This is a genomic window from Catenuloplanes japonicus, assembly GCF_000717135.1.
Taxonomy (GTDB): Bacteria; Actinomycetota; Actinomycetes; order Mycobacteriales; family Micromonosporaceae; genus Catenuloplanes; species Catenuloplanes japonicus.
Genome location: NZ_JNXY01000016.1, coordinates 1 through 57,671, shown reverse-complemented (window position 1 = coordinate 57,671; position 57,671 = coordinate 1). Strand labels below are relative to the sequence as shown.

The 57,671-nt window shown below is 72.8% G+C and carries 40 protein-coding genes (1 of these 40 running past the window's edge); 25 read left to right on the top strand and 15 right to left on the bottom strand.

Features of this window, described 5'->3' with window-relative positions; translation table 11 throughout:
- On the bottom strand, window positions 1-1,010 hold the 5' portion of the coding sequence (locus tag OP04_RS22200) for a CocE/NonD family hydrolase (protein WP_085066671.1). 730 nt of this gene lie to the left of the window's left edge; the window shows 1,010 of its 1,740 coding nt (coding positions 1-1,010); the start codon lies at window positions 1,008-1,010; the stop codon falls past the left edge of the window.
- Between the two features lie 379 nt (window positions 1,011-1,389).
- Here OP04_RS22200 and OP04_RS22195 point away from each other — a divergent pair, with 379 nt between their 5' ends.
- Window positions 1,390-4,071, top strand: coding sequence for a right-handed parallel beta-helix repeat-containing protein (locus OP04_RS22195; protein WP_033341715.1), 2,682 nt, complete (start codon window positions 1,390-1,392; stop codon window positions 4,069-4,071).
- Between the two features lie 27 nt (window positions 4,072-4,098).
- Here the strand turns inward: OP04_RS22195 and OP04_RS22190 are convergent, their stop codons facing one another.
- A complete protein-coding gene (locus tag OP04_RS22190; RefSeq protein WP_033341714.1) occupies window positions 4,099-4,554 on the bottom strand; it encodes a winged helix-turn-helix transcriptional regulator in 456 nt (151 codons plus the stop codon).
- Between the two features lie 69 nt (window positions 4,555-4,623).
- Here OP04_RS22190 and OP04_RS22185 point away from each other — a divergent pair, with 69 nt between their 5' ends.
- Window positions 4,624-5,571: an NADP-dependent oxidoreductase gene (locus tag OP04_RS22185; RefSeq protein WP_033341713.1), complete on the top strand. Its 948-nt coding sequence runs from the start codon at window positions 4,624-4,626 to the stop codon at window positions 5,569-5,571.
- A 53-nt stretch (window positions 5,572-5,624) separates the two neighbouring features.
- Here the strand turns inward: OP04_RS22185 and OP04_RS22180 are convergent, their stop codons facing one another.
- From OP04_RS22180 to OP04_RS22160, 5 genes are all read right to left on the bottom strand, one after another.
- On the bottom strand, window positions 5,625-6,266 hold the full coding sequence (locus tag OP04_RS22180) for a response regulator (protein WP_033341712.1): 642 nt from the start codon (window positions 6,264-6,266) through the stop codon (window positions 5,625-5,627).
- Window positions 6,263-7,759: a sensor histidine kinase gene (locus tag OP04_RS22175; protein ID WP_051798654.1), complete on the bottom strand. Its 1,497-nt coding sequence runs from the start codon at window positions 7,757-7,759 to the stop codon at window positions 6,263-6,265. The genes OP04_RS22180 and OP04_RS22175 overlap by 4 nt, the downstream gene beginning before the upstream one ends.
- A 2-nt stretch (window positions 7,760-7,761) precedes the next feature.
- On the bottom strand, window positions 7,762-8,133 hold the full coding sequence (locus OP04_RS22170) for a hypothetical protein (protein ID WP_033341711.1): 372 nt from the start codon (window positions 8,131-8,133) through the stop codon (window positions 7,762-7,764).
- 111 nt (window positions 8,134-8,244) lie between these two features.
- Window positions 8,245-8,904, bottom strand: a complete 660-nt coding sequence (locus OP04_RS22165) for a DUF4166 domain-containing protein (protein ID WP_033341710.1) — start codon at window positions 8,902-8,904, stop codon at window positions 8,245-8,247.
- A complete protein-coding gene (locus tag OP04_RS22160; RefSeq protein ID WP_033341709.1) occupies window positions 8,901-9,581 on the bottom strand; it encodes a hypothetical protein in 681 nt (226 codons plus the stop codon). Before OP04_RS22160 ends, OP04_RS22165 begins: the two co-directional genes overlap by 4 nt.
- 318 nt (window positions 9,582-9,899) lie before the next feature.
- On the opposite strand from OP04_RS22160, the gene OP04_RS22155 reads away from it, so the two are divergent.
- Complete coding sequence (locus OP04_RS22155) at window positions 9,900-10,100, top strand: hypothetical protein (RefSeq protein ID WP_033341708.1); 201 nt, start codon at window positions 9,900-9,902, stop codon at window positions 10,098-10,100.
- A 124-nt stretch (window positions 10,101-10,224) separates the two neighbouring features.
- Here the strand turns inward: OP04_RS22155 and OP04_RS22150 are convergent, their stop codons facing one another.
- From OP04_RS22150 to OP04_RS49970, 5 genes are read right to left on the bottom strand one after another with little or no spacing between them, the layout of a single operon-like run.
- The gene (locus tag OP04_RS22150) at window positions 10,225-11,064 is read right to left on the bottom strand and encodes a helix-turn-helix domain-containing protein (RefSeq protein ID WP_085066670.1); all 840 of its coding nucleotides are present in this window, start codon (window positions 11,062-11,064) and stop codon (window positions 10,225-10,227) included.
- Window positions 11,065-11,076: 12 nt separating this feature from the next.
- The gene (locus tag OP04_RS22145; protein ID WP_033341707.1) at window positions 11,077-11,460 is read right to left on the bottom strand and encodes a nuclear transport factor 2 family protein; all 384 of its coding nucleotides are present in this window, start codon (window positions 11,458-11,460) and stop codon (window positions 11,077-11,079) included.
- 53 nt (window positions 11,461-11,513) lie between these two features.
- Window positions 11,514-12,161 carry a carbohydrate-binding protein gene (locus OP04_RS22140; protein WP_157240173.1) on the bottom strand — a complete coding sequence of 216 codons (648 nt, stop codon included), beginning with the start codon at window positions 12,159-12,161 and terminating at the stop codon, window positions 11,514-11,516.
- Window positions 12,158-12,817, bottom strand: coding sequence for a LuxR C-terminal-related transcriptional regulator (locus OP04_RS22135; protein ID WP_051798648.1), 660 nt, complete (start codon window positions 12,815-12,817; stop codon window positions 12,158-12,160). The genes OP04_RS22140 and OP04_RS22135 overlap by 4 nt, the downstream gene beginning before the upstream one ends.
- Window positions 12,814-14,031, bottom strand: coding sequence for a sensor histidine kinase (locus tag OP04_RS49970; RefSeq protein ID WP_051798646.1), 1,218 nt, complete (start codon window positions 14,029-14,031; stop codon window positions 12,814-12,816). Before OP04_RS49970 ends, OP04_RS22135 begins: the two co-directional genes overlap by 4 nt.
- Window positions 14,032-14,229: 198 nt before the next feature.
- Between OP04_RS49970 and OP04_RS22125 the strand changes: the two genes are divergently transcribed.
- The 3 genes from OP04_RS22125 (at window position 14,230) to OP04_RS49965 (ending at window position 21,470) form a co-directional block, all read left to right on the top strand.
- Window positions 14,230-15,789 (top strand): DUF1996 domain-containing protein, encoded by a 1,560-nt coding sequence (locus OP04_RS22125; protein WP_051798644.1) that lies wholly within the window; start codon window positions 14,230-14,232, stop codon window positions 15,787-15,789.
- Window positions 15,790-15,930: 141 nt separating this feature from the next.
- On the top strand, window positions 15,931-18,426 hold the full coding sequence (locus OP04_RS22120; RefSeq protein WP_033341704.1) for a helix-turn-helix transcriptional regulator: 2,496 nt from the start codon (window positions 15,931-15,933) through the stop codon (window positions 18,424-18,426).
- Window positions 18,423-21,470, top strand: a complete 3,048-nt coding sequence (locus OP04_RS49965) for a hypothetical protein (RefSeq protein ID WP_051798642.1) — start codon at window positions 18,423-18,425, stop codon at window positions 21,468-21,470. The genes OP04_RS22120 and OP04_RS49965 overlap by 4 nt, the downstream gene beginning before the upstream one ends.
- A 19-nt stretch (window positions 21,471-21,489) precedes the next feature.
- On the opposite strand, the gene OP04_RS48580 is transcribed toward OP04_RS49965, so the two are convergent.
- Both OP04_RS48580 and OP04_RS49960 read right to left on the bottom strand, forming a co-directional pair.
- Complete coding sequence (locus OP04_RS48580) at window positions 21,490-23,889, bottom strand: hypothetical protein (protein ID WP_035086576.1); 2,400 nt, start codon at window positions 23,887-23,889, stop codon at window positions 21,490-21,492.
- Window positions 23,890-23,907: 18 nt separating this feature from the next.
- The gene (locus OP04_RS49960; RefSeq protein ID WP_157240170.1) at window positions 23,908-25,719 is read right to left on the bottom strand and encodes a hypothetical protein; all 1,812 of its coding nucleotides are present in this window, start codon (window positions 25,717-25,719) and stop codon (window positions 23,908-23,910) included.
- Window positions 25,720-25,938: 219 nt separating this feature from the next.
- Between OP04_RS49960 and OP04_RS22100 the strand changes: the two genes are divergently transcribed.
- From OP04_RS22100 to mycP, 9 genes are all read left to right on the top strand, one after another.
- Window positions 25,939-26,187, top strand: a complete 249-nt coding sequence (locus tag OP04_RS22100) for a hypothetical protein (protein WP_033341703.1) — start codon at window positions 25,939-25,941, stop codon at window positions 26,185-26,187.
- Window positions 26,184-26,465: a hypothetical protein gene (locus OP04_RS22095; protein WP_157240168.1), complete on the top strand. Its 282-nt coding sequence runs from the start codon at window positions 26,184-26,186 to the stop codon at window positions 26,463-26,465. The genes OP04_RS22100 and OP04_RS22095 overlap by 4 nt, the downstream gene beginning before the upstream one ends.
- A gap of 47 nt (window positions 26,466-26,512) precedes the next feature.
- Window positions 26,513-27,439 (top strand): anti-sigma factor, encoded by a 927-nt coding sequence (locus OP04_RS22090; protein WP_033341701.1) that lies wholly within the window; start codon window positions 26,513-26,515, stop codon window positions 27,437-27,439.
- A 152-nt stretch (window positions 27,440-27,591) separates the two neighbouring features.
- Window positions 27,592-28,149 carry a sigma-70 family RNA polymerase sigma factor gene (locus tag OP04_RS22085; protein ID WP_051798638.1) on the top strand — a complete coding sequence of 186 codons (558 nt, stop codon included), beginning with the start codon at window positions 27,592-27,594 and terminating at the stop codon, window positions 28,147-28,149.
- An 89-nt stretch (window positions 28,150-28,238) separates the two neighbouring features.
- On the top strand, window positions 28,239-29,933 hold the full coding sequence (locus OP04_RS49955) for an RICIN domain-containing protein (RefSeq protein ID WP_157240165.1): 1,695 nt from the start codon (window positions 28,239-28,241) through the stop codon (window positions 29,931-29,933).
- On the top strand, window positions 29,930-31,570 hold the full coding sequence (locus tag OP04_RS22075) for a S8 family serine peptidase (protein ID WP_051798634.1): 1,641 nt from the start codon (window positions 29,930-29,932) through the stop codon (window positions 31,568-31,570). The genes OP04_RS49955 and OP04_RS22075 overlap by 4 nt, the downstream gene beginning before the upstream one ends.
- 109 nt (window positions 31,571-31,679) lie before the next feature.
- Window positions 31,680-32,468, top strand: coding sequence for a zf-HC2 domain-containing protein (locus OP04_RS22070; protein WP_033341700.1), 789 nt, complete (start codon window positions 31,680-31,682; stop codon window positions 32,466-32,468).
- A 124-nt stretch (window positions 32,469-32,592) separates the two neighbouring features.
- Window positions 32,593-35,310, top strand: coding sequence for a hypothetical protein (locus OP04_RS22065; RefSeq protein WP_033341699.1), 2,718 nt, complete (start codon window positions 32,593-32,595; stop codon window positions 35,308-35,310).
- Window positions 35,307-36,533: a type VII secretion-associated serine protease mycosin gene (gene mycP, locus OP04_RS22060; RefSeq protein ID WP_085066669.1), complete on the top strand. Its 1,227-nt coding sequence runs from the start codon at window positions 35,307-35,309 to the stop codon at window positions 36,531-36,533. The genes OP04_RS22065 and mycP overlap by 4 nt, the downstream gene beginning before the upstream one ends.
- Before the next feature lie 297 nt (window positions 36,534-36,830).
- On the opposite strand, the gene OP04_RS22055 is transcribed toward mycP, so the two are convergent.
- Entirely contained in the window at window positions 36,831-40,790 is a 3,960-nt protein-coding gene (locus tag OP04_RS22055) for a type VII secretion protein EccC (protein ID WP_033341698.1), read from the bottom strand.
- 146 nt (window positions 40,791-40,936) lie between these two features.
- Between OP04_RS22055 and eccD the strand changes: the two genes are divergently transcribed.
- The 10 genes from eccD to OP04_RS22005 all read left to right on the top strand — a co-directional run.
- Window positions 40,937-42,334, top strand: a complete 1,398-nt coding sequence (eccD, locus tag OP04_RS22050; protein ID WP_033341697.1) for a type VII secretion integral membrane protein EccD — start codon at window positions 40,937-40,939, stop codon at window positions 42,332-42,334.
- A 1-nt stretch (window position 42,335) separates the two neighbouring features.
- Complete coding sequence (gene eccB, locus OP04_RS22045; RefSeq protein ID WP_033341696.1) at window positions 42,336-43,751, top strand: type VII secretion protein EccB; 1,416 nt, start codon at window positions 42,336-42,338, stop codon at window positions 43,749-43,751.
- A gap of 165 nt (window positions 43,752-43,916) precedes the next feature.
- Window positions 43,917-44,207 carry a WXG100 family type VII secretion target gene (locus OP04_RS22040; protein WP_033341695.1) on the top strand — a complete coding sequence of 97 codons (291 nt, stop codon included), beginning with the start codon at window positions 43,917-43,919 and terminating at the stop codon, window positions 44,205-44,207.
- A gap of 48 nt (window positions 44,208-44,255) precedes the next feature.
- On the top strand, window positions 44,256-44,546 hold the full coding sequence (locus OP04_RS22035; RefSeq protein ID WP_157240163.1) for a hypothetical protein: 291 nt from the start codon (window positions 44,256-44,258) through the stop codon (window positions 44,544-44,546).
- A gap of 161 nt (window positions 44,547-44,707) precedes the next feature.
- On the top strand, window positions 44,708-45,400 hold the full coding sequence (locus OP04_RS22030; protein WP_033341693.1) for a hypothetical protein: 693 nt from the start codon (window positions 44,708-44,710) through the stop codon (window positions 45,398-45,400).
- 29 nt (window positions 45,401-45,429) lie between these two features.
- The gene (locus tag OP04_RS53530) at window positions 45,430-48,450 is read left to right on the top strand and encodes a hypothetical protein (protein WP_051798630.1); all 3,021 of its coding nucleotides are present in this window, start codon (window positions 45,430-45,432) and stop codon (window positions 48,448-48,450) included.
- On the top strand, window positions 48,447-49,337 hold the full coding sequence (locus OP04_RS49945; protein WP_051798627.1) for a hypothetical protein: 891 nt from the start codon (window positions 48,447-48,449) through the stop codon (window positions 49,335-49,337). The genes OP04_RS53530 and OP04_RS49945 overlap by 4 nt, the downstream gene beginning before the upstream one ends.
- 45 nt (window positions 49,338-49,382) lie before the next feature.
- Complete coding sequence (locus tag OP04_RS22015) at window positions 49,383-49,835, top strand: YbaB/EbfC family nucleoid-associated protein (protein ID WP_033341692.1); 453 nt, start codon at window positions 49,383-49,385, stop codon at window positions 49,833-49,835.
- Window positions 49,835-50,152, top strand: a complete 318-nt coding sequence (locus OP04_RS22010; RefSeq protein WP_033341691.1) for a WXG100 family type VII secretion target — start codon at window positions 49,835-49,837, stop codon at window positions 50,150-50,152. The genes OP04_RS22015 and OP04_RS22010 overlap by 1 nt, the downstream gene beginning before the upstream one ends.
- A 19-nt stretch (window positions 50,153-50,171) precedes the next feature.
- Window positions 50,172-57,671, top strand: a 7,500-nt coding sequence (locus OP04_RS22005; RefSeq protein ID WP_456297622.1) for a WXG100-like domain-containing protein, incomplete at its 3' end; no start/stop codon positions are given.

The window sequence follows — 57,671 nt, the reverse complement described above, 5'->3', positions numbered from 1 at the left end:
GTGCCCTGCTTGGGCTTGACGTTCCAGTCCGCGAGGCCCTGGATCACGAACACGCTGGCCTTGATCTTGTGTGCCTGCGCGGTGTAGTCGCGCGCGGCCCAGACCGCGGAGTAGTCGCCGGTGTCGCGGCCCTGCGCCTGCTCCAGGTAGGCCATGTTCGGCGCGCAGGCCTCCGGGTTCGCCCGGGACAGCACGTACTTCGCCATGATGTCCAGATCCTCGCCCTGCCAGCCGCCGGGCGCCACGACCAGGCCGTTCGCGCGGTAGTAGTCGTACCAGCTGGTGACCGCGGACATCGGGATGATGGTCCGGAGCGCGGAGCGGCCGGTGATCGCGGCCATGATCGGGAGCGTGCCGTTGTAGGAGACGCCGTACATGCCGACGCTCCGGGCCGACCAGCGCGCGGAGACGACGTTGCCGTCCGCGTCGAACGCCCGGCCCTTACCGTCCAGCCAGTCGACCACGGCGCGGGTGGAGATCTGCTCGTCGCGGCCGCCGGCGTCCGGGCAGCCGGTCGAGGTCGAGGTGCCGAGGCTGTCCATCGCGATCATGGCGTAGCCGCGGGTGGTGTAGTACTCCCAGGTGCTGACCGCGGCCTTCGGCGAGGTGTTGAGGCTGGTCAGCGCGCGGTCGGCGGCGAGGGCCGCCTTCGACGCGCTGTGCACGCCCTCCTGCGGCAGGTGGTCCACGTCGACGCTCGGATAGGGCACGTCCGGTGCTGTGCCGCCGTACGGCGTGGGCATGATCAGCGAGGCCACCTTCAGGCCCGCGGTCTCGGTCTCGCCGGGCCGGGTGATGTTGAGGTGGACCCGGTCCCGGACGCCGTCGTGGTCGGTGTCCAGCGGCGCCTCCACCCAGACGTCCTCGTTGAGCGCGGCGGCGTAGTCGAACACCGGCTGCGTGGCCCCGTCCTTGACGACGATGGTCGTGCGGCCGCCGGCCGCGTGCGCCGGGGTTCCGGCCGCGACCGCTGTCACAACCAGAAGAGCGGCGATGGCGGTACGAAGCATGCGTCCTCCACCCATGAAGGGAGATATCTCGATGGGTGCACGCTAGCGATTTTTCGCGCCGCCGGTGGACCGCCCGGGTGCCGCCGGGGTGAGCCGCGCCACGTTGTGGCCGCGAGATCGCACTCCGTCGTCATGATGGCATCCGCGGTGACGCCCGTTCACGGTGCCGATATGCCCCGTCAAGGGGGCGTTCGCGCGTGATCCGGCCGATGCGGCGAGAGGACGCAGTCGGGCGCGACGGCGACATCCTGGGTACCGTCAACGGCACCACGGGCCGGGCGGGCCCACGAACCGCCCGGGACACCGACGAACGTCGATCACCTGCGGAAACCGGCTGGTGGACGTGAATGTGACAAAGCAGGACGGAGGAGCCGCACGGATGCGCACCGGGATAGCTGATGCCTCGTCATCGGCCCGGATCGAGCGGGTCGGCGCCAAGGGCTGGGGCCGGCACCGGACCATCGGCGAGGCGGTTCGCGCCGCCGCGGACGGTGGGACGGTCTCCGTCGCCGCCGGCCGGTACGGCGAGAGCGTGGTGGTCGACCGTTCCGTCCGGATCGTCGCCGAGTCCGCGGGCGTGGAGATCGCGCCCGCCGAGGGCCCGGCCGTCGAGGTCCGGTCCGGGGCCGCGACACTGCACGGCCTGCACCTGGTCGCGGCGGACCGTGCCGGTGCCGCGCTGACCGTGGCCGGCGGCACGGTCACGCTGGACGGCTGCGAGATCCGGGACGGCCGGGTCGAGGCCGCCGGGCAGGCGTCCGTGACGCTCAACGACTGCACGGTGACCGGTGCGTCCGGCACCGCGCTGGACGTGGCCGACTCCGCGCGCCTGCGCCTGACCGGCGGCGCCGTGCAGCAGGTGGAGGGCGACGGGCTGCTGGCCCGCGGCGGCGCCCGGATCACGCTGTCCGGCACCGCGCTGCGGCACATCGGCGCGGCCGGCCTGCACCTGCGCGACTCGGCCGTGGCGGAGCTGGACCGGGCCGAGCTGTCGCACGTGACCGTGGCCGCGCTGCTGGTCGAGGACGAGGCCGCGCTGACCGTGCGGGACAGCCAGTTCTTCGACAACGACGGCGACGTGCTCCGGGCGACCGGCAGCGCGCCGTTCCACACCGCGTGGTGGCCCGGCACGCTGCCGGCCCGCCCGCAGCTGGACCCGCCACCGCTCGGCGACGGCGACCCCGGCGGCGTCAGGATCGAGCGCTGCACCGCGGACCGCACCGGCGGGACCGCCGTGCACCTGGCCGGCGGTGCGCACGCGAGCCTGGACGACTGCCGGTTCGACACCGTGCACGGCGCGGGCGTGGTGGCGACCGGCGACGCGCGGCTGGTCATGACGGACACGCACATCCTGCGCCCGCGCAGCACCGGCGTGGCGCTGCTCGGCCAGGCCCAGGCCCGGATCGAGAACTGCTCCGTCGCGGACTCCAGCGCGAACGGCCTGTTCCTGGCCGGTGACTCGCGCGTGCTGCTGCGCGGCCTCGCCGTGAAGCAGACCCGGTACACGGCCGTGCACCTGGGCGGCACCGCGATCGCCACGCTGGCCGAGTGCGAGATCACGGACACGCCGGAGTGCGGCATCCGGGTGACCGGCCGCGCCATGGCCCGCATCGACGGCGGCCGGGTGGAACGCGCCCACCAGTCCGGCGTGGCCGTGGAGGAGACCGGCGACGTCCACCTGCGCGGCCTGACGGTCGCGGACGGCGAGGTCGGCATCCGCGTCGACTCGCCGCACCACGCGCTGATCGAGGCGTGCACGATCACCGGAATCGCGCAGACCGGCATCGAGGCCGCCAAGGGCTCCGGCCCGATCCTGCGGGACACCGAGATCAGCGGCTGCGGCGGCGCCGGCCTGTTCGTCGACGCGGGCGCGACCCCGCTCGCCGACGGCCTGCGCATCGACCGGATCGGCGGCACCGGCGTGGTCGTCTGGGGCGGCGCCGACCCGGTCATCCGCGCCACCACCATCAAAAACTGCCAGAAGAACGGCCTCTACCTCGGCGCCGAGGCCCGCGGCACGATCGAGGACCTGGACGTCTCCGCCACCGGCTACGCCGCGCTCTACATCGGCGCCTCCGCGTCCACTCTGCTGCGACGTGTGCACGTGCACGACGTCGAGGAGGACCTGACGCTCATCGACGGTGCGAACCCGGCCTTCGACCACTGCACGGTGTCCGCCGTGACGTCCTCGACGATGCCGGTCGCCGCCGTCGCCACCCCTGCGGCAGCCCCGTCACCGGCGCCCGCCCCCACCGGCGAATCCCTTCCCGAGCTGCTGGAACAGCTGCACCTGCTGGTCGGCCTGGAGAAGGTGAAGCAGGACGTCGGCTCGCTGGTGAAACTGGTCCAGATGGTGCAGAAGCGGCGCGACGCCGGCCTCAGCCCGCCACCGATGTCCCGTCACCTGGTCTTCGCCGGCAACCCTGGCACCGGGAAGACCACGGTCGCCCGGCTGTACGGCCGGATCCTGCGCGCGCTCGGCATGCTCGGCAGCGGCCACCTGGTCGAGGTGGACCGTTCCTCGCTGGTCGGTGAGTACGTCGGCCACACCGCCCCGAAGACGCAGGCCGCGTTCCAGCGCGCGCTCAACGGCGTGCTGTTCATCGACGAGGCCTACGCGCTCACCCCGGACGGCCACGGCGCCGACTTCGGCCAGGAGGCGATCTCCACGCTGGTCAAGCTGATGGAGGATCACCGCGAGGAGGTCGTCGTCATCGTCGCCGGCTACCCGCAGGAGATGGCCCGGTTCGTCAGCACCAACCCCGGCCTGTCCTCCCGGTTCTCGCGCACGCTGACCTTCGACGACTACACCGCCGACGAGCTGGTCAGCATCGTGCAGTCCCAGGCGAAGGAGCACGAGTACCACCTCGGGCCGGACGCGGCGGAGAAGCTGCGCGGCTACTTCGCGTCCGTGGCCCGCGCGGACGGCTTCGGCAACGGCCGCTTCGCCCGCGGCGTGTTCCAGCACATGACCGAGCAGCACGCGGAACGGGTCGCGGAGCTGGACTCACCCACCACCGAGCAGCTGACCGTGCTCGGGCCGGAGGACGTGCCCGCCTGACCCGGTGTCGTGAGCGGCGCCGGCCGCTCACGACCCGGCCGAGGGCACCACGAGCTGTGCGTCGACCGGCGCCACGATGCGGCCGTCGTCCGTGACCAGCGCCGCTCGGACACGCTGCCCGGTGGCCGCCTCCACGAAGTGCGAGGTGCTGCCGCCGTCGACGGGAAGATGTGCCGCCGCCCAGTCGCCGATCGAGGCCAGCGCTGTCGCCAGCTGCCGTCCGGTGGGGGTCAGCGCGTACCGGTACCGCATCCTGGATCCGTCCTCCTGGTACGGGATCCGCTCCATCACGCCGGCCGCCACGAGCGCGTTGAGCCGCTTGGTGAGCACGTCCTGAGCGATGCCGAGCTCGGCGACGAAGTCGGCGAAGCGGTCGATCCCGCGAAGCGCGTCCCGCACGATCATGCCGGTCCAGCGCTCGCCGAGCAGGTCGAGTCCGCGGGCGATCGCGCATCCGCTGGTGGCATGGGAGGTCTTCGGCATGACGGGCATCATATCTGACTTTGTTTTCCAAAGTTAGCTTGCTACGGTCGTGGCGACCAAGGAGGTCCGATGACCGACACCATGCGCGCGGTGCGCATCCACGACTTCGGCGGCACCGAGGTGCTGCGGTACGCCGAAGACGTCCCCGTCCCGTCCCCCGGACCGGACGACGTCCTGGTGCGGGTCCATGCCGCTGCCGTCAACCGGGTCGACCTCGACGTCCGGCAGGGCATGTGGGAGTTCACCCACCACCCCTTCCCGATGACCCTCGGGTGGGACTTCGCCGGGACCGTCGAAAGCGTCGGATCCGCGACGACCGGCCTGCGGGTGGGCGACCGGGTGTTCGGCCGCCCGGCGCTGACCCGCGACGGCACCTACGCCGAACTCCTCGCGGTCGACCCGGCCGAGATCGCCAAGGCCCCGGAATCCCTGCCGCTGGAGGAGGCGGCCGCCCTGCCGCTGTCCGCGTTGACCGCATGGAAGGCGTTGTTCGAGATCGGCGAGCTGACGGCCGGGCAGACCGTCCTGATCCTCGGCGGCGCCGGAGGCGTCGGCACGGTCGCCGTCCAACTGGCCGCGCACGCGGGCGCGACCGTCGCCGCCACGGCGTCGGGCACGGGCATCGCGCTCGCACGATCCCTCGGCGCGGACGAGGTGATCGACTACCGCACCGGCGCTCTCGCGGCCCGTGGCCGGTTCGCCGACGTCGTCCTCGACACGATCGGCGGCGCCACCCTCGAGGCGGCCTACGCCTCCGTCGTCCCCGGGGGCCGCCTGATCACGGTCGCCGGCACCCCGGACGACGCGCGGGCCGCACGGGAGGGCATCCAGGCCGCCGGCTTCATCCTCGAGCCGGACGGGCCACGCCTCGCCGAGATCGCCGCGCTCGTCGACGCCGGGAGCCTGCGCCCCGTCGTCCACCGCACCTTCGACCTCGGCGAAGCGGCGCAGGCGCACGAGTTCATGGCCGCCGGCCACATGCGCGGCAAGCTGGTGCTGCGCGTCAGCCCGAGGTAACCGCCGCCGGGGCGAGGATCGCGAGGGCGTGTGTGGCGCCACACACGCCCTGATCAGCGCAGTAAGCCGGACTGGGTGGCCAGCAGCGCGGCCTGGACCCGGTTCTCGCACTCCAGCTTGAGCAGGATCCGGCTGACGTGCGTCTTCACCGTGCTCTCCGAGATGACCAGCGACTCGCTGATCGCCGTGTTCGACAAACCGCGGGCCAGCAACTTCAGCACCTCGATCTCGCGCTCGCTCAGCTCCGCCAACCGGTCCGCCCCCGGCACCGGCTGCGCGTGGAACCCGCGCAACCGCGTCACCGCATGCCGCGTGACCGGCGGCGACAGGAACATCTCCCCGGCCGCCGCCGCCCGCAGCGCCGGCCCCAGCTCCTCCGCCGCGGAGCTCTTCAGCACGAACCCGGCCGCGCCGTGCGCCAGCGCCTCGTCGATGTACTGCTCCTCGCCGAACGTGGTCAGCATGATCACCCGCGTCGGCCCGGTGAGCGTGCGCAGCGCGGCCAGGCCGTCCACGCCCGGCATCCGGATGTCCATCAGCACCACGTCCGGCTTGAGGCGCTCGACCGCGGCCCGCGCCTCCTTGCCGTCGGCGACCTCGGCCACGACCTCCACGCCCGGGATCGCGGCGAGCACCATGCGGATGCCGCCGCGGGTCAGCGCGTCGTCATCGGCGATCACGACGCGTTGACTCATGAATCCAGCATCTCCTTGGAGAACAGCGCACCGTCCCGGAAACAGAAACGGTACCGGCCCGCCGCCTCGGGCGCTCGGAACGTGAGCCGTGCCGGGTAGACGATGCAGTCCGGACCGCCCGGCGCGTAGGACTCGACCGTGCCGGCCTCGCGCTCGGGCAGCCGCGCGCGGACCTCGGCCTCGGCCGTGCCGACGGCGAGGTCCCGGTAGGTGGCGGGCGCGACCATGTACTGGGTCATCGCGGTCCAGGCGCCGCCGGTGCAGAGCGCCACGACCGCGACCAGGCCGGCCGCGACCACGGCCCAGGCGCGGCGCCGGCTGCGGTCCACCCGTTGCAGCTCCACGCGCACCTCGTCGGCAGCGCTGCCGGGCGTGGGCGCCTGCGGGGTCAGCGGCAGCGTGGCCGCGATCCGGAAGCCGCCGTCCGGCTCCCGGCCGTGGTAGAGCACGCCGCCGGTCAGCCGGACGCGTTCGGCGAGGCCGCGCAGGCCCTGTCCGCTGCTCGGCCCGTCGTGCGGCAGGCCGGGCGTGTTGACGACCTCGGCGACGAGCGCGTCCGGCTCGTAGCGCAGCGCCAGCCGGATCTCGCCGCCGCGCGCGTGCCGGAGCGCGTTCGTCACGCCCTCCTGCAGCGTCCGGTAGGCCGCGTGGTCGATCAGCGGATGCAGCGGTACCGGCTCGCCCTCGCGGGCCAGCGTGATGCGCGCGCCGGCCGATCGCGCGCCCTCGACCAGCGCGTCCGCGTCGTCGAGCCGGGCCGGTGCGGTGTCGTCGCCGGGCTGGCTGTCGCGCAGCACCGCGAGGATCTGGCGCAGCTCGTCCATCGCCTGGGTGGACGTGGTGTGCAGCAGCGGCGCGACCTCGGCGGCCCGGTCCGGCGCGGTCTGCAGCGCGCCGGAGTAGAGCGACAGCAGCGTGAGCCGATGCCCGAGCGAGTCGTGCATCTCCCTGGCCAGGCGGGTCGCCTCGCGTGCGCGTACCCGCTCGGCGGTGGTCCGTTGTTGTTCTTCGAGGTGCACGGTGCGTTCGTGCATGAGCCGGAGCAGTTCCCGCCGCTGCGCGTGCATGCGACCGGCTATCCCGGGGAGCGCGTTGAAGACCACGAACGCGCCGGTGACGAACGCGAACGTGGCCGGCCCGCCGACCTCGTCCGTCCACACGGTCTCGGCCAGTTGCACCGCGAACACGGCGAGGAACGTGCCGGTCAGCCACGCGGTGCTCCGCACCCGGAACCCGGCGGAGACGCTCAGCCCGATGATCAGGAAGAAGCCGTTCTGCCCGGTCAGCGCGGTGAGCACGGCGGCGACGATCAAGACCACCAGGGGGTACGACCGGCGCAGCGCGACCAGGGCCACGTCCGCGCACGCGATCAGCACGATCACGGCCACCGGCCACCGGTCGCCGAAGCTCGGCAGTCCGGTGGCGGTGGCGGTGGCGGCGAGCGTCAACGCGAGGCCGGCCTCGTAGGTGAGGCGCGGCCACCTCGACGTCATTGTCACTCCGGAAGGGTAAGGCGGCTCTTCTCCGCGAGCGCGCCGTCCACGAAGCACAGGCGCCACATCGGCTGCTCACCGCTGTTCTCCAGCGGCTTGACCGTGTAGTAGACGCACGACGCGCCGGCCGGCATGCCCTGCCGGCCCGGGTCGTCGCCGTACAGGTCCTTGTCCGTCACGTTCTTCAGCGGCTCGGGCAGCGCGGCCCGCACGTCCGCCTCCTTCGCGCCCTGCTGCTGCGCGTCGAACTGCTCCTGCGTGATGCCCGCCTCGACGATCTCCTTGCCCAGGTCGTACGCCCGGTAGGCGAAGAACCCGACGCCGCCGCACAGGACGACGAGCACGACCGCGATGACGATTCCGACCTTCCGCATGACATCTCCTCAATGCTCGGTGGGATGTCTCCAGCCTGGCCGGGATCCGGGCCGGAATCGTCGGTGCTTCGTCGGATCTTGACGCTCGCGCGGTAGTACGAAAGTGCCATCTCAGTCGCGCGGGTTCTCCCGCAGCGGCCGGACCGCGGCCGGCACCGGGGCGGCCCGGTCCACGTACTGCGCGGTGAAGCCGCCGGAGTAGCCGAAGATCGGGCCGAAGCGGCGGTTCGTCACGGTGACCTCGATCCGGAACCGGTCGGCCTCGTCGTCGTACCACTCGTGCACGCGGGCCTCTCCACTGAGGATCCGCGGGCAGCGGACGCCGCCGCGGAACCGCTGCTCACCGCTGCGCAGGTGCAGGCCGCCGGTCTCGTCGACGGACAGGTGCAGGTCGACCGCGATGTGCTGGTGCGTGCCGAGATAGTCGACCAGCACCTGCCGCCGCTCGCTCCAGACCATGGTGGCGTCGAAGCGGCGGCGACGCCCCGGCGCGACCTCGAACGTCCGGACGAACGTGAGCGTCGGCCGGCCGTACGAGTCGTCGTAGGTGTAGTTCTCGATGGTGAACGGCACCGCGGCGCCGGTCTCCGGGAACAGCACGTGCCGCAGCGTGCCCAGGTGCAGGAACGGCGTCACGAACGCGGGGCCGCGCCAGATCCGGTCCATCACGCCGTTGCCGACGCAGCCGCGGTGCTCGCCGAACCGCTCCCGCATCCGCGGGTGCAGCCGGGCGAAGTCGTCGCCGAGTGCGCGTTCGAAGATCGAGGTCACAGCGTCTCCAGGAGGGCGGGGGCGGAGGCCGCGAGGCGGTCCGGCGGGCGGCGGAGGCAGCGGCGGGCGGAGGGGGTGTCCCGGCCGGGCGGCAGGACGAGTGCGGCGAGCGCGAGGACGACTCCGAGGGCGAGGGTGACGCCGAGCCCGAGCGCGACGGCGACGGCTACCGCGGCGGTCCGCAGCGCGACGTCGAAGAGGGCGTTGCGCAGGGCGCGCTCCGGCGGGACGCCGTGTTCGAGCCAGATCCGGAGCCGGTCGAACGACCAGGCGGTCGCCCAGCCGAACACCGGGCGGAACACGAGGTCGGCCGGGCCCCAGCGGCTGGTGTACGTGTAGCCGGTCAGGAACCGGACGCCGTCGCGCGTGGGCACGTACCGCCAGTAGCCACGACCGTCCGCGATCGGGGAACGCCGGTCGGCGGAGCCGAAGCGCAGCGCGGAGGTGCGGGTGCCGTCCGACCGGTCGCGCTGCCCGGCGTGGAAGCCGTGGCCGCCGATCTCGACGCCGGGCAGGACCGTGGTGACGTACCGGAACTCGGCGGGCTCGGTGCCGGGGACGGGCTCGATGCGGCCGAAGCGGGCGTCCCAGCGGCAGTGCGCGACCGGATCCTGGCTCGCCTCCCAGACCGTCGCGAGCGGGGCCGCGATCACGGCCTCGACGTAGATGGCGCGCATGCGTACCCCTCCCGGTTCCTGGTTTGAGCAGTTGCTCAATACGGGGCAGCGTACGACGTTTTGAGCAGATGCTCAACCCCGGATCTGTGCAGGCCGGAGGCCCGGTCCGGTGATCGGGACGGCCGGCCGGAATCCGTCTGAATTCGGCTGCAACCGCGGGTCCGGGATGGGCGTGTGAGACACGAACAGCGCGCCGAAGGGCCGCAGCACCGTCACCCCACCACCGTCCGCAGCGCGGGTCGCACATCGGCGACCCGTGCCGAGCCGTGGTGCCCGGCGACGGGGCGAACAGCGATTTCCGAGACACCGGGGGACACCGTGAAGACGCTGACCACAATTCTGATCCGGGCGTGCGGCGGCCTGCTGTGCGCCGCCGGCGGCCTCGCGCTGGTGCTGCTCCTGTTCGGACTGTTGGCGTTCGGCGTGCCGGTCCGGGGCGGGGACCTCGCGGCCACCGGAGGGCTGGCGCTGGCGGGCGGCCTGCTCCTGTGGCTCGGCAGCGTCCTGCTGCGCCGCTGACCCGTCAGCGTCCAGGTGACGTCACGGCGGGGCACTATGTGCCGAAATTTCGGGCGCGGAGCGCCCGGTGCCTTCGTCGGGCCGGACGCCGAGGCCGGAGGCTCGGTGCAAGCGGCGCACGCCGTCAGCGGCGGGTGAGTACGACCACGCGCAGGTCGCCGCCGGGGAGCAGCAGCACGTCCTTGACCAGCTCGACGCCGGTCGCGGGGATGCTGAGGCGGTCGTCGTCGTGGGCGGTGGGCGGCGCGGTGTGCCAGAGGCGGGCGAACTCGGCGGAGTCGCGGCGGATCGCCGCGATCAGCTCCGGCAACTCGGGGTCGGCCGGGTAGCGGATCACCGCGGCGCGCAGGTCGGTGACGAGCGCGGCGCGGAACGCGGCCAGGTGGCCCGGGGTGCGGAAGACGTTGGTGGCGGCCTCGGTGAAGATGCGCCAGGCCATGTTCCGCTCCAGGCCGCGCGCGTTCGCGGGCGGGCACTCGATCGCGTTCCACCGCGCGTTGCCGTCCAGCACGGTCCAGGTCGCGTCGCAGACGCACGCGGCGACCTCGGTCAGCCCGTCCAGCATCCGCCGCGCGGCCGGCGTGATCTCCCGGGAGACGGCGCCGTCGAACGGAGGCACGACGCTGTCTCCGGCCCCCGCTTCTCCGGAGCCTGCCACTACCGGAGAACCGGCAGCCGAGCCGGTCAGGGCCGGCGGCGCGAAGCCGGCCAGGATGCGCAGGCGGGTGTGCTCGGCGGCGTCGAGCCGGAGTGCGCCGGCCAGCGCGTCGACCACGCTGGGTGAGGGTCGCCGGCGTCCCTGCTCCAGCCGCTTCAGGTGCTCCTCCGAGATGCCGGCCCGCGGGGCGAGCTCGTCGCGGCGCAGGCCGGGCACACGTCGTACCCTCGGCAGGGTGGTGGGTATTTGCGCTTTTTGCGGCGTCAGCCGCTCACGGTAGCGGCGCAGTGAGGTTCCGAACTCCACCCGCCCATTGTGTCAGCGCGCGATGCGCGGGCCACCCGGGCCCGGGGCGTCGGCCGCGTCCACGGCCTCCATGTAGAAGCGGGAGTGCCGGATGAAACCGTCACGCACCGTGATGATGATGACGCCGCGCAGGTCCTGACCACCGGCGTTGGTGTAGGCCCACTCGCCCCAGACCTTGTCGTCGGCCTCGACCGCGTTGGTGATCTCGACGATGATGTCCGGCGACTGGGTGAAGATGACCTCCCAGTTGCGGCGCACCCGGTCCCGGCCGGCGAAGTCGCGGGCCGGGTGCGCGGGCCAGTCGGACGTGAAGTCATCGCCGAAACAGGCCGCCACCGCGTCGAGGTCGTGGTCGTTCAACGCGCTGACCAGGCGCTTCACTACGGGGTTGTTCATACCCTCGACGCTAGGCGCGCCGGCGCCCGCCGGGCGGGGCCAGGATGTACCACCTACCGGATGACGATCTGGTCCAGGTCGACGGACGACTCGGTGGCGTGGAAGAAGCGGATCTCGGAGTCGCCGACCGGCAGGTCGATCGGGACGGTGACCGTGGCCGGGTCGATCCAGCTGTCGTTGCCGGCCAGCTCCAGCGAGACCTTGTCGCCGTTGTTGACGATCACGTCCAGTGGCCGCGCCCCGCCGCCGCACGTGTAGTAGATCGTCATCTGCCGCCGCCCGCCGACCAGCACGCCGCGCACGTGCACGGTGAGCGCCTGGCCCACGCCGAGGTACTGGATGCGGCTGCCGGACGCGCAGGTCGGGCAGTCGGTCGCCTCCACCCGGAAGCGCTCGTTCGCCGGGTCCGTGGCGGCGATCCTGATCGTCTGGAAGGCCGGCGCCGGCGGAGGGGCGGAGGACGGCGGCGGCGACGACACGGACGGCGAGGGGGTCACGGACGGTGACGGCGACGGGGAGGGAGAGCGCCCGAGCACCTCGTCGGCGGACGGCGTCACCTCCACGGCCGGGGACGCCGTCGCCTCCGGGGCGGCAAGATCAAGATCAGGAGCCGGGAGCAGCGAGGGTACGGCCAGCGACGTCGCCAGCACGGCCACCGCCAGCGACCCGATCGCCCACCAGCTCCGCCCGTCCATCGTCACCGCCATCCCTGCCAGCGCGCCACAGCCTCGGTCCGGTTCGCCACGCCGAGCTTCGCGAACAGCTTGTTCAGGTGGTTCTTCACGGTCTTCTCGCTGACCGCCATCCGCTGCCCGATCGCGGCGTTCGACAGCCCGCCCGCGAGCAGCGTCATCACCTCCCGCTCCCGCGTGGTGAGCGCGAAGCTGTGCCGCTCCGCGCGCTGCCGTTCCACCCGGGCCGCCGCCTGCTGCTCCCGGGCGAACGCCTCGCGCATCGCGTTGGCGGCCACGTTGGCGGCGGCCGGCGTGAGCCAGCCCTGCCCGGCCGCGACCGCGTGCACGGCGCGCAGCAGGTCCGGCGGGTCGAACTGGCCGTAGACCAGGTAGCCGCGGGCGCCACCGCGCAGCATCGGCGCGATCAGCTCCGGTTCGGCGGAACCGGTGAGGACCAGCACGTTGGAGTGCTGGGAGATGTCCGCGATGACGGAGAGCCCGTCCGCGACCGGCATGCGGTAGTCGAGCAGCGTGACGCGCGGCCGGTGCCGGATCGCGGCCTGCAGCCCGGCCCGCCCGTTCCCGGCCTCGGCGACCACCGCGACCGTGCCGTCCGCCTCCAGCAGCGGGCGCAGCGTGGCGCGGATCGTCGGGTTGTCGTCGACGACGAGCACCGTGATCATGGCGCTGATCCTTGCAGTGGCGCCTGGACGTGCACGCTGGTGCCCCGGCCCGGCCGGGTGACCACCTCGATCGTGCCGTCGATCGTGCGCGCCCGCTCCGCCATGCCGACGATCCCGTGGTGGCCCTCGTCCTGCAGCGTCAGCAGGTCGTCCGGCATGGTGAAGCCGGTGCCGTCGTCCCGGACCGTGAGCGTGACCGCGCGTCCCCGCCGGGTCAGCGCCAGCGTCACGGTCACCCGGGTCGCGTGCGCGTGCCGCTCGATGTTGGTCAGCGCCTCGTGCGCGATCCGGGTCAGCTCGTAGCGCACCGGGACCGGCAGCTCGGCCACGTGCACCTCCGCGTGCGTGTCGATGCCGGTCCGCGCGGAGAAGCGGCCGCAGAGCCGGTCCAGCACGACGTCCAGCGCCTCGTCCGGCGAGTCCAGCCGCAGGCCTTCGAGCAGCTCACGGGCCTGGAGGCTGGCCGCGGCCGCACCCTCGGAGATCGCACCGGCCAGCTGCTCGGCGAGCGCGGGCTGACGGCGTACCGAGCCCGGCAGCGCGACCGCGGCCAGTGACATGCCGCGCAGCGTCTTCGCCACCGAGTCGTGCAGCTCCCGGGCCAGCCGCGCGCGTTCCAGCGCGGCCGCGTCGCGCTGCGCGATCGCCACCCGCTGCACGTTGAGCCGCATCTGCCGGACCAGCGCGCGGGTCGCGAGCGCCGCGACCACGCCGGCCAGCACGCCCGCGACCGGCGCCGCGATCAGGTAGACCGCGACCGCGGCCTCCGGGTCCGTGCGCCGCAGGATCGTCACGCACACCGCGAGCCCCTGCGTGCACTGGGCCAGCCACAGCGGCGTCGCGGCGAACCCGAGCAGCACGCCGGCCAGCGCGGCGGACCCGCCCGCGTGCACGAAGTAGGGCACCCCGCCCCGGCTGAGCGCCAGCACCGCGACCAGCAGCACCGCCTCGGCCGCCAGGATCGCGACCGGATGGCCGACCACGCGCGGCCAGCGGGTCAGCACCGCGATCTGCGCCACGGACGTGACGATCGACAACACGATCAGAATCACCAGGGGGTACGGGTGATCGTCGGCGATCGCGAGGCCGGCCGCCGCGGTGGCGCAGGTGATCAGCGCGCGTCCGAGCAGCACCGCGCGGCCCAGCGCCGCGGCGACGACGGGCTCGACGCGGCCCTCGGCGGTTGCGGTGCGGCCCTCAGCGATCTCGGTCAACGTGCGGCCCTCGCCAGGTACGGAAGATTGGCCCACGTGGGCGGCCCACACACTAACCGAATTCGGGGCGGGGCGGGAAGTTCTCCGCTTCTGGGCCTTTAGGCCTAACTCGGCGAGGCGGGGGAGCGCTTACCGTACCGGCGGCCGTGAGGCTTCTTGTCGGTTTGTCTGGTTGCCGGTATTTCTGGGGAGTGACCCGTGTCGTACACCTTTACGAAGTTCCGTGAGGCGGAGCAGCCGCCGCAGTCGCGGTTCGGCCGCCTGGGCCGGTGGGTCCGTGGCCACCGCACCATGGTCGCCACCGCGGCCGGCGTCTCCGTCGTCGCGCTCGGCGTGGCCGCGGTCGCCGGTGTGCCGCTGGCCGACGCGGCCGAGAGCGACGTCGCGCTGCCCGGCACGGTCCGGGCGTCCGCGTTCGCCGAGCAGTCCGGCGCGCAGACCGAGGGCACCGCGGACGCGGGCGGCGGCAAGAACGTCGGCTGGCTGGCCGGCGGCGACTGGCTGCGCTACAACGGCGTCGACCTGGGCACGGCCGGGCAGGTCACCGCCTCGGTGCGGATCGCGGCCGCCTACGCGGACCGCACCGGCAGCGTGGAGCTCCGCCTCGACTCGATCACCGGCCCGGTCCTCGCGACCGTCCCGGTCACCGCGACCGGCGGCTGGCAGAGCTGGCAGACCAGCACCGCGACCGGCACCTCGCCCGGCGGCCGGCGGGACGTCTACCTGGTGCTCAAGAGCGGCCAGCAGCAGGACTTCGTGAACATCAACTGGTTCGGGATCGCCGGCGCCTCCGGTGCGTCGCCGTCGGTGTCGCCGTCCACGTCGGCGCCGGCCTCGGCACCCGCCTCGGCGCCGGCCTCGCCCGCGCCGTCCACCTCGTCGTCGTCGGCGGCGCCCGCGCCGGCCACCGGCTGGATCCCGGTCGACCAGGCGAAGTGGCAGGCCCAGCTGGACGCGTTCAACGCGACCGTCCCGCAGACGCCGCCAGCCGGTAGAGGCCGCAACCCCGAGTTCAACGCGACCTGCACCTACAGCCACTCCGGGCAGAACGACCCGATCGTCTTCCCCGGCATGCCCGGCGCGTCGCACATGCACTCGTTCTTCGGCAACCGGTCCACGAACGCGAACACCACCACGGACAGCCTCTTCCAGCTGACGGACACGACCTGCAACCCGGTCGAGGACCACTCCGCGTACTGGATGCCGACGCTCACCGTGGACGGCAAGGCCGTCGAGTCGAACATGTTCATCGTCTACTACGGCTCGCTGATGGCGGACACCACCAAGACCGTGCCGATGCCGAACGGCCTGCGCATGCTGCAGGGCGACGCGAAGAAGCAGGTCGCCACGCCGGTCGGCGCCGTCAACCAGTTCTACTGCTCCGGCGGCCCGCTGGACGGCCGGGCCCGCAGCGCGGACGGCAACTTCCCGATCTGCGGCGACGGCGGCACCGTGCACTTCACGATGCGGTTCGCGGACTGCTGGGACGGCAAGAACCTGGACAGCCCGAACCACAAGGACCACGTCACCAACGGCGCGAACAACACCTGCCCGCCGAGCCACCCGGTCCGGATCCCGGCCGTCACGCTGTCGATCTACTTCCCGACCGCGGGCGGCACGGACATGAAGCTCTCGTCCGGCCTGGCCTCGTCCATGCACGCGGACGGGTTCTTCGCCTGGGACGTCGCAGCGATGAACAAGCGTGTCAAGAACTGCGTCGTCCAGGCCGTCGCCTGCCAGAGCAACGGCGACTTCTGACCCTCGCACCGCGGGAAGGCCGGCCCTCGGGCCGGCCTTCTCACGTTTTCCGAACTTTGTGAACGGAACGGACTTCCGCCTCGTTTCCAGAGTCACGCCCCGGGGCGCAGAGGACACGCGAACGCGGTACGGAGGGTGACCATGCAGCGACGGCGGACCGCCGCAGGCCGCGAGCAGCAGCTCGGCCTGCTCGACACCGCACGTCAGGACGCCGCGTCCGGCGGTCGTTTCGCGCTGGTCACCGGCGCGGCCGGCAGCGGTCGCAGCACGCTGCTCGACGCCGCGGCGGACGCCTGGGCCGCCGCCGGTGCCGCCGTCCTGCGGGTCCCGCACCCGGACGGTGTGGACTCCTCCGCCGGCTACGCCGCGCTGCTGGCCGTGGTCCGAGAGCAGTACGAGCGCCTCGCCGACCCGCAACTCGCCGGCCTGCTCAGCACGATCGGCACGCTCAGCGCGCTCGGGCCCGGCCCGCACCTGGCCACGCTCGCCCAGGAGACGTCCGCCGCGTTCGGCCTGATCGGACGTCGGGTCCCGACCGTCATCCTGGCCGACGACGCGGACGATGCGCCCGGCCTCACCGCCGCGCTGGCCGCCGCGGTCCGCGACGGCTGCCTGGTGGTCGCGACCGCCCGCGCCGCCGAGGGCCGGCTCGCCGCGCTCGCCGACCTGGTCGTGCCGCTGCCGCCGATGGGCGTCGACGCGGTCCGCGACATGCTCGGCCAGCGGTACGGCGCGCCGCTCGACGAGAGCGTGATGACCGCGCTGCACATCGCGCTCGGGCCGCTGGCCGGACACCCCGCCACCGTGCTGCTGACCACCGACGAGCTGGCCGGCTCCGGGCGGCTGCACGTCGCCGACGGCCGCCTCTGCCTGAACGACCGGCGCGCGCCGATCCCGCTCCCGGCCGCCCATCCGCTGTCGGTCACGATCCGCGATCGCGGCACCGTGGCGGTCCGGCTCGCCACCATGGCCGCGGTCACCCGCTTCGGCCTCGGCGACGTGGAGCTGTTCGCGGACGCCACGCTCGGCAGCCTGGACGGGCACGGCTGGATGCTCGACTCGCTGGTCGAAGACGGCGTGCTGATCGCCACGCCGCACGGCGGCTTCCGCCCGCGCAGTCCCGGTCTCGTCGCCCGGCTCGGCATCGACGCCGGCCCGGACGCGGTTGCCCGACTGCACCGTGCGTACGCGGCCGCGATGTTCCGCCGGGCCGGCGCGGGCCGGCCGGCGGACCGGGCCACGCTCGCCGACCACGTCACCTCCGCCGGCGTGGCCATGCCGACCAGCCGCGGCACCGGCGTCAGCCTCGCCGTCACCGCCGCCGAGGCCACCGACACCGACCCGGACCGCGCCGCCGACTGGCTGCGCGCCGCGCTCTGGCACACCGGCGGCGGGCGCGCGGCCGACGACATCCTGGCCCGGCTGCTGCGGCTGCTGGTGCGTACCGGCCGGTTCGGGCAGCTGGCCGAGGTCGTGCAGCAGGCGGGCGCGTTCACCCGCCGGGTCGATGACCTCGCCGCCGCGGCCGCGCTAGCCGGGCTGCACACCGGCACCCGGGACGTCTTCCCGCCGGTCTTCCCGGACGTGAGGTCCACGCTGGTCACGGCCGAGGAGTTCGCGGTCGTGGCCGGAGCGGTGGGCGCGGGGGCGGACACCGACCGGCTGCTCACCGCCGGTACCCACGGCGACCTGGTGGAACTCTTCCGGCTGACGCTGGGCGAGCAGCGTTACGGCATCCCGGCGGACGGGCCGCTCGCGGCGTACCACCACCTGCACGCCTGTTACGCGCGCGGCGACCTGCCCGGCGTGCTCTCCGCCGCCCGCGAGACCGACCTGACCGGCACGGCCCCGGCCGTGCGCCGCCTGGCCCGGCTCTGGGGCGCCGAGGCACTCGGTCTGCTGGGCAAGGCGGACGAGGCCGTGTCCTGGATCGACTCCGTGCCGGACGAGGCGCCCTATGCGGCGCTCCGCTGGTGGGCGGCGAACGGCCCGGCCGGCGAGCCGCGCTCCGCCACCGAGGCGGCGGAGCGGCTGGCCGGCGCGCGGGCGGCCCACGCGCGCCAGGTCGCGCACGGCAGCCGGATCGGCGTCGAGCAGCTGCTGGTGCGCGCGGCCGTGCTCGCCTCCCGGTTCGGGCTGGACTTCGCGGCCGACGCTGTCACCAGCACCGAGACGACGCTGCTGACCGGCGCGCTGACCGGCCGGGACGCGGACGCCGCGGATCGTGCCGCCACGCTGCTGCGCGAACGGGGCCACCGTCCCGCGCTCGCCCAGGCCGCGCTCGCGCTCGCCCACGTCGCGGACGAGCCGCGCGGCTGGCTGATCGAGGCGCAGACCGTGGCGGACACGATCGGCTCACCGTGGCTGAGATCCGCGGTCGCGGCCGCGATGCGCGAACACGGCGTGCGCCGCCCCCGCTCCCGGACCCCGCAGGCCGCGTTCAGCGCGGTCGAGATGCAGATCATCGAACTGATCCGGCGCGGCCGCACCAACCGCCAGATCGCCGCACAGGTCCGGATGAGCGAGAAGACCATCGAGAACTACCTGACCCGCCTGTTCGCCCGCACCGGCTGCAAGTCCCGTGTCGAACTGGCCGCGGCCAGCCTCACCACCGACATCCTCGGCGCCACGTCGTGAGCGCGGCGGAGGCCGTCCTCGCCACGCTCACCCAGCCCTCCGGCCCGGTCCTCACGCTGCTTAGCGGCCCGGCCGGGATCGGCCGTACGCACGCGCTCGGGCAGGTCCGGGACGCGCTGACCCTCGCGGACCGGCCGGTGCTCGACCTGCGGCTGGCACCCGAGGACCGCGACGAACCCTGGTACCTGGCCGGGCGCCTGCTCGCCGGCCTGGCCGCGCTCACCCCGGTGGCCGGTGGAGCGGGCCGGCCCCGCGCGGTCGTCGAGCCGCCCGCGGCCGCGCTGGTCCGCGCGCTGCACCGCCGACCCGGCCTGGTCATCCTCGTCGACGACCTGCAATGGGCCGATCCGGAGTCGGCCGGAGCGCTGACCACCGCACTGCACGACGTGGCGCGCGCGCCGGTCCGGTGCGTGGCCACGTTCTACACCGGCGGCAAGCTTCCCGCCGGCCTGCTCGCCGGCTTCGCGGAGCTGCGCGCGGCCGGACTGGCCCACGACGAGAGGCTGCGCCCGCTCAGCCCGGCCGAGGCCGACGCGCTGGTGCACCGGCTGCTGAACGCCACACCGCACCACGCGCTCCGGGCCAGGCTGCGCAGGCTCAGCCGGGGCCGGCCGGGCGCGCTGATCGCGTCCGTGCAGGGCTACCGCGGTTCCCCGATGCTGCGGGTGACCCACCGGCGGGCATACCTGACCGATGCCACGGCCATGCCCGACATCCCGGCCGACCACGACCTGCTCGCACCGGTACGCCGCCTCGGCCCGGCCACCGGCCGGATCGCCCGCGCGCTCGCGGCGCTGGAACCGCTGGGCGACGCCGTGCCCACGCTGATCGCCCGCGCGTGCGGCATCCCGCCGGACGAGGTGGACACGGGCCTGGCCACGCTGCGCGACGAAGGTCTGGCCCACGACCACCGGATCACCGTGCCCGCGACGGCGATAGCGCTGCGCAGTGGACTCGGGCCGTACGAGCGACGCCGCCTCGCCCAGGTCGCCGCCGAGGCGATCTGGTCCGGTGAGGCGAGCTGCACCGACCCCGGCTTCCTCCCCGACCAGCTGGCCGTGGCCGGCACGCTGGTGGACGCCCGGCGCGCACTGACCACCCTGCGCGATCACGCGTCCGCCGCCGCGGTCCGCGCGCCCACGTCCGCCGCCCGCTGGTGGGCCGGCGCGGCCGCACTCAGCAGCGACCCGGTCGACCGCGCCGAGGCGCTGCTGGCGCTCGCGGCCGCGGACATCGGCGCGGGCCGGCACACCAGCGCCCAGATCTCGCTCCAGCACCTGCTCACCGACCCCGCCTCCGCGCTGACCGGCCCGGCCCGCGAGGAGGCGGAGCTGCTGTCGGTCGCCGCCGCCCGCGCTGCCCGCGGCCTCGACGCCGTCCGGCCGATCGCGTCCGGCGAGCCGATGCCGGGCGTTGTTCCCACCCCCGCCGGAGCGCCGGAGCGCCGCGCTGTTCCGGTGGCCCATGGTGATCCCGTACGGACCGACGCCGCAGGCGACGTGGCCGATGGCGCCGGGCGTGCCGAGTCCGTGCGGGCCGATGCCGCGGGCGAGGTGTCCGGGGTCTTCGGGCGTGCTGATGTCCGTGCGGCATCCGTGCGGGCCGAGGCTGCGAGTGAGATGTCCGGGGGTTTCGGGTTGGCCGACATTCGTGCGGCGTCCGCGCGGGCCGAGGCTGCGAGTGAGATGTCCGGGGGTTTCGGGCCGGCCGAAATCCGTGCGGCGTCCGCGCGGCCCGATGCCGCCGAGGGCTCCGGGCGCGCCGGCATCCGTGCGGAATCCGCGCACACCCATGTCCCGGGCAATGCCGCGCGTGCCGCCGCACTGTGCCTGCTCGACCGGTGGCAGGAGGCCGGGCGGGTGCACGCCGCCGCGACCGGCCGGGCCGGCCCGGGTGCGGACCTGATCGGCGCCCAGATCGCCGCCGTCACCGGCCGGCCCGCGAGGTCCATCAGGACCATGGTGGACGATGGCGGTCCCGGCGCGGCCCGCCGGCGCGCGGCCGCCGCCGTGGAGCGGGTCGGCCTCGCGCTGGTGACCGGCGACCTGGCCGCCGCGGACCGCGGGCTGGCCGCGACCGGGCTGACCGCCGCGAGTCTGCCCGCCCCCGAGCGCTGCCTGTTCGACTGGCGTCGCGGTCGCTGGCCGGAATCGCTGGACGCGGCCATGCTCAGCCTCGCCGCGCACCTGGCGGCCACCCGCCACACCGGTCACGCGGCCGTGCACCGCGCCGCCGCCGAGATCCTGCTCGCCACCGGCTGGCCCACCCGCGCCCGCACCGTGCTCGACGGCGCCCGCGCGGACGTGCCGCTGCCCCACCTGCTCGCGCCGATCGAGGCCGAGTTGGAGTGGGCGCTCGGCGACGCCGCCGGCGCGGTCCGGATCACCGGGGACGCGCTGGCCGCCGCCGCCCGCCACGGCCTGATCATCGGCACGGACGAGCTCTGGACCGCCGCGGCCGAGTATGCCGCCGAGCGTGGCGACCAGATCGCCGCCGCCGAGGCTGCCGCGTCCGCGACCGCGGTGGCCGGCGTACTCGGGACCGACGCGGCCGTCCTGCGCGCCGCCGTCGCCCAGCTGATCGCCGCCGGCCCGGCGCCCGCGGATCGCGCGCCCGGTTCCGCGAAGCCCGCCGAGGCCGCGGACGACGTGGTGGCCGCCGCCCGTGCGCTCGGTCAGCCCTACGAGCTGGCCCGCACGCTGGAGCGGGTGGTCCGCTGGACCGGCCACCGTCCCGAGCTGCTGTCCGAGGCCTACGAGATCCTCGGCGACCTCGGCGCGATGCTGCACCGCTCCCGGATCCGCCAGGCCATGCGAGAGCACGGTCTGGCCGTTCCGGGCCGCGCGGAGACGCTCGCCGAGGGCGATCAGCTGCTCGCCGCGCTGGTCGCCGAGGGTCTCTCCAACCGTCAGCTCGCGGCCGCCACGCAGAGCAGCGAGAAGAGCGTCGAGGGCCGCCTGTCCCGCCTCTTCACCCGCACCGGCTACCGCTCCAGAGTGGAGCTGGCGGCCGCGGTGCTGGTCGGCGACTACCGCATCGGCTGACCGCGACCGCCGTGGAGGATCAGGAGCGCTCGGGCGAGATCAGGCTGGAGAGCGGCAGGTCGATGCCCTTGGCGCGGTGCTTCCACCTACCGGCCTCCACCACCAGCACCTGGTCGACCGGCGTGCGGTCGTAGGAGCGGCGGGGGAGCAGGAGCGTGACGCCGTTCGCGACCAGTTCGGGGAGGCGGGAGCGGATGGAGGTGAGTGCGACCAGACCGGCGGCGCTGGCGGTGACGTCGATCGCGCGGCCCTTCGACACCTGCAGGTGCACCAGGCGTTTGCCCTCGGTCACGGCCGGGCGCTTGGTGTGCAGCTGGATGAAGTCGCCGTCGGGCATGGCCGGCGCTTCGGGGATGAGCGCCCACGCGGCGGCGGGCCGGTCGGTACGCGGCCAGGTGATGACCTCGTTCGGCATGCCCTCGGTGCCGTGCCGGGCGCCGGTGCTGCGCAGCACGATCGGGTTCGGCTGCACCTCGACCTCTTCGCCGGGGCGGCCGTCGTCGCCGATGAGGTACGCGGTCTGCAGCGTGGCCTGGTCCAGCCAGCCGGCCGGCAGCAGGTAGGTGCCGCTGGACAGGTGTTTCAGGCCGGCCGGCACGTTCTCGGCGCGGCTGAGGTGGACCGCGCCGCCGGCTCCGACGCGCAGGCAGAGCAGGTGGCGGCCGGGGGCGGCGCCGGAGACGCGTTCACCGTCCAGGTGTGCGACCAGGAACAGGTTCGGCGAGGGTACGCCCTCGACGGCCACCCGCTGCGGCGCCCAGGTGGAGGAGAGCCAGAGGCGTACCGGCTCCGCGTTGACCTCGGGCTGGTCGGACAGCCAGCGGACGCCGTGCGGGCGGGTGCCCCGGCCCGGCAGGGTCAGCGACGGGCGCGGGCTGGGCGGCGGCAGCACCCGGTCCGGCGGCGGTGCGGCGGCTGCGGGCTCGGCGGCCGGGGGCGGCGGCGCGGCCTGGGTGCGGGGGGTGTGGCGGCGGCGGGGGATGAGCCAGCCGTCGTCGTTGCGCCATCGGCCGGTGTCCACGGTCGCCGGGTCGGCGGCGCGCAGCCAGCGGGCCGGGCGGCGCTGCTCGTCGACCGCGCGGGCCAGCCCGTCGGCGACCACGACCTCCGCGCCGGGGGACAGGGTCCAGACCTCGACGCCGAGTTCCGCCTCGAGCACGCTCAGGTGCTCGCGCAGGCCGTCCGTGCGTTCCGGCGTGACGGTGGTGAGCAGTTGCAGGTCCTCGCTCTTCCAGCCGGAGCCCTCCAGCAGCGACCGCAGGCCGGCGGCGCCGACCGCGAGGTTGCTGCCGTCGCCGTAGCGCAGGGCCAGCCGGCCGTCGTCGAGGACGGTGAGGTCGATCAGCATCATGCCGGGTTCGGCGGACAGTTCGTCGTACCGGTCGTCGACGTCGCGGCCCACATTGAGCAGCGACACCCCGCCGATCGCCACCACCTTCGGGCCGCCGTGCGGGGCCAGCCGGCCGTCCGGGTCGGTCTCGAATCGGTCCTGCTCCGGGGCGTGCGGCGGCCGGTACGCGCGCCAGCCGACCACGGTGCCGTCGCGGTCGCGCGCGGCCAGGTCGCGGGAGCCGCGCAGCAGCACGGCCTGGCCGCCCGGCTCGGGCGTCCAGATCACCGCGCCGGTCGCCTCGGCCAGCGCGGTCACCTCCGCCTCCAGGCGGGTGCATTCGCCGGCGTCGTCCGGCCAGCGCAGCCACAGCCGGACGTCGCCGCCGTAGAGGTAGAGCGAGGAGAGCGCCGCGGCCACGTCCCGGCCGGAGACGCGTCCGCGCTGGTCGCCGGTGCGGTCCATCCGGTACGTGGTCAGCCGGAACCCGCCGTTGCGGGTGGCCAGCGCGACCGTGACCAGGTCCGGGTGCCCGAGCCCGAGCCGGGCGGCCGCAGCCCGCCGGACCACGAAGTCGTCCCGGTTCGCGAACTCCAGCCCGCCCGGCAGCGGCAACGAGACCAGCCCGGATCGGTGCAGCACCAGGCCGCCGGCCAGGTCGAACCAGCCGGGCAGCGTGGTGGCCAGCCCGGCCGGCTGGATCAGCACCCAGTCCACGACCTCGCCGCTGGCCCGGTCGACCGGCACCGCCTCGGCGCGCGCGGTGCCCGGCCCGGCCAGTCGCTCCACAGTGGCCCCGGCCGGCGCGACCAGGATGTCGCAGCCGAGCGCGTCCGCGACCCGGCCGAGCAGCGCCGCGTTGCGGGCGCCGTCGTCGACCAGCACGCGCAGGTCACGACCGGAGACGCCGGACGCGTGCGCGTGATCGGCCAGCTCCTCCGCGGTGAGCGCGGCGCCGGCCGCGTCCGGGCGGGCCAATCCGCCGTCTGCGGTGCGGGTCAGCACCAGGTCGCACAGGCCGTCGATGGGCAGCGGCAGGTCCAGCGCGGAGAAGGGGTCCGGTGCGGTCTCCGGCTGCTGCTGACGCATGGGTGGCAACGCTCCTCGCTAGCTCGCGCGTGACTGGACGGTGGTCTGGCCGGCCTCGGACGGTACCGCGTTGCCGAGGCGCACCGACCACCGTGCGGCCGGCCCTTCGCCGATGACCACAGGCACGGTACGGCCCCGGCTGGCCGGGATCGCGCGCAGCCGGGTGTAGAGCGCCGCCGCCTCGGTGGCGTCGCAGATCACCACGCGTGTCCCGGTCGCCGCCCGGTCCGCGTGCAGCTCCGCGATCGAGCCGACTCGGCGGCAGCCGTCCGGGACCGCGTCGCCCAGCACGTCGCCCACGACCGTGACCTCGGCGGCCGTGGCGAGCTGCCCGGCCAGGTCACGGCCTTGCACGCGGCAGGCGTCCGGGTCGCCGCCGAGCACCAGCACGTCCGGCGCGACGGTCAGGTCGACCCAGAGCCGGCGTCCCTGGTGGGTGCCGAGCACGACCGGCGCGCTGGCGGGTGGCGGCTTCTCGCCGTCGGCCAGCCAGCCGTGCGCGGTGCCCCAGCGGGCGGGCCGCGCGCCGATCAGCCGCGCGGTCGACGGAACACCGCCGCAGATCAGGTCCGTGACCACGGCCGTGAGCGGGTTCGACGCGGCCTGCGGCATCAGCTCGGCCAGCGCGCCGCCGGGCCGGGGCAGCGCGAGCGCGGACAGGAACGACTTCTCCGCGGGGCTTTCGAAGGACTCGGTGGCCTGCTCCGGTGCGGGCGTGGTGACCGGCGCCGGCGGCGCCACGGGGGCCGCCGGCACCGGGGGCGCGAACGTGGGCGACTCCGGCACGGGCGTCTGCGGAAAAGCAGGCTCCGGGGGTACGGCCGGGGCCGGCGCCGGCATGGCCGGGACCGGGGCCGGTGGCGGCGGGACCGGGGCCGGCGGCGGCAGGGCTGGGACCTGGGGCGGCAGGGCCGGGACCGGGGGCGGCGGGGGCAGGTTCGGCATCGGCGGTGGCGGCAGCAGGGCCTCGCGCGGCAGCGGGACCGACTGTGGCGCGGCCCAGTGGCCCGGATCCGGTGTGGCCGGTGGCGCGGCCCACTGCCCGGGATGCGGCGCGGCCTGCGGTGCGGGCGGTGGCAGGGGCTGCAGCACCGCGGCCGTCCGGGCCTCGTTGCGCCGGGCCTTGTTCTCGCGCCGTTTCTGCGCGTCCGGCAGCGTCCCGGTCATGATCACCTGGGTTTGGGCGCTGCCGCCGCTGGCCTGCGGCGAGAGCACGACCTGTCCTGCACCGCTCGCGGTCGCGGCCCTGGGCCGGGCCGAACGGCGCCGGGACGACAGGGCCAGCTGCGCCCAGACCAGCAGCAGCACGGCCAGCACGATCAGTGCCACCCGCAGCGCCATCGGGGACTGCAGGAAGTTCAGCGTGTCCGCGTTCTCGTCCGGCGGCCGTCCCGCGTTCGCGTCCTCGGCGGGCGCGCCGGTCTCCTCCGTTCCGGCCGGCGGGGTGGTGGCCGGTGGCGCGCCGCCCGCGGCCGGCGGGGTGCCGGTGCGCACGCCGGTGCCGGACGCGTCCGCGGGCAGCACCAGGATCCAGCCGGGCTTGAGCGTGGTCGGGTCGGTCATGGTCTCGCCGTCGGGCTGCAACCGGCCCTCGTTGAGCTCGAAGATCTCGTCCTGGCGCTTGCCGTCCTTGAGCGTCTTCGCGGCGATGGCGAACAGGTATTCCTGCTGGCCGTTCACCGGCGGGCCGACCACGTAGTACTTGCCGGTGTCCTCCACGGCGCCGGCCCGGATGACGGCCGCGGGCGGTGGGGCGGCGAGCGCGGGGGCGGGGACGACCGGCGCCGTCAGCATGGAGAGAATGCCGAGCACCGCAAGTCGTCGTCTCATCGTGCCATCGTCCTTCGCCGGGTTCGGTGCAGCGGTGCCGGGGTCGCGTTGTTTCGGGTCCGTGACGGAGCCGAGCCGCGCCGGAAACTTCGATCGAGCGATGTGTTAACTCCGGATTATTCGTGAACCGGAGGGTTTCCTCCTCCGTTCTCAGGATGTTCTTCCGATCCTGGAGGGGTTATGAGCGGAATTACACCGCATTCACCGGGCGAGAGCAACGTGGCCGAGACCTGTCGCGAGGCCGCGGCCGGCATCGGCGCCCAGCTCGATCTGCTCCGCGGCCACCTCGCCGGTCTGGATCCGGCCCGGCTGGGCATGTCCGCGGGCCGGCTGCGGTCCCTCATGGCGGGCTACGACATCTACGCCCGCATGCTCGACGACGCGCTGGCGGACATCGCCCGTAACGTGCAGCACCCGGCCGGCCCGCGCCGGTCCGATGTGGAGCTGACCGGCGGGGAGTGCCGGTGACCGACGGCCGGCCCGACGCCGACCTGGCCGAGGTCGCCGCCTCGATGAACGCGCTGGCGGCGGACGTGACCGCACGCCTGGCCGCGCTGCGTGACGAGCTGGCGCCCACGCGTGAGCAGTGGACCGGCGGCCGGCTGTACCTGGGGCCGGTCGACGAGTGGACGATCGCGGTGGACGGGCTCTTCGGCCCGGCCGGCGTGCTGAGCGTGCTGAACGATGCGATGAACGTCACGGCGCCGGAGCTGCCGTCGGCCGGTTGGCAGGCTGAGGGCGAGTGAGGGATGCTGCCGCGGTACACCGGACGCCGGAGGGGAGTGACGCCGCGATGACCGTCGCCACCTGTGCGGACGGCCGCATGCGTACCCTCGTGGGCTTCCTGGCTCTGGATCGGGTCTCCGACGCGGAGCGGGAGACGGTGGCCGCGCATCTGGAGGCCTGCGACGCCTGCCGCGTCGAGCGGGACGAGGTCGAGCGGATCGTCGCGATCCTGGCCCGGTTGAGCCCGGCGGACGTGCGCGAGCTGGTCGCCGAGTTCGGCACCGGGCCGGGCGGCGCTCCCGGGCACGTGACCACCCCGGGTGACCAGCTCTTCGGCGCGCCCGGCGCGCCGCGTCCCGCGCTCGTCGCCACTCCACCGCGGAGCGTGCCGGGTCCGGAGAAGACGGTGCCGGCCCCGGCGAAGCCGGTCGTTCCCGCGCCGGCGCCGGTCGCGGTGATCCCGCAGCCGAAGGTCGCGGTGGGCGAGGGCTACCTGCCGCCACGACCGGCCACCGGCCCGCTGGCCCGGGGCCCGCACTCGCATCGGCGTGCGCGCCGCAAGCGCCTCCGGATCGCGGTCGGGCTGTCCGGCGCGCTGGTCGTCGCGCTCGGCACCGTGTTCGCGATCCGGCCGTGGGACACCGCCGACGGGCTGGGCCCGGTCATCGCGGTCGCGGACAGCGGCGACGATCTCAGCGGCGTGCAGATGAACGCGATCATCTACGACGACGGCGGGCAGGCCGGCGTGCACCTCACCGCGGGCGGGCTGGACCCGGCGGTCGACTACCAGCTGTTCGCGGTCACCGGCGACGGCGAGGACCTGCTGCTGGGCCGGCTGACCGGCGCGCCGGGCGGCGGCACCTACACCGGTGAGATCGCGTTGCCGGTGGACGATCTATGGTCTTTCAGCGTGCGGAAGGTCGACGGCACGATCATGATTTCGGCGGACGTGGTGATGGGCTCGCCGAGCCCGGGCGAGGGGGCGCCGAAGTGAGTGCCGCGCCCCGGACTGAACCAAGGTTTGGGCAGTTCAGCGTAGCCAGCGAGGTCAGGTATCCGATGAGCTCCACCCACCCGTTTCAAGATTCATCGGGAAATCACCCACCAAAGATGAACTCGGCTCCTGAACCGCTCGTTATCACTCCCATGGATCCGGCCAGTGGTAACACCCTGCCCGGCGAGGCGACGCGCGTCCCGACCTATGACGATGCGCTCCGGCTCGCTTACGAGACGCACGGCCCGATCCTGCTCAACTACCTGCTGCGCCTGACCATGGGCAACCGCGGCATGGCCGAGGACATCCTCCAGGAGACGCTGATGCGGGCCTGGAACCATCCGGAGGCACGCACCGAGGACGGGCAGTGGAGCCGCGGCTGGCTGTTCACGGTCGCGCGGCGGATCGCCATCGACCACATCCGCTCCGCCCAGGGCAAGCCCACCGAGCAGCTGGACGAGCGGGCCGAGTCGCGGCACACCGCCGCGGACGACATCGACCGGATGATCAACACGCGTGAGGTGCGCAGCGCGGTCGCCCGGCTGCCGGAGCGGTTGCGCAGCGCGCTGATCGAGATCTATTTCCAGGAGCACTCGGTGGCCGAGGCCGCCCAGAATCTCTCGGTGCCCGAGGGCACCGTGAAGTCCCGCACGTTCTACGCGCTTCGCGCGCTCCATGAGGATCTCACCGCTCGCGGCTTCCACGTCTGACGGCAGCCGGAATATTTACCCATCGCCGTGAACCGGTGTGCCCCCCGCACCGTTCACAGAGCACGCTTCGGTGGAGAGGGAAACCAACCGTGAGAGTCAGATCGCTGCTGATCGCGATTCGTTCGGCCTGTGTGCGGGCCTGGCGGTCGTTGCGGACGACGCGGCAGCGCGTCGAGGCGGGTGTGGCCTTCGTGGCCGCGGTCGCCTGCATCATCGCGGCGGCCATACAGGTCGGTCCGGCGCTCGCCGAGACGAAGATCGAGGGTGAGCCGGTGCCGGACGCCCTGCTCGCCTCGATCGTGGTCGGCACCACGTCCTGCCCGTCGCTGACCGGCCCGCGCCTGGCCGCGCAGCTGATGGCCGCGTCCGAGTTCGAGCCGGGCGCGGTGAGCGACACCGGCGAGGGCCTGGCCGGCATGAGCTCCGACGAGTGGAAGCAGTGGGCGCCCTGGCCCGAGGCTCAGCGCTCCGACTCCCGGGCCAACGTGATCGCGCTCGCGCACCAGACCTGCGAGCTGGTCGGCCAGATGCGCGCCGCGGACGTCTCCGGTGACCACTGGGAGGCCGCGGTCGCGGCCGAGCGGGTCGGACTGAAGGCCGTCACCGCGGCGAAGGGCGTTCCGGACAGCGCGTCCGAGCACGTCGACACGGTCGTCGGGTACGCGAACTGGTACGCCGACCAGCCGCAGTTCGGCGGCGACACCGAGCCCGCGGTCGCCGCGTCCGCGTCCGCCCCGGCCGGCGCCAGCATCCCGGAGGAGTACGTCGACGCGGTCCGCAAGGCCGGCTCGACCTGCGGCACCGTGGTCACGCCGGCCCGGGTCGCCGCGCAGCTGATGGCGCTCTCCTCGTTCAACCCGAACCTGAACAGCGACAACCGGCAGGGCATCGCGCAGTTCACCACGGACATGTGGAAGATGTACGCGCCGTCGAAGACCGCGTCGCCGTGGGACGCCGAGGACTCCATCGCGGCGCTCGGCACCGCGATGTGCGACCTGACGAACCAGTTCTCCGGCATCGCGCTGCAGGGCAAGGACAGCGCCGACGCCTACACGCTCGCGCTCGCGGCGTACCAGTGGGGGATGAACACGGTCCGGGCCGAGGGCGGCGTGCCGCGCAAGGCGGCCGTCCCGCAGCTCGCCGACCAGGTCGACGTGTTCCTGCCGGTCTACTCCGCCGACACCCGGCTCTCCGCGAAGCCGTCTCCGTCGCCGTCCACATCCGCTTCGGCCTCGCCCACGCCGGCCGCGTCCGCCACCCCGTCGGCGACGCCGTCCGCCTCGAAGAGCCCGAGCCCGGCCGCCCCGTCGCCGGCCGCGCCGAGCGCGAAGGTCTGGGACCCGGCGATCTCCTGGCAGTTGACGAACGAGCTGAGCGGGCGGGTGATCGAGGTGCCCGGCACCGACAACATCACCACCGGCGGCACGAACATGCAGCTCTGGGACAACCTGCGGGAGAAGGACCAGTTCTGGCACATCGCGAACGCGGCCGACCCCGCGTACGTGGTGATCACCAACGCGCACACCAACAAGGCGCTGGGCATGCAGAACGGCGGCGTGGACAACCAGGTCGAGCTGGTCATGCTGGACCCGGCGTTCGCCGACACCAATCAGCAGTGGAAGCTGGTCGCCGCCGGCGGTGAGCGGTACTTCATCATCAACCGGAAGAGCGGGCGGGCGCTGGACATCAGCGGCGACGACTGCTGTGCCGGCAACGGCGCGCGCATCCAGCAGTACGACCTGCAGGACTACGCGGTCGACCAGCACTGGGCGCTGACCCGATGAGCCGCGTCCCGCACCTCGGCAGGCACCGGCTGACCGGCGCGGTGGTGGTCACGCTGGTGGCGGCGCTGCTCGGTCTCGGCTCTGCCTGGCCGGCCTCGGCCGGCGTCGCCGCCGACGAGTACGTGCTCTACTACACGGTCACGTCCGGCCAGGGCAGCCCGGAGAACCTCGGCACGATCGCCGAGCGTTTCCTGGGCGACTCGGGCCGCTCCGCCGAGCTGTTCAACCTGAACTCCGGCCGCAAGCAGCCGGACGGCGGCGCGCTCAGCGACGGCAACAAGCTCACCCCCGGCTGGTACATCGTGCTCCCGTGGGACGCGGTCGGCGCCGGCGTGCAGTACGGCGTCCTGCCCACCGGCGCCCCGGCCCCGGCCACCACGCCCGCGAAGCCGGGCGCCACGCCGACGAAGAACGGCGGCGGCACCAACCCGGGCGGCACCAACAACGGCGGCACCAACAACGGCGGGGGTACGCCGGTGCCGCCCTCACCCGGGACGAGCGGGAGCCCGAGCCCGGCCGTGGCCCCGCCGGTCTCCCCGCGCGGCCCGGCCGAGCCGTCCGGCAAGTGCATCACCGGCACCGTGGCCAGCTCGCCGTCCAACTGGGCGTTCGTGCGGCTCGCGCCGGAGCAGGCCTGGGCCGCCAGCCGTGGCATCGGCGAGATGGTCGCGGTCGTCGACTCCGGTGTGGACGGCAGCAAGGCGCAGCTCAGCAACAAGATGTCCACCGGGGCGAACATCGTGACCGGCGAGGGCCGCGGCGACACCGACTGCCTCGGCACCGGTACCGCCATGGCCGGCCTGATCGCGGCCAAGCAGGAGGGCGAGACCTTCGGCGGCATCGCCCCGGACTCGGTGATCATGCCGGTGCGGGTGGTCACCGACGGCAAGACCGCGGAGGAGGCGGACCAGGCGGCCGCGATCCAGGTCGCGGTCTCCGCGGGCGCCACCGTCATCGCGCTCGGCGGCTATGTGGATCCGACGCTGCCGTCCGTGACGAAGGCGATCGAGTCCGCGCTGTCCAAGCAGATCATCGTGGTGGCCGGCGCGCGTACCAACGGGGCCGCGCTGCCCGCCGACGTGATCACGGTCGGCGGCGTCGGCCAGGACGGCAAACTCGTCGAGGAGTACGCGGCGGACGCGGTCGACGTGGTCGCACCCGGTGCGAACATCTCCAGCCTCGGCGCGGGCAGCACCAAGACCTTCGTCGGCACCGGTACGCAGTACGCGGTGGCGATGGTCGCCGGGCAGGCCGCGCTGGTCCGCTCCTCGCACCCGGACCTGTCGGTCACCCAGGTGGCCCACCGGATCGCGGTGACCGCGGACAAGATGGGCGAGGCCCAGCCGGACCACCGGTACGGCTACGGGATGATCAACCCGGAGGCGTCGGTCACCAAGACGCTGGCCGACGAGACCGTGCCGATCAACAGCCAGAACCGGGCGGTCGGCGACGTCTCCGGCGGTGACGGCGTGCGGATCGCGTTCGTGCTCACCGTCCTCGCCGGGCTGGCGCTCAGCACGCTGCTGGTCTTCCGCGTGATGCGCAGCGTCAACCGCGCCCGCGCGGAGAAGGACGGCTCGGACCCGGACCAGACGACGTTCAGCGACGGGAGCCCGCCGGCCTCACCGGCGGTGTGATGGATCAACGTCATCGGGCGTGAACTTTCGCCCAGGCGGTCTCGTTCACAGTAGGACTTGAGGATCGCGGGGGCGGCCACGCCATGAGGGCTGAGGGGGTGGAAAGCACATGACAGACGACGTGTGCGCCGAGCCTCAGCTGCGTAGCGCGCTCGGCCTGTACCTGTCCGGTGTGCTGCACGACGAGGAGCGGACCGCGGTCGAGCTGCACCTGGCGCACTGCGCCCAGTGCCTCGCCGACGCGGAGGCGCTGGGCGAGGCCGTGGCGATGCTCGCGCTGCTCACCGAGGACGACCGGCGCGAGCTGGTGGACGAGTTCGGTGTGCGGGCCCCGGGGGCGACCCCGGAGCCCGCCCCGGTCACGCCGGTCACGCCGGTCGCCTCGCCGTCGGTCGCGGTGCGCCGCCCGGCCCGCGGACCCGGCGGTGGTGATCGCCCCGCCGGGCGCCCGAGGTCCAGCCGCCGGTCCCGCCTCACACTGGCCGGCGCCGGGCTCGGCGTCGTGCTGCTCTTCGCGGCCGGCTTCGCGCTCGGCCGCCCGCTGGTCGCCGGCTGGCTCGGCGCCGGCGACTCGGTCACGCTGGTAACCAACGCGGCGGACCAGACCACCGGCGCCTCACTCACGGTCACGCTCTCCCAGCAGGGTGAGAAGGTCACCATGGAGGCCACCGTCGACGGACTGCGCCCCGGCGCGTTCTACCGGTTCTCCGTCACCGACCTCAACCAGAACACCCAGGAGCTCGCGGCGCTGACCGGCACCGGGAGCGCGCAGACGGTGGAACGGACCAGCCCGCTGCCGTTGGACCGGGTCGACCGGTTCAGCGTCACGGCCGAGGACGGCTCGCTCGTCGTGGTCGCGGTGGTCGATCGCGACTCGGCGTCCACCGGCCCGCGCTGACGACTCGCGGGGGTTTTCCCGCAAACTTCGCTGTTCGAGGGTTGGGTACGCCCTGGTGGCGCATCCGAGCTGGGAATGTCCGGCTCGGAGCACTGGGCGATCGTCAGGTGAGGAGGGCGGCCGGATGGACGCGTTGCGGGCTGCCTGGAGGTCCCTGCGGCAGACCGGGCACGCTGCCGACCCGGGCGTGCAGGTCGAGTGGTTCGGGTCCGGTGTGATCATCTCCGCGGACAACGACTCGCCCTATCGGCTGTGGCAGCTGCTCACGGCCGCGGCCGTACCCTCCGATGATTTTCTGATCATGCCGTCCGGTCGGGCGCTGCGGCATCCGTCCGGCTATGACGTGCTGCGCGCGACCACGCTGCGGGCCGCCGAGGAGAGCGGGCGCTCGCGCATCTGGATCGCCGCCTCCGGGCTCGGCCGGCCGGACCACGTGCACGCGGGCTGGCTGCAGGAGATCGCGGTCGGCACCGGCGTGCAGCTACTCGCCCCGGACGGCCCGATCGAGTCGACGCCGGACGGCACGCTCTACGTGGCGGGCGCGACCGGCGCCTGGGGCTGGCGGTCCTATCTGGAGGAGGGCCGGTGCCCGGTGGCCGGCAACCGCTTCCCGCTGCCGGACTGGGAGCGGGTCCTGCCGGACCAGTCGATCGCGGTCGGCGGCGGCATGTGGCTCGACCCGATCCCGGCCGGTGTGGCACTGCGCGCCGGGGCCGTGCCGACCACGCCGGACGACCCGATCTTCCGGGTGCCGGTGGACCCGGACGGCCCGACGCTGGCCATCCGGCACTTCGGCGCGCCGCCGGCGGACCCGGTCCGGATCGTCGAGATCTTCTCCACGCTGCCGCCGCGCATGCCGGTCCGCGTCGAGATCCGGCACGCCACCGGCCCGCTCCCGGACGCCGGCTGGCTGGACGCGCTGACCGCCGCGCTGGGCGGCGGCCGGGTCGCGGACCCGGACGGCCCGCGCCGGACCCGTCAGGTCATCTTCCGGCCCGCGTCGCTGCTGGAGCTGGGCTGGCAGCGGACCGGGCGGCGACTGTTCCGCAGCCACACCGAGCCCCGGCTGCTGGCCGAGGTGATCCCGGCTGGCATCCTGATCCGCCCCGAGGGCATGTACACCTCCGAGGGGCTGGCGATCTTCGACCCGCGCACCCGCACGCTCACCGTCGGCGCGGGCGGCATGACCGCGTCCGCCGCGCTGGTGGAACCGCTGAGCCGGATGCTGGAGTCCGCCCCCGCCGACCCGATCGGCCCGGTCCGGCTGGACCTGGCCGGCGACGCGGAGCACGTGCTGCGCGAGCGGTTGTTCGAGGCGGCACTGCGCGGCGGGCTGCTGGTCGGCGGCGAGGCGTATGCGGGGGCCGCGCCGGAGACCGCCGAGGCCGAGCCGGAGCAGGTCTTCGCCGCGGTGGTGCCGTGGGCGGGCTACGACGTGCTGGAGAGCGGGTCCGGTCAGGAGCCGTTCGTGCGGTACGAGGAGCAGACGCCGGTGTTCGGCCAGTCCGTGCCGGCCGAGTCGCCGAGTTGGCCCGCGCCGATGATGGCCACGATGTCCGGGCCGTCCGTCCCCTCGGAGCCGACCGCGACACCGGCTCCGGTGACGGCCGCCGAGCCGGCCACGTGGCCGGCCACGCCGGTTCCGGCTGCGGTTCCGGCTGCGGTTCCGGCTGTGGCGTCGGCTGTGGCGTCGGCCTCGGAGGGCGTGCCGGTCGTGGCGCAGGCGACCGCGCAGGCACAGGCCGGCCCGCCGGCCGGGATGACGTACCTCCAGCCGGGACAGCGGCCGGCGGCCCCGGCGGCACAGCTGCCCCCACCACTGCCCGTGCCGCCTGCTCCGCCCGCCCCGCCTGCTCCGCCCGCCCCGCCCGTGCCGCCGGCGGCACCCGTGCCGGCCGAGTCGTTCCCGGCCGGCGGGTCGCCGGAGCGGAGTGGACCGCAGATCGCGGTCTCCTCCGGCCCGGACCTGCCGTCCGTGCCGAACGCGGCACCGGAACCGGCGGGTGTGGCACCGGAGATCGCGGCGACCCCGGCCCGGCAGCGCGGCGGCCTGGACAGCGAGCCGGAGGACCAGCAGCACTTCCAGGCCGGTCTCGGCCGGAACTTCAACGACTCGATCACCACGGTGAACGCGGCGCTGGCGGCCTGGCCCGCGCTGCGCCGGGACATGTCGCCGGCCGCGAAGACGGACCTGGTGGCGGTGCGCACGTACCTCGCACACGCCCAGTACGGCTCGGCGACGCTGAACTCGGCGCTGCGCAGCCGGCAGCGGCCGCCGCTGAACGGATACGTGGAGTGTCTGGTCTCCGGTCTGAACCGGCTGCCCCCGTGCCGTCGCGCGATGGTGGCGCAGGGGCGTCTGCCGGTGCCGGCGGCCCAGCTCTACCAGGAGGGCGTGATCCTGGTGGAGCCCGGCTTCCGCAACGCGGGCGGCTCGCTGACGCACACCGTGCCGGGAGCGGACGTGGACTACCTGATCTGGTCCCGGAGCGCGCGCCAGATCGGCCCGCTCAGCGATTTCCCCGCCTTCGACGAGGCCGTGTTCCTGGCCGGCACGAGATTCAAGGTCCTGGCGGTACGCGGGGAGACCGGCGAAGCCAAGAAGAAGAAGGAGATACAGGTGCCGTCGAACGCGGTGCTGTTGCGCGAGCTGCTCCCCGGCGAAGAGGCGTCGGGGTCCGGCCTGGACGACACGGACAGAAGCGTGCTCAGCCGCCTGGAGCGGTCGCTGACCCGGCGCCGTGCCACCGGCAACATTGAGCCGATCGAGGATCCGGAGCTGGTCGGCCGCCTGCTCGGCCCGCCGCTGGGTTACCTCGACGCGCCGGGGGCGGCCCGATGAACGCCGCGGTACGCCTGCTGCTGGCGGCCGGGATCACCGGCGCGGCCGTGGTCACGCTGCCCGCGCCGGCCCTCGCGGCGCCGAACCCGCAGCCGGAGGTGTCGAAGGGCGCCTGCCTGCCGCCGCCGGTCAGCACGGACGGCGAGATCCCGTGGGCGCAGCGCCAGCTCGCCCCGGAGCGTGTCTGGGAACTGACTCGGGGTGCCGGCATCACCGTGGCCGTGCTCGACTCCGGTGTGGACGGACGGTCGCCGCAGCTCGAGGGCCGGGTGGACCGGGGGCGGGACACGGCCGGCACCAGCGGCCGGGGCGACAGCGACTGCCTGGGGCACGGTACGTTCGTGGCCGGCATCATCGGCGCCGCGGCGGTCAAGGGCGCGGGCTTCGCCGGCATGGCGCCGGACGTGAAGATCCTGCCTGTCAAGATCACGTACACCGCGGAGAACGGCCCGATCCCGGCGCTGGCGGAGGGCATCCGGAACGCGGTCGACGGCGGCGCCCGGGTCATCAACATCTCGGCCGGCACCGTCACCAAGGACGCGGGCGTCGAGGCCGCGGTCCGGTACGCGCTCGAGCGGGACGTGCTGATCGTCGCCGCCGCCGCGAACAACACCGCCGGCAAGGGCATCGTGGAGAACTACCCCGCGTCGCTGCCCGGCGTGCTCGCGGTCGGCGCGATCGACGCGAACGGCCAGCGGGCCGGCTTCTCCCAGGAGGGCGCGGCGGTCAGCCTGGTCGCGCCCGGCGTGGACGTGGTCTCGATCGGGCCGGGCGGTCCCGGGCAGTGGAAGGGCAGCGGCACCAGCTACGCCACGCCGTTCGTGGCCGGCACCGCCGCGCTGGTCCGTGCGTACCGGCCGAATCTGACCGTCGACCAGGTGCGGCACCGTCTCCAGGCGACCGCGGACTTCCCGGCCGCCGCGCTGCCGGACGCGGGCGTCGGCTGGGGCGTGGTGAACCCGCTCGCCGCGGTCGCCACCGTGCTGCCGGAGGAGGGCCTGGCCGGCAACGCGGTCCCGCGCGTGCAGCCGGCCCGCGCGCCGGAGACGCTGAACACCGACTCGGTCGCGCCGATGCTGACCTTCGCGGTGGCCACGCTGGTCGTGATCGCCACGATGGCGGGGCTGCTGGCGGTGCTCGGGCCGGTCGGTCACCGCCGCCGCTGGGCCCCGGCTCGCGAGGCGATCGCCAAGGACGAGCAGCCGCCGGCCCGCACCTACTGATCCACTCAGGACAGCCGCTCCCGGGAAGGGGGCACCCGGCTCGGCCGGGTGCCCCCTTCCCGGCATGCGATCGGGGTCCTGCCCTTGCCCTTGCCACGGCGGAACCGGCTCCGAGCGACGTGCGGAGCGCCAGCGGAGCCCGACGCGAGGTTGGCCCGCGGGAGCGTGCGGGCCGCCACCACCGCGTGAGCGGGAACATCGGTTCGGGGTTCGTCTCGGTGCGCTGTGGTCTTCCGGGGTGAGACGCGGAACGTGCGGCGGGTCCGAGGACCCGCCGCACGTTCTGGTTCCGGACGGTCAGCTCGCGGAGATGACCGGGGTCTGCACCAGGCGGACGGTACGGCGGCGGTCGATGTACTGCGCGCGGCCGGTGGGCAGCACCTTCGGCTTGACGGTGCCGAGGAACGAGCCCTCCTCACGCGGGCAGGACAGCAGCATGGCCGGGGCGCCGAGCTCCCAGGAGCGGCGGATCACCTGGTTCATCATGGCCCGGGACGCGCCGGCGGTACGGCGGGCCACGATCAGATGCAGGCCGATGTCCGCGCCCTGCGGGAGCAGCGGCAGCAGCACGTCGATCGGCGTCTCCCGCCCGCCCTCGGCCAGCTCGAAGTCGTCGACCACGACGAAGTAGCGCGGGCCGGTCCACCAGTCGCGACGCGGCAGGCGGTCCGGCGTGATGTCGTTGCCGGGGACCCGCTCCTTGAGCGTCGCCGCGATGTCCTTGAGCGTGCTCTGCAGCGCGTCCGCCCCGACCGAGTAGCCGGTCTGGTACTCCTGCGGAACCGCGTCGTAGAGCTCGCGACGGAAGTCTCCGAAGACGATCCGCACGTCCTCCGGGGTGAAGTGCGACGTGATGGACCGCGCGAGGTACTTCAGCAGGTTCGTCTTGCCGGTCTCCGCGTCACCGAAGATCAGCATGTGCGGGCTGAGATCGAAGTCGTGCCACATCGGCGCCAGCCGCGCGTCGTCCAAGCCGACCGCGATCTTCGGATCGGTGGTCGGGGTGGCCGCCTCCGGCGCCGGGAGCGCGTCCGAGGGCAGCTCGGACGGGAGCAGCCGCACCTTGGGCGCACGCGGCGCGCTGCCGGACGCGAGGATGTCCACCAGGTCGGCGGTCGCGTCGCTGAGGCTCTCCTCGTCGCTGTCGCCGTCGATGCGCGGCAGCGCGCTCAGGAAGTGCAGGCGTTCCGGCACGATGCCCCGGCCCGGGATGGCCGGCACTGTGGCGGCGAACTTGCTGTTGATCTCGGAGTCGATCGCGTCGCCGAGGCGCAGCTCGAACCGGGTGCCGAGCACGTCCCGCAGCCACGGGCGCATCTCCGCCCACCGGTTCGCGGCCACGACCAGGTGGATGCCGAAGCTCAGGCCACGCGCGGCGATCTCCTGGAATCGGCCCTCCAGCTCGTCGAAGTCCTGCCGGACCGTGTACCAGCCGTCGACGACCAGGAACACGTCACCGTACGGGTCCTTGCCCTTGACCTCGCCGCTCGCGCGCAGCCGCCGGTAGTTCGCCATCGAGTCGATGTTGTTCTGGCTGAACAGGTTCTCCCGGAACGCCAGCAGGTTCGACATCTCCTGCACGGTACGGCTGACCCGGTCCCGGTCGAGGCGGTTCGCGACGCTGCCCACGTGCGGCAGCCGGCTCACCGAGGAGAGGCTTCCACCGCCGAAGTCGAGCATGTAGAACTGCACGTCGCGGGGGGAGTGGGTGAGCGCGAGCGCGGAGATCAGCGTGCGCAGCAGCGTGCTCTTGCCTGCCTGCGGTCCGCCGACGATGCCGACGTTGCCCTTGCTGCCGCTCAGCTCCGCCAGCAGCAGCTCACGGCGCTGCTGGGCGGGCATGTCGAGCAGGCCGACCGGGACCACCAGCGGGGGATATCCGCCGGACGGGACCAGGCCCCGCTCGTCGTCGTCGAGCAGCGGCGGCAGCAGCCGGTCCAGCGTGGCGGGCTCGCGCAGCGGGGGCAGCCACACCGTGTGCGCGGCCGGGCCGATGCCGCGCATGCGCTCCAGCATCACGTCCGCCAGCACCGGCGGCTTCTCCTCCTCCTCGAACTCCTCGGTGTCCTCCTCCGGCTCCTGCGGCTCGATGTAGTCGGTGCCGAAGGCGAGCAGCCGCGCCGGTCCGCCGCCCACGGTGGCGCGCGCCTTGGAGGCCCGGTACGGCCCGGACGAGTACGCGCCCTTGAACCGGGTCAGCGTGTTGATGTCCGAGCGCAGGTAGCCGTTACCGGGCGCGTTCGGCAGCTCGTACGCGTCCGGCACACCGATCACGCTGCGGCTCTCCATCGCGGAGAACGTGCGCAGACCGATCCGGTACGACAGGTGCGACTCGATCGAGCTGATCCGGCTGTCGTCGAGGCGCTGGGAGGCGAGCAGCAGGTGGACCGCGAGCGACCGGCCGAGGCGGCCGATCATCGCGAACGTCTCGACGAACTGCGGCTTGCTGGTCAGCAGCTCGCTGAACTCGTCGACCACGATGAACAGCGCGGGCAGCGGCTCCAGCGGGGCGCCGCCGGCCCGCGCCATCTCGTAGTCGCGGCGGGACGCGTAGTTGCCGGACGCGCGCAGGTGCTCCTGCCGGCGGGTCATCTCACCGGTGATCGCGTCCTGCAGGCGGTCGACCAGCTCGGCCTCGTCCGCGAGGTTCGTGATGATCGCGGAGGTGTGCGGGATCCGGTCGAAGCCGAGGAACGCGGCGCCACCCTTGAAGTCGACCAGGATGAAGTTGAGCTCCTCGGACGAGTGCCGGACCGCCATCGCCAGCACCAGCGTCCGCAGCAGCTCGGACTTACCGGAACCGGTGGCGCCGACCATCATGCCGTGCGGGCCCATGCCGTTCTCGGCCGCTTCCTTGATGTCCAGCTCGATCGGGTGCCCGGCGGTGGAGATGCCGATCGGCACGCGCAGCCGGGCGGTCGGGCCACGACCCCGGCGGTACGCGGCCAGGTCGAGGTTGTCCACGTCCGGGATGTTGAGCAGCCCGGCCAGGTCGTAGTCGGTGGCCAGCGGCTCGTCGGTGTCCACCGCGCCGGTGCCGATCCGGTACTTCGACATGCCGCGGGCCAGCGAGTCCACCGACGGGACGCCCAGCGAGTCCGGGCGGCACAGCTCGGTCCGGCTGGGCTTGCCGAGGTGGTCGAACGAGACCATCTCGACGAGGCTCTCGGCGACCTCCAGGAACAGCGTCTGCGGCCGGGACTGCCAGGCGATCGCGCCGCCCAGGTCCAGGATCACCGCGTTGCGGTAGCCCTCGGAGGCGACCCGGTGGTCCGGCGGCATCTGGAGCCCGTCGAACACCACGATGGTGAACGGCTCGGACGTCGTCACCGGCGTGTCCGGCTCGAACGCGGGCCGGGATTGCAGGCCGACCTCGGCGAGCAGCTTGTCGGCCTCCTTCGGGTCGGTGGTGAACAGCCGCCGCGGGCCCGCCGCGTCCGGCGTCTCGTCCGCCTGCGCGTGCGGCAGCCACTTCACCCAGTCCCACTCCTCGCGGAACTGGTCGGCGACGCCGAAGACCACGCGCAGGTCACCGGGGGCGTGCGCGAAGACGGCCTGGGCGAGCAGCGCGCGCACCATCGGGCGGGTCGCCTCCGGCGTGCCGTGCAGCTGGACCCGGGCGTACCCGCGCAGGTAGATCGCGATCGGCGCGTCGGCGAGGCTGGTGTAGGCGCGCAGGAACCGGCGCAGCGCGTGCGCGGCCATCGGCTCCAGTTCGTCCACCGGCTTGGTCGCGGGCGCCTTGAGCCGCATCGTCGACCGGCGGTTGCCGATGCCGATCCGGACCTCGCCGAAGTCCTCGTGCGCGGTGCGCCGCTCCCACAGCCGCTGGCTGAGCGCGGCGGACCACAGCGAGTGCGGGTCCGGGTGCAGCCAGCGGGCGGCCCGGTGCTGGTCCACCAGGGACTTACGCACCTTGCGGCGGGTCTGGGTCAGGTAGCGATGGTAGTCCCGCCGCTCCGCGTGCATGCGTTCCTTGTGGTCGCTGGCGTTCCGGAAGAACGGCACGATCACACCCGCGGCGACCGAGACGACCATCAGACCCATGCCGAGGTACGCCAGCGTGCCGGCACCCGCACGCACGAAGACCAGCATCATCGCCAGTGAACCCATGGCGATCGGGATGTAGAGCCAGATCTGCCCGATGCCGCCGGCGGCGGGCTCCGGGACGACGGGCGGCTCGTGCAGCTCGATCTCCCCGGCGGGCGCCACCGGGCCGGCCCGGCGTGGCCGGCGGACGAACGCGACCGTACCCAAAGTGTGCTCCTGAATCCTCTGCGGGGGTGCCTCGTGAGGGTTATCCCCCGGGCCGCCGGTGTCACGCGCGTGCGCGCGCGTCAGAGGCGGCGTTCCGGTTAGCTTCACGGCCGGATGCAGGGCTGGAAGGGGAACCGGAACCACGGATGGAAGAGCCCACACAGCGTCGCACGGCAGCGCCGGTAAGGCTACGGTTTGTCCTGGGGCAAAACGTGACAGATGTCGCGGTGCCGGCCGAGGTCGCGCTGATCGACGTGCTGCCCGCGGTCCTACCCGCGTTGCAGCCGGACGCCGCGGACCACGGCACCGACCACGACGGGTACGTCGTGCAGCGCTTCGGACAGAAGCCGCTGGACGAGGAGAAGTCCGCCGCCGAGCTCGACCTGCTCGACGGCGAGACCGTGCACATCCGCCCGCGCGCGGCCGCGTTGCCGCCGATCGACTTCGACGACATGATCTCCGGCATCGCCGATCAGGTCACCAACCACGGCGACCACTGGACCCCGGGCCGGCTGCGCGGCATGCTGCTCGGCCTCGCCGGGCTGTCCATCCTGCTCGCGTTGCCGGTGCTCGGCCTCAACGGCCTGCCGCTGGAGCGCGCACTGGCCTCGATCGGCCTGTGCGTGGTGCTGCTGACCGCGGCCGGCGTGGCCAGCCGGGCCGCGCTCGACCCGGTGGTCGGCACCATCTTCGCCGGTGCCGGCGCGGCCTACGCGGCCGTCGCGGGCTGGGCGTTCGCCACTTACGCGCTGCCCGACGCCGGGTGGGCGCTGCCGGTCGCGACGTCCGCGATCGCCGCGCTCACCGCGCTCTGCGTCGGCCTGGCCGCGGTCGCGGACAGCGCGCTCGTCTTCACCGGCGCCATCGCATTCACCATCGCGGTCGGCGTGCCGTCGCTGGTGGCCGCCTACACCGGGTACTCGCAGCAGGACATCGCCGGCATCACGCTGGTGATCAGCCTGGGCGTGATGATGGGGCTGCCGCTGATCGCGTTCCGGCTCGGCGGCTCCTCGCTGCCGATGCTGCCGGGCCGCGCGGACCAGCTCAACGAGGACATCGACCCGGTGCCGCACCAGCTGGTGGTGGACCGGGGCAAGGCCGCGGTGAGCTACCAGTCCGCGCTGCTCATCGGCGTCTGCCTGGCCCAGGCGCCGCTCGGCCTGATCCTGGTCGCGCCGGGCGGCCCGTGGATGCTGCTGTTCGCCTCGATGTCGGCCGCGCTGCTGTTCCTGCGCGCCCGGCACCTCACCACGGCGGTCCAGCGGTGGGCCGTGCTGGTGCCCGGCACCGTGATCACGATCGGCGTGCTGATGCGCTGGCTGCAGGATCAGGAACTGCTGATCCGGGCCGCGGTGGCGCCGTTCATGCTCGCGATCGGCCTCGCGTTCGTGGTGGCCGCGACCATCGTGCCGGGGCGGCGGCTCCGGCCGTACTGGGCCCGCGCGGCGGACATCTCGGAACTGGCGATCGCGGTCGCCATGCTGCCGGTGCTCGGCGCCGCGCTCGGCGTCTACACGTTCATCCGGCACTGGGCCGGCGGCTGACATGCGGTCGCGTAGAGATCAGGTCCAGGCATACCTCTTCGAGGCCCAGCGCATCGTCGGCGGGCTGATGAAGGGGCGGCCGGACAGCGACGACCCGCCGCACCGCCGCTTCGCCATCGGCGTGGTGGTCGGACTCCTCTTCGCCGTGCTCATCACGGCGGGCTTCGGCATCTACGGCCTGCTCCGCCCCGGCGGCAGCACGCAGTGGAAGAAGGAGGGCTCGATCATCATGGTCAAGGAGACCGGCGCCCGCTACCTGCTGCTCGACGGCCAGCTCCGCCCGGTGCTCAACTACACCTCAGCGCGGCTGATCCTGGCGAACGAGAACGCGGTCATCTCGGTCGCCCGCAAGTCAATGGTCGGCGTGCCGGTCGGCGGCCCGATCGGCATCACCGACGCGCCGGACAACCTGCCGACCGCGGCGACGCTGCACACCGGCACCTGGACCGTCTGCGCCCGGCCGCCGGTCGAGACGAACGGCCCGCCGCGTACCACGCTGCTGTTCACCGCGAAAGAGGCCGCGGCGTCGGCCGGCACCGGTGCACTGCTGGTGTCCACCCCGGACCAGGCGCTCTACCTGGTCTGGGAGGGGCGGCGGTACCGGATCCCGAAGCCGTCCGCGATGACCGCGCTCGGCTACGACTCGATCCCGCCGATGCCGGTCAACCCGGCCTGGCTCAACTCGATCCCGGCCGGGCGCGACCTGGCCGCGCCGGACCTGCCGGGCCGGGGCGAGTCCGGCCCGCGGATCAGCGGGCTGCCCGCCAAGGTGGGGCAGGTCTACGAGGTGAGCAACCCGGTGGTGAACACCCGGCAGCTCTACCTGCTGACCAGGAAAGGGCTGGAACCGCTGGCCCGGACCGCGGCCGCGTTGATCCTGGCGGACTCGGACACGGCGAAGGCGTACCCGAACCAGAAGGTCGCCGCGATCCAGATCGGCGCGGACGGCCTGGGTGACGCCGAGGTCGTCGATTCCGCGGCGTACTTCGTCGGCTACCCCGCGTCGCCGCCCCAGCCGGTCAACGCGATCGGCGCGGACCTGCCGTGCGTGCGGCACGCGCTGACCGGCGGCGGCACCACGGTGACCACCGCGTCGCTGAAGGAACAGGATCTCGTGGGCGCGGTGGCGGTGCCGACGCGGACCAACACACCGTCCACCATCGACGAGATCATGGCGCCCACCGGTTCCGGCATGCTGGTGCAGGACCGGGCCGCGCCCGGCGCCGCGCCCGGAGCCAAGTACCTGATCTCGGAGTACGGGGTGAAGTTCCCGCTGGCGGACGACAACACCGTCAACGCGCTGGGCTTCTCCGGCGTCGGTCCGGTAGACATGCCGTCCGAGATGCTGGCCATGCTCCCGACCGGCCCGGTGCTCAGCCGGGACGCCGCGCTGCAAGGGCAGGCTTGGGGCGGATGAGCCGGACACACACCCGGCGAGGGAAACCCCCGCGAATACGCTCTCCACGCCGTCAGCGGCCCGGAACCGTCCTCGGCTTGATTGCATGAACCGGGCGGAATCGCGGATCGGCGATCGGGCTCGCGAAGACAGAGAAACAGTACGTACGAACAAGCGGAGGCTGGCATGGCTCTGAATACCAAGGTAACGCCGACTGAGATGCGGCAATCGGCTGACAAGCACCGGTCGACGAACGAGTCCTTCACGCAGGCGGAGGACAACCTCACTCGGACGGTCGATGACCTCCACCAGCGGAGCAGGAACGCCCTGACGGACCGGCTCGCCGTCGTCCACCAGGAGTGGAAGGAGTCGATGGAGGCGGTGCAGAAGAGGCTCGAGGCGATGACGGCGTACCTCGAGGACTCCGCCACCGAGATGGAGAACGCCACCACGGGTCAGGCTCAGGACCTGCGCTGATCCCAGCGTTCACGCGTCACTTAACTCACCTTCTAGAAAGGATCTTCCGTGTCTGATGACCAGATGAATTATGACTACGCGGCGATGGACGCCGCGTTCGAAGAAATGATGCACATCGGCCAGAAGATCGAGTCGGACGTCGACGGGCTGATGGACGACGTCGAGAGGATGTTCCAGAACAGCGAGGGTGCGCTCATGGAGGGCTACAAGTCCCGCGCCGGCACCATCAAGGAAGACCTCCACGCCGAGAACCTCATCATGAAGGAACGCGGCAAGCAGCTGACCGATTTCTACCAGGACATGGGCATGCGCGACCGGAAGCTCGGCGACGGCATTTGATCCGCCCGGAGGCGGTCGGCGTGATCCCGCGCGGATCCGTCGACCGCTCCTCCGTCTGTGCTAGGCCGTTTTACACACATCGTTTTCCGGGGTGACCCGCCCTCACGGCGCGGCGATCGCATCCCGCCGCCTGATCGACCGAGCCTGGAGAGGGTAGAGGAATGGCTGAGGCACCGACCACCAAGGTCACTGCGGACGCGCTGGACGCGGCCGCGAAGAAGCTCGACGGTCTCTTCGACGACACCTCGGCCTTCGAGAACCTCGAGAAGTTCGAGGATCTGGAGGCCGGCTACAAGGACTTCGACTCGGCGAACTGGCTGTTGGCGCTCGTCGACGACCGCCTGAAGGGCGTGCAGGCGCACGGCGATGCGATGAAGTCGTCGATCACGGACCTCGCCGAGAAGCTGCGCAAGATCGCCAAGAACTTCCGCGACGCGGACGAGGCGAACGCCGACGCGCTGCAGGACAGTTCGCTCAAGGTCATTGACACCTGGGTCGGCGACACGGTGGACATCTCGTTCGACGACGCCGAATACACGGACACCGTCTGGCAGGGCCAGGACACCAAGGACACGACGCACGGCGACGCCTACAAGATCGACAAGGGCGCTCCGGTGTACGGCCCGAACGGCGCGATCGACATCACGCTGCCCAAGTCGATCGGCCGGGACGACGACAAGGACAACATCGCCGGGCTGTTCGACGATGCGAACAGCAAGAACGACGACGGTACGGACTTCAAGTACGACGGTGGCTTCATTCACGACGACGACCCGGACTGGGACAACAAGAAGGGCGCCCGGAATGACCCCAACCAATTCACGCAGACAATCCTGAAGGACTGGAACTACTAGAGGTCTGAGAGAGTTCGAGGAGCCTCGCGGTGGCCGAAGAGAAGATCTACGTCGGGTCGTTCAACACGCCTGCGCCGACTGGCCAGACGTTCGCCAGCTTTGCGGATTCGACCCAGTTCATGAACGCCGTCAAGCATCTGGTCGACGACCGGGAATCCATCGGCCAGCACTGGCACGACGCCGGTGACGCCTTCCAGAAGGCGATGGACAAGATCAAGGCCATCACCGACGGCCTCAACGAGGTTCTGCGTGACCTGGACAGCAAGTTCGAGGGCAAGGCGGGCGATCGTTTTCAGGACAAAGTGGACGACCTGCGCCGGCACAACGTCAAGGTGTTCGACAACCTTGAGGGTTACCCGGGCGCGGTCGGCCACGTCGGTCACGACATCAAGATCTTCGGTGGCGAGATCATCGACGCCAACCGGCTCCTCGGCGACAAGCTGAAGGAACAGCAGGCGGACATCTTCGAGCAGGCGCTCTACAGCATCTACGAGGGGACCGACAGCAGCCCCTCGGCGGACCAGATCAGCCGGATCCGCGAGGCGGCCAAGCGCAAGGTCGACCGCGAGGTGCTGATGCCGCACATGCGTGAGCGCCTCCGGAGCCTCCGCGACAAGTACAACGAGCGCGGCGGCGTGCTGGACGAGCTCGAGGTCGAGATGAGCGACTTCGCGCCCGAGTTCAAGAAGAGCGAGAAGCCCGAGGAGGAGCCGGAGGAGGAGCCGGAGGAGACCCCGGAGGAGAAGGAGCAGAGGGAGAAGGAAGAGAAGGAGGAGAAGGAACAGGAGGAGAAGGAGAAGGAACAGGAGGAGAAGGAGAAGGAGGCCGAGGCGAAGGCCGCCGCCAAGGAGAAGGAGGCGGAGGAGAAGGCCGCCAAGAAGGAGGCCGAGGAGGAGGCCAAGCAGGCCGCCGCCGAGGAGAAGGCCGAGGCCAAGGAGAAGGAGGCGGAGGAGAAGGCCGCCAAGAAGGAAGCCGAGGAGGAGGCCAAGCAGGCCGCCGCCGAGGAGAAGGCCGAGCAGCAGGCCGCGGAGCAGGAGAAGAAGGCCGACGAGGCCGCGAAGAAAGCGGGCGAGGCGCTCGGCGGACTCGGCGGTGGTCCCGGTGGGGGCCAGGGTGGCGGCGAGGAGTCGGCCGCGGGTCAGGAACGTGAGAAGGCCCTCGAGGACGCGAAGAAGGCCGCCAGTGACGCCATCGAAGGGCTGACCGGCGGAGCCCCCGGCGAAGAGGCCGGCGCGGGCACCGGTGGCGGCGCTCCGGGCGGTGGCTCCAGCGGCTCCGGTTCACCCGGTGCCGCGCGGGACAAGGCGCTCGAGGACGCGAAGAAAGCGGCGAACGACGCCATCGAAGGACTCACCGGCGAGGGCGAAGGCGAAGGTGAGGGCGCCGGAGGCGGAACACCCGCGACCGAGTCGGGCGACCCGTCCAAGAGCGGCGAGGCGGAACGGCAGAAGGCGCTGGAAGACGCGCAGAAGGCCGCGAACGACGCCATCGACGGCCTGATGGGCGGCGGCGCAGGCTCGCCCACCGGAACCGGTGGCGGCACCGGCGGTGGAACGGGTGGCGGCACCGGCGGCGGCGAGGCGGCCCGGGACAAGGCGCTGGAGGACGCGCAGAAGGCGGCGAACGACGCGATCGACGGCTTGATGGGCGAAGGCGGCAGCAGCACGCCCGCCGAGGCGGTCGAGGACGCGCAGCAGGCCGCGAACGACGCGATCGACGACCTGATGGAGGAGACCGAGTCCGACCCGTCGCTCAGCGACGAGGAGAAGGCCGGCCGGACCGAGGCGCTCGAGGACGCGCAGGACGCGGTCAACGACGCGCTCGACGAGATGGAGTCCGGCCTCGGCGGCGAGGGCGGCGGCACCGGCGCGGGCACCGGCGAGGACGCGGTCGACGACGCGAAGAAGGCGGCCGAGGACGCGCTCGGCGACCTCGCGACGAGCAGCGACGACCCGGCCGAGAAGGACGCCATGCGGGACGCGCAGAAGGCGGTCGACAAGGCGCTCCAGGGCGTCGACGACTCCGGCTCGCCGAAGGAGGCGCTGGAGAACGCGCGCCAGGCCGCGGAGGACGCGATCGACGGCCTGATGGACAGCACGTCCGAGGACCCGGCCCTCTCCGACGCGGAGAAGGCCGACCGGATGGACGCGCTGGAGAACGCCCAGGACGCGGTCGACGACGCGATGGACGAGGTGGAGAGCGGACTCGGCTCCGGCGCGGGCAGCACCGGCGGCACGGGCGGTGGCACCGGCGACGGCCCATCCGAGGCCGCGGCCGCCCGGGAGCAGGCGTTGCAGGACGCGCAGGAGGCGGCCAACGACGCCATCGGCGACTTGGAGGAGGGCCTCGGCATCGGCGAGGACATCAGCGGCGAGGGCGGTGGCGAAGGCGGCGGTGACGGCGTCCTGGACCAGAACGACGCGTGGCGCGACGACGCCATCGGCGAGGCCCGCGACTCGATGTCGGACTCGATCGACCAGATGATCGCGGACGCCGAGGCGATGCCCGGTGACACCCCCGAGGAGCGAGCCCGGATCGAAGGGCTGGAGGAGGCGAAGGCCGCGGCCCAGGATGCGCTCGACGGCCTCATCGAGGAGGATGGCGTCCACACCGGTGACGGTAAGGAGACCAGCCTCGACGACCTGCTCGGCGGTGGCCCGGGTGGCGGCTCGGGCGGTGGGTCCGGTGGCGGTGGCGCCCCTGACCTCGGCGGCCTCGACGATGCCCTCGGCGGCGGTGGCGGCGGCACCGGCGGTGGTGGTGGCGGCGGCCCCGCCCAGATCGAGAACGGCGTCAACCTGATGCCCGCGGGCGGTGGCGACGGCTCCGGATCCGGCTCCGCGGCGCAGTCGAACGCGGCGTCCGCGCTCACCGGCGGCGGTACCGACGGCAATCAGCCGATGCAGGCGATGCCGCCGGGCGGCGCCGGGCACGGCGCCCAGCCGCCGAAGGATCGCGAGCGCAACACCTGGATGGAAGCGGAGGACGGCGCCTGGGACGAGTTCGATGAGGGCGTCTCCACCGGCGCCGTGGGACGGCCGTCCCGATGAGCCCGGCGCCGGCCACGCTGGACGACGTGGCGCGCATTCTCCTGAATGCGCGCCCGCACGTCCTGTACGAGGTCGCCGAGCAGTTCGACGCACGACGTCGCGCGTTCGCCGACCTGGCCGGGGACTTCGACATCGCGATGCGCCGGGTGGACGAGGCCTGGACGCGCCCGGCCGAGCTGGGCGCGATCTCGGTGACCGGCGCCCGGCCGGCCCGGATCACCGCGGTGTTGCAGGAACTCGAGGCCACCGACTTCGCGGCGACGCTGCGTCAGGCCGGGGACGCTCTGCTCGACGGCCAGCGTAGAATCCGTGAACTGGTGCAGGGACGGGACGCGGCGCCGGAGAGCGAGCGTGCCGCGTACGACCGGCAGGGCCTGGTCACCATGTACGCCGTGGACCAGGCGTTCGTGACGGCCGGCACGGATCTTCCGGAGCCGCCGGCGACCACCGCGACGGGTGAGCGGCTGGCCGCCCGGGAACTCCCGCCGGCGCCGGTGATCGAGCCGCCGGCCTCGGACTCGGTGACGCTGATGGCGGTGCAGTCCCCCGACGATCCGGACGCCGCTTCCGGCGGCTCTGGCGGTGGTGGCGGTGGCGGTGGCGGCTCCCCGATGGGCGCGATGCCGATGCCGATGGCCGCCGGAGCCGGAGCCGCAGCCGGCGCCGGCGCTGGTATGGCCGGCATGGGAGGCATGGGAGGCATGGGCGGCATGGGAGGCATGGGAGGCATGGGCGGTGGCGGAATGACCGGCGCCGGCGGCCCGAGCCAGCCGCGGAGTCGCAAGGAAGGCGGCAAGACGCCGCCGCTGGCCGAGGTCGAGGCCTGGATGGAGAGCGTGGAACGCGAGGGCTGGGACATCCCCGGCCGCGGTAAGCCCCGTTTCTGATTTCACCTCATGTTGTGATCACATAGCTTCCGGAGAGGAGACGCCATGACGGATGCAGCCGACAACGCGCAACGTGAACTGGACGCCGCGCTCGCCCAACTGGACGAGGAGCGGGCCCGGCTGGCCGGCCTCAGCGAGCAGATCGCGTCGGGCGGCACGGTGCACACGACCAAGGACCGCATGCTCACCGTGACGCTCGACGGTCGCGGTGACCTCACCAAGCTGGCGTTCAACAACACCAAGTACCGGCAGATGCCGCCCGCCGAGCTGGGCGCCGCCATCGTGGACGCGATCGGCGCGGCCCGCGGCGAGGCGATGGGCAAGATGGACGAGATGTTCGGCCAGGACCTGCTGCCCGGCATCTCGTTCAAGAGCCTGGCGAACGGCACGGTGCCGCTCGACCAGATCGTCGGCAATTTCGTGGAGACCGCGCTCAAGTCGCTGCCGGACGACGCGGTCAGCCCGGCGGACCGGTCCCGGCTGATGGGTGACAAGTGATGTCTGAGATCACCAGGGTCCAGATCCCCGAGGTCAACGGCGCGTCCACGCGTCTCGACGTCATCTCCGACCAGCTCGAGACGGCCGTGCACCAGCTCAAGCGACGGCTCGAGGCAGTGGAGGGCTGCTGGGGCGACGACGAGGCCGGCAAGAAGTTCGCCGAGGGGTACCTGCCGAAGGCCCAGGAAGCGCTGGAGAACGGCAAGCTCACCCCCGAGTCGCTGGCGACCGTGGCGGAGAACCTCCGCATGATCACGACCGAGTTCGCCAAGCTCGACCAGTACGGCGCCGACAAGCTCATCTTCGAGGACAAGTAGGCAGAGGTACCAGTAGCTCATGCCCGGAGGATCGATCCAGCCACCTCAGCACCTTCAGAACTTCCTGAAGGTGACCGTCGGCATGGAATGGCCCGAGGGCAGCGAGGGCAACCTCAAGGAGATCCACAACGCGTGGATGGCCTTCAAGCAGGCGGCCCAGCACGCCAAGGACGATCTGGCGCCGGTCAGCCGGACCCTCGACAACTCGATGGACGGCTCCGCAGCCCGCCTCTACCAGGACGTGACGAAGAAGGATCTCCCCGAGATCCTGGACTCGCTGATCAGCACGGCCGATGAGCTGGGCAAGTCGGCGATGAACGCGTCGGCGAGCCTCCAGAAGACGAAGATCATGATCATCGTCCAGCTGGTGATCCTCTTCGCGTCCATCGTCGCGCTCATCGCCTCGCTCTTCGGCGCGTTCGCCGTACCCGGCGTGCTCGCCGCCGGCCGCGCCATCCTCTGGGCCATCCTCCGGACGCTGCTGCGCGAGATCGCGGTCGAGTTCCTCATCGGCTTCGGCATCGACTTCCTGCACCAGGCCATCAAGCAGCTCCAGGGCGAGCAGTACGGCTGGGACACGAAGTCGCTCGGGCAGAGCGCGTGGGGCGCGGTGCTCGGTGGCGTCGCGGCCGGTCTGGGCCGGTCCGCCGGCGGCGCCATCATGTCCAAGATCACTAGTAAGGTCGGCAAGGGCGGCAAGAACGTCCCGATCGACCCGCCGAAGAAGTTCAGCGGGCTCGACATCAAACTGAAGGTCGGCGGCGCCGCTCTCGGCGCGGTCGGCCAGGCCGCCGGCGCCGCGGCAGCCGAGGGCATCACCTCCAAGATCACCGGTGAGCCGTTCAACTGGGGCTCGGTCAGCGCCGCCGGCATCGGCGGCGTCGGCGAGGGCAACGACTCGCCGTTCGCCGGCAAGGGCGCCGACATCAAGGGCAAGATCGGCGACCTGAAGGGCAAGATCGGCGCCCTCGACCTGGACAAGCAGACCCTGGTCACCGACGGTCCCGAGGCCGAGCAGCCGCCCGTCTACACCGAATCCCCCGAGGACCAGCCGCCGGCCTACGACTCCGACGAGGTCCAGGGCGGCGACGGCTCCACCAAGGAGAAACTCCAGAACGTCAACCTCGACTCCGAGGGTACGAAGGGGGCGTCGGACTTCGAGACCGCGCTCGCCGAGGAGAAGTCCCGCGTCGACGCCGAAAAGTCCGCCCTGGACGACGCGCTCACCAGCCTGCTGGGTGGAAAGGGCCTCGGCACGCCGGGCCTCGACCACCTCGGCAACCCGACCGTCATGCCCGCCGAGGTCGCCCAGGGTCAGACGTCGCCGACGCAGGGGACGGGCGGCAAGTCCGCCGAGTTCGGTCAGGGCCAGACGTCGCCTGGACAGGGGACCGGCGGCAAGTCCGCGGACGTCGGTCAGGGCCAGACATCGCCTGGACAGGGGACCGGCGGCAAGTCCGCGGACGTCGGACAGGGCCAGACATCGCCTGGACAGGGGACGGGCGGCAAGTCCGCCGAGGGCGACAGCAAGCTTGCGGAGTTCAAAGGTCAGACCGGCCAGTCCGGCCAGACCGGCTCCGAACAGCCCTCCGTCATCTCGAACGGCCCCACCGACTCCGAAGCGCCCCCCGTCTACTCGAAGACCGACACCAACGCGCCCCCCTCCTACGAGGAGGCCACCTCCGGCACCGCGAACCAGCAGGGCGCGACGAATCAGTCTGGTGCGACGAATCAGTCTGGTGCGACGAATCAGTCTGGTGCGACGAATCAGTCTGGCGCGACGAATCAGTCCGGTGCGACGAATCAGTCCGGTGCGACGAACCAGTCTGGCGCGACGAATCAGTCCGGTGCGACGAACCAGTCTGGCGCGACGAATCAGTCCGGTGCGACGAACCAGTCCGGTGCGACGAATCAGTCCGGTGCGACGAACCAGTCTGGCGCGACGAACCAGCAAGGAAATTCGTCGCAGACGGCGTCTCAGCCGCCGACCTCGTCGACCGGTGGTTCCACGTCCGGAAGCGGTTCGCAGGCCAACGGGCAGGTGCAAACCCAGAGCAGCGGATCGCAGACCGGTAATACCGGCGCCCAGACTGGCAGCCAGTCGTCCTCCACAGCGGGGCAGTCGACGACGCAGCCGCAGACCAGTAGCTCAGGTCCGCAGGCCGCGGGACAGTCACAGACGTCCGGAACCCAGTCCCAGACCGCCGCCGGTCAGGCGAACTCCGGCCAGTCGCAGACCTCCACCTCGCCGGGCCAGACCGCGACATCCTCATCCTCGCAGGGCACTGGAACGTCGTCGGCGCAGTCGCAGACCTCCACCTCGCCCCAATCGCAGACGTCGTCGGGTGGGTCGTCGTCTTCGGCGCCTGGTCAGGTGCAGGGTTCGCAGCCGCAGACGTCGTCGGGTCCGTCGCAGTCCTCTTCGACCTCGCAGCCGCAGGCGCCGTCGAACCAGTCGCAAGGCGCGTCCGCGAACCAGCCGCAGACGTCGTCGAGTCAGTCGCAGGCTCCGTCGTCGAATCAGTCGCAGGCTCCGGCCGCGAACCAGCCGCAGACGTCGTCGAACCAGACGCAGGCTCCGGCCGCGAACCAGCCGCAAACCAGCAGCCAGCCGCAACCCCCGGTGCAGACGCCGGTCAGCCAGCCGCAACCCCCGGTGCAGACGCCGGTCAGCCAGCCGCAGGTGCAGGTACCGATCAACCTGCCGCCGACGAGCACGCCGGCGCCGATACCGGCGCCGCCGAGCCAGCCGCAGGTTTCGGTGACGCCGACGGTCGTGCCGCAGCCGGTGGACAGCGCGCCGCAGCCCTCCGTGGACGTCACCGACACGACGGACATCACCGACACGACCGACTTCACCGACACCACGGATACGTCGGACACGTCGGACACGTCGAATCCTGTGGACCCGCCCACGCCGGTGCCGTCGGATGCGACGCCGGATACCGGGCAGGACAAGCCGTTCCTGCAACCGGACGACTGGCGGGACGCGGCGGACAAGACGCCGTCGCAGCGGGTGGATGTGCAGCCGGACCGGGGCCGTGGCGACAGCGGGGCGCGGCCGGATGTGCGGTTCGACGTCAAGCACGTCGAGGTGTCGCCGGGGCGGAACGTCACCGAGGTCACCTGGAAGCCGCACTTCGTGCCCGGCCAGGTCACGCAGACGCAGGTGGACGCGGCGCGGACCGCGTTGCAGACCGACGGGCCGCTGACCCGCTCGCAGGTCGCGACCGTCCACGACGCACTGCGGCCCGGTGCGGGCCTGCACCCGGCGGACGTCGACGCGGCCCGGTCGGCGGTCACGCCGGGGGCGCGGCTGACGCCGGACCAGACGGCCCGGATCGGCGACATGCTGGTCCCCGGCCCGCGGGTGAGTCAGTCGCAGGTGTCGAACCTGGTGCAGAACCTCGCCTCGCAGGCGAACCAGGACATCAACGGCCGCCATCACCTGGACGGCGACGACCACCAACTGCATCTGAACATTCAGGCCCCGGACGGTCCGGCGGACGCGCACACCACGATCACGGTGTGGCCGGGTGACAACCACGGCAACGCCTCGGACCTGGGCGTCGACGCGCCGGTGCAGCTCCAGATGATCCATGTGGCGCCGCACCTGGGTCTGCCGGACTTCACGATCGGGGACCGCCCGGCCGACGGCGACTCGACCACCGACGTCGGCCCCGGGGACCTGCTGATCCCGCCGTTCGCGCTGCGGTCGATGTGGGAGACGATCCAGGACGCCGGCCGTTCGACGCCGCAGGTGGTCTCCAGCCCGGACCCGGCGACCGGCATCGATGCGCCGACCGACCGCGACGGCACCGCGCTGTCGGACACGGTCAAGGAGAACGTGGCGAGCCGCCGCCCGGACATGTCCGGCTGGCGTCCGGCCGGCTCGCGGAGCAATGTGGACCTGCTGCTGGACCGCGTGCCGCAGCTGCGCAACCTGAACGCGGACCGGAACCCGTCCGCCGACGCGGGCTGGCTGACGAACTGCGTGCTGGCCACGATCTCGTCGGTCTGGCAGCTGCTCGACCGCGGCCGGCAGTACCGGACTGTGCCGTCGGTGGCCACCGACGTCAACGTGCTGCCTCAGGTGGCCGGTACGCCGATGGTGGACACCGACAGCCTGGACACGATCGCGGCGTCGCTGAAGAACGTCGACTCCGCCGGCATGGTGGTGGTCAACGCGAAGCGCGGGGAGCCGGCGCACAGCTTCACGGCGGTGCGGGTGGCCCCGCGTACCGTCTCGTCCGACCCGCTGGACGGTGTCGCGTTCTTCGACGCGGAGTCCGGCCGGCAGGCGAAGATCCCGGTCGACCCGCTGCGACTGCGGTTCGTCCCGGTGCCGGGCACCGGGGTGGACCTCGCGCCGATCGAGTCGGCGCCGCGGCAGACTCCGCGCGCCGCGGAGACCGGCGAGTCCACCGACTTCGGGGACGACGACGTCGCCACCGGCAGCCCGTCGGTCACCGCCGATCCGGACACGGTCGCGGACGACCGGGCCGTTCGCCTGACGGAGGTGGCGGACGAGGCCGGCCGGTTGACGACGCCCGTCGTCCCGCCGGAGCCGGATGCCACGCCCGACTCGCCGCAGTTGTCGGAGCTGGTGTCGTCCCTCACCGAGACGAGGGCGACGATCCGCGACACGTTGGTGCCGCAGTTGCAGCAGGCCGGCAGGGACCTGGGCGACAGCCGGACCGCCGTGGAACACAGCGAGCGGAAGATCGCCGACGCCGAGGCGGCACTGCGTGACATCGATCGGCAGATCGCCCAGGCGGACATCCGGGTCGGGACCACGCGCGTCGACGCGCGGGTGGCCGAGATCATGTCCACCGGGAACCAGGAGACGGCGGCGGCGGACGTCAGGGCGGCCGAAGCCGCACGCGACGCGCTGGACGGCCCGCGCGAAAGTGCCGACCAGCGCGTGAGTGATGCCTACGCCGACCGGGAAACCGCGCTGGAGCAGGTGAAAGAGGCCGCCAAGGCCTCGAACCGGGCGAAGACGGCGCTGGCCGCGGCCAGGAACGCGGCGGAGCACCTGCGGCTGCGGATCGACGCCATGCGGCCGTTCCCGACCGCGACGGACGGGATGACGACCGCGCGGGTCGCGTCGCTCGGGTTCGAGGCGCGGCGGATCGTCAACGACAGACTCACCCCTCAGGCCCTCGCCGCGACCACTCGGTCGCGGAACGCGGACACGGCCCTGGCCTCGTTCCGCGACCGGGTGGTCGCGGCTCAGCGGGCCGAGAACGACGTGCAGAACGCGGGGCGTACGGCACGCGCACGGCAGGACGACTTCGACCGGGCGACCACCCGGCTGCATGAGGCCTTCGACACGGCGGCGCGAGCGGCGATCGTCCGGGCCGACGCGGAGGCGAAGGCGAAGGCGGCGCGGAAGGCGGCCACCGAAGCGGGCACCAGGCTCGGCGGCGCGCAGCGGGAGCTCGGCGCGCTGGGCGGGCGGCTGCCCACCGCCCGGGCGGAGCTGGCCGCCGCGCAGCGGGCCCACGAGGCGAACCCGGACACCACGCCGGAGCCGGACGGCTCCCAGGTGCTCGACATCGAGGAGCGGATCGAGGAGCTCCAGGAGGCCATTCCGGAGCTGGACACCCAAGCGAAGGATGCCGCGCGGCGCTCGGACGAGGCCGAGCAGCTCAGGAAGCAGGCCGCGACCAAGCAAGAGGCCGCCGCCCAGGTGTACGAGACCCGCGAGGGCGTCTTCGAGACCGCGGAGCAGGAAGTCACGGACGCCGAGCAGGCCCTCGACGAGGCACGGGTGGCTCAGCAGGGCACGCCGACGGTCGCGCAGTTGGAGTTCGAACTGACCAGGCTCGGCATGGACCTGGAGCAGGCCCGGTCCGACGACCGGACGGCCACGCAGCAGCTCGCTGACGCGCAGTCGAAGCTGGACGATCTCGAGGCGCGGATCAGCAAACAGGTCGACCTGACCAGGTTCGGTGACCGGGACGATCCGGGCAGCGCGCACAGCTATCTGGGCACCGGCACCGAGGTCACGATCGCGAAGACGGACGCGGACGACGTCCGGCAGCTGGTCCAGGACCGGGCCGACCCGCACATCCACTACACCCAGCGGGATCAGATCAAGGGTGAGATCGACGCGATCACCACGCAGCTGTCGCTGACCGGCAATCTGCCGACGGCGATCGGCAAGTCGGGTATCACGCACGTGGTCGGCTCCGGTGAGCACGCGCTGCGGGTGCGGTTGCGTGCCACGATGACGCGGAACGACGCGCCGGACGTGTTGCCGGACCTCCCGACGGCGGAGCTGACCCAGGCGGAGAACCGCAAGGTCGGCAATTCCACGAACGCGGTCATCCAGCAGTCGTCGAACTACCGCGACCTGCCGCTCACCTTCCAGCGGTTCCAGCCGCTCAGCCAGGGTCTGTTCCGGCTCTTCAACATCACCGGGACCGCGCGGATCACGCACGGCAAGTACACCCGGACGACGCTGACCGACATCGGGGCAGGCCAGGGCACCACGGAGCGCATCCGCGGGATCGGCTTCGCGCACCCGTACACCGTGGAATGGTCTGTGGTGGTGGAGCCGGCCAGCACGCCGCTGCCCGATCCGCTCAGGCCCGCCAAGGACAAGACGCCGGCGCCGAAGCCGACCGACGCCGAGCTGGCGAAGGGCACGAATACCACGGTCACCACTCCGGTGGTCGTGAACTTCCCGGAGCATGTGGCGGCGCCGAGGCCGCCGGAGGACGCGACTCCGCCGACCGAGGACACGCTGGCGAAGCTGCCGATGTCGATGGACTCGTTCCACGACCCGGGCGGCGTCGGCCGGATGATCCTGGGTGTGCTGCCGCGACTGGCGGGACGGCCGAACAGCGACGCGCTGAATCTGAGCCCGGAGTCGCAGCGGGAGATCCTGACCCTCAGCGGGTTCAGCGACACGCACGCCAACCTGCCGCGCCTGCGCGGGGACGGGATGCTGTCGAACCCGTTGCGGGACGCGGACGGCAAGGAGATCGGCGTTCTGCGGTTGCGGGCGAAGCCGGTGCCGGGCGCCGGTAACCGTATCGTGTCGCAGAGTCAGTTCAATCCGCTGGAGATCTACCGGCAGATTCGTCTGCAGGAGCGGGGTACGACGCAGCTGCGGAACCTGTTCGAGCTGAGCGCGAACCTCGGCACGACGTTGGTGCCGAAGCCGATGGCGGAGACCGCGGTCGCCGGCACCTACGGCACGATCAGCGGGTCGGTCACCGGCGCGATGGCCCACGGCACGACGCACGGCACGAATACCGGTGCGTCGTCGGAGATGGGCCGTGGTCTGCGGTCCGGTGTGGACAGCGATCCGAACTGGACCGGCAAGGTCGCGCGCGCGATGATCGCGGACCTGGACACCGAGTTCACCGTGGAGTTGCTGACCGCCGGGCAGATGAAGCCGGAGGATTCGCAGACGCACACGTGGACCGGGCTCGCGGAGGATCAGGAGGGTATGCGGGCGCGCTGGCGGCCGTTCACGCTCTCCGGCGCGGATCAGCCGAGGTTC

Excerpts from the sequence above, each read along its gene's own strand:
- eccD (WP_033341697.1), top strand. The coding sequence starts at position 40,937 with ATGGAAGAGCCCACACAGCGTCGCACGGCAGCGCCGGTAAGGCTACGG.
- OP04_RS22010 (WP_033341691.1), top strand. The coding sequence starts at position 49,835 with ATGTCTGAGATCACCAGGGTCCAGATCCCCGAGGTCAACGGCGCGTCC.
- OP04_RS22040 (WP_033341695.1), top strand. The coding sequence starts at position 43,917 with ATGGCTCTGAATACCAAGGTAACGCCGACTGAGATGCGGCAATCGGCT.
- eccB (WP_033341696.1), top strand. The coding sequence starts at position 42,336 with ATGCGGTCGCGTAGAGATCAGGTCCAGGCATACCTCTTCGAGGCCCAG.
- OP04_RS22180 (WP_033341712.1), bottom strand. The coding sequence starts at position 6,266 with ATGAGTCAACGCGTCGTGATCGCCGATGACGACGCGCTGACCCGCGGC.
- OP04_RS22185 (WP_033341713.1), top strand. The coding sequence starts at position 4,624 with ATGACCGACACCATGCGCGCGGTGCGCATCCACGACTTCGGCGGCACC.
- OP04_RS48580 (WP_035086576.1), bottom strand. The coding sequence starts at position 23,889 with ATGCGTCAGCAGCAGCCGGAGACCGCACCGGACCCCTTCTCCGCGCTG.
- OP04_RS22085 (WP_051798638.1), top strand. The coding sequence starts at position 27,592 with ATGGATCCGGCCAGTGGTAACACCCTGCCCGGCGAGGCGACGCGCGTC.
- OP04_RS22170 (WP_033341711.1), bottom strand. The coding sequence starts at position 8,133 with ATGCGGAAGGTCGGAATCGTCATCGCGGTCGTGCTCGTCGTCCTGTGC.
- OP04_RS22065 (WP_033341699.1), top strand. The coding sequence starts at position 32,593 with ATGGACGCGTTGCGGGCTGCCTGGAGGTCCCTGCGGCAGACCGGGCAC.
- OP04_RS22160 (WP_033341709.1), bottom strand. The coding sequence starts at position 9,581 with ATGCGCGCCATCTACGTCGAGGCCGTGATCGCGGCCCCGCTCGCGACG.
- OP04_RS49945 (WP_051798627.1), top strand. The coding sequence starts at position 48,447 with ATGAGCCCGGCGCCGGCCACGCTGGACGACGTGGCGCGCATTCTCCTG.
- OP04_RS49960 (WP_157240170.1), bottom strand. The coding sequence starts at position 25,719 with ATGAGACGACGACTTGCGGTGCTCGGCATTCTCTCCATGCTGACGGCG.
- OP04_RS22015 (WP_033341692.1), top strand. The coding sequence starts at position 49,383 with ATGACGGATGCAGCCGACAACGCGCAACGTGAACTGGACGCCGCGCTC.
- OP04_RS22030 (WP_033341693.1), top strand. The coding sequence starts at position 44,708 with ATGGCTGAGGCACCGACCACCAAGGTCACTGCGGACGCGCTGGACGCG.
- OP04_RS22120 (WP_033341704.1), top strand. The coding sequence starts at position 15,931 with ATGCAGCGACGGCGGACCGCCGCAGGCCGCGAGCAGCAGCTCGGCCTG.
- OP04_RS22195 (WP_033341715.1), top strand. The coding sequence starts at position 1,390 with ATGCGCACCGGGATAGCTGATGCCTCGTCATCGGCCCGGATCGAGCGG.
- OP04_RS22075 (WP_051798634.1), top strand. The coding sequence starts at position 29,930 with ATGAGCCGCGTCCCGCACCTCGGCAGGCACCGGCTGACCGGCGCGGTG.
- OP04_RS22135 (WP_051798648.1), bottom strand. The coding sequence starts at position 12,817 with ATGATCACGGTGCTCGTCGTCGACGACAACCCGACGATCCGCGCCACG.
- OP04_RS22190 (WP_033341714.1), bottom strand. The coding sequence starts at position 4,554 with ATGCCGAAGACCTCCCATGCCACCAGCGGATGCGCGATCGCCCGCGGA.
- mycP (WP_085066669.1), top strand. The coding sequence starts at position 35,307 with ATGAACGCCGCGGTACGCCTGCTGCTGGCGGCCGGGATCACCGGCGCG.
- OP04_RS22145 (WP_033341707.1), bottom strand. The coding sequence starts at position 11,460 with ATGAACAACCCCGTAGTGAAGCGCCTGGTCAGCGCGTTGAACGACCAC.
- OP04_RS22175 (WP_051798654.1), bottom strand. The coding sequence starts at position 7,759 with ATGACGTCGAGGTGGCCGCGCCTCACCTACGAGGCCGGCCTCGCGTTG.
- OP04_RS22090 (WP_033341701.1), top strand. The coding sequence starts at position 26,513 with ATGACCGTCGCCACCTGTGCGGACGGCCGCATGCGTACCCTCGTGGGC.
- OP04_RS22070 (WP_033341700.1), top strand. The coding sequence starts at position 31,680 with ATGACAGACGACGTGTGCGCCGAGCCTCAGCTGCGTAGCGCGCTCGGC.